Origin of the sequence: Bacteroides sp. ET489 (assembly GCF_030518095.1) — a bacterium.
Lineage (GTDB): Bacteria > Bacteroidota > Bacteroidia > Bacteroidales > Bacteroidaceae > Bacteroides > Bacteroides ndongoniae.
Genome location: NZ_JAULLJ010000021.1, coordinates 1 through 57671, shown reverse-complemented (window position 1 = coordinate 57671; position 57671 = coordinate 1). Strand labels below are relative to the sequence as shown.

Here is a 57671-nt window from a genome sequence, read left to right as displayed (position 1 = left end):
GTTGAAATGTATAGCTATTTCCTGTATTTTTGGGGTAAGTTCTTCTACATCATTTGGCTCAACCAACCACCCGTTTACTCCTTCTTCAATTTGCATTTCGGCTCCTCCGCATCGGGTAGCCAATACAGGTTTTCCCATGGCTAATGCTTCGGCTATATTTAATCCAAAAACTTCAAGGTAGATTGCAGGATGAACCAGTATATGGAAATCTCGGATGGTATTAAATACCTGCTCCGGTGTAACTTTGCCATGCCATATAATGCGAGGGTCAGAAGCATATTGCTTTTTCAGTTGATGTTCGTATCTTCTTTCAGTTTTGTTTCCTGTTCCGCCGATTAGATGTAATTCGATGTGTGGGTTATTCACCAAAGAAAATGCTTGTAATAGAACATGTAGTCCTTTAACATAACAAATACGACCTACGTAGAAGAACTTGATCTTTCCGTTGATAACAGGTGGAAAGGAGGGCACGAATGCCGGTAAGGGAATGCCATGAGGAAGAATGGCGATTTTATCTTTATCCAATCCGTTACGTTGCATGGCTTCGGAAATGGCATAGCACGGGGCTATCATTCGGATACAACCTTCCGCAATGGTTTTCCATTCCATTCTTTTATGTTCAATTGACAAAGCGGTTTGACCGATGGGAGTAATGAACGGTAAAAATGGAAGTTTCGATAGTCCTTTCCCTAATTGTTGATAACTTTTTTGAGGAAGCAACCGCATTAGTGGATACCAATATTTTCCGCTGCGGATGTTTCGCAAACAACAGGCTAAGCAATGTTGGTGAGACACTGGTTGAGTGCAGATCCGGTCATTGCAATTAAGTAACGTTCCTGCCGGGCAGACAATACCACCATGATGGGCAGTTACTATCACCGGAATATCTAACGCTTTTCCAATATTTATTATTTCAGCTTTGTGGCTGTGGGCATGAATAATATCTGGGTTGATTTGTCTGATTAACTGTTGCAGGTCTTTAATACCTTCTCTCCCTACCTCATACAAATCAATCGATTTATATTGCTTCTTTTCAACTGATCCCTCTTTGGAAACAAATGAAATTACTTGCAAGGAACATTGTTGGTAAATCATTTCATCAACAATATTCTTCACATAGACTTGTCCTCCTCCGTAGGTAGAAAAGAAATTACCGGAAGCTATTTGAAGGATATGCATGATATTTGCTATTCTAATGTTCTATATCCAATAATCTTAGCAGGATTTCCTGCAACGATTGCATTATCAGGAACATCTTTTACAACGACAGAACCTGCGCCTATGATAGCATTGTTGCCTATAGTTACATTTCCGATACAAGTAACATTTGCTCCAAAATCTACATTATTCAAAATTGTAGGGCAATCTAGATATTTTTGTCTTGATTTTACTCCAATTGTTGTTAACTGTCTAAACATGCAATTTTTGCCAATGTATCGTGCTGTGATGATTGTACTAAATGGATGATGAAAATATAACCCTCCACCTTCAATATCTGAAAGCTTATTTGGAATATATTGGGTAATATATAGAGAAGTATATGCTGGACATAAGAACTTGAGTATATTAGGAAAATAATTAATCCGGAAATAAAAGATATTTCTAAAACATCTATGAAAACGAAGTAAATATATTAATTGAATGTATCTATTTTTAAATGGAATATGTTCCTCAAGACACCATCTTTCTATGTCTTTATTGATTATATTTAGATTTTTACTAAAGGCATAAAATAATAAATAGACTACACTAATTGGTAGAAATAGAATGAGTTTTAAATACGTAATCATTATTTGTAAAATATTTATGTGTAAAACGGGATATGAAGTTTGTGTTGTTAGATTACATCTTTTTTATGATAGATTATCTTTTTTATTTTATCAATATTATTTTTCCCAAGGATGTTAATAATCTGTCTTTTTATTATATAATTTAATCCTTTTGTTGAAAGATCTTCATACCAACTATGAGCGCAGATATGATATGCATACCTGGTTGGACTTTCTCCTAAATCTATTTCTGTAGGGAAATAATCTACAGTTCTAATAGTGTTCCAATTGTATATGCTGGAGAAAACATCACATGAAAAAATGTGAATATCCTGTTCTAGAATTTGGTAGGTTGGAACCATCTTAAAGCCATATTTCTCTTTAGAAATACGAGTTAAAATACGTGGCATGATAAAATCAGTGTAGTATTTAGGATCATTGATAAAAATCTTATCTTTATAATATTCCATAATATCATTAATCCATTTATGTTCTTTTTCGCACCCTAATATTGCGGCTTCAATTCCCAATCCTATAATTTCTTTTTTATGTAAAGTCTTGTACAAATAATATGGATTGAGTTCAATGCAACTGAAAGCACGATATTTTAAAAAAACATCGAATGACTTGTACACCATTACATCTAAATCCATATATATCCCTCCATAATTATATAAAGCCCACAAGCGGATATAATCGGTAGCATAGGCCCATTTTTTTTCTTGGATAGCTGATGCTACAAAAGAATGATTTAAAACTTCTTGAGGAAGATTGTTCATAGACCATTCTCTTATTTCATATTCAGGCATTATGTTATGCCATGAGTCTAAACATTTTTGGTAGATTTCAGGCTTTTTATCGCCGCTTAACCATACGCAGTGGATTGTTTTAGGTATCATTTTTGTATATTTATACTGTTTAGTAAAAATGTAATAGATTCATCTTTTAGGATTTGTATTTGGTTTGATACAAAACTCCAATCAATAGGCTTTTCCATTTGTTGAGTAAACGACAAAGTTGGATTGTATATTCTGTCTTCCAATTTTAGTTTATTAAGAAGATATTCCATTCTTTCATTGGAAGCACTATATTCTTGTTTTAATGGGATCACAATGAATTTTTTCTTCATTATTAGGCTAAAAACCATTCCGTGAAAAGATGTTGTTATGACACATTCTGCTTTTTCGAGTAAATTCAACCATTCTGGAATAGTTGCATAAACATTGGGGGTATTTGGTAATATTTCGCGTGCAGGACAGTAGCCTGAGGATGTTACAACCTTGATGTTATAATTATTAGCTTTACAATAGTTCTCTATTTTATCGTAAGATAGGTCTTCAGGTGTTTTTATATTCAGTATATATATGAAAACATAGGGAGTGAGAGTATTTTTGCATGCTGTATTGGTATTGTTATCAGTAAATTTATAGTCTTCTTTGTTAAGTAGTAGTGTAGGGTCTAAAACAACTGAAGTGTTTTTATAACCAACTTTTATAGCATATTCTTTTACTTGCTGTTCTCTTACGCTTATTGCGTCAAGTGGTAATAATAATTTTTTAAATAGCTTTAAGTCTTTGGTGTTTAACTTGTGTCCGATACTAGCAGCATAAGCTATTCGGAGTATCTTTTTATCTCCAAAATGTAAAAACCAACCAGATGTATTTGAATCAGAATATGAATTATGCCAAATTTGATCACTTCCGCAAATCAAAATATCAACTTTAGGCGGGCACTTTTTTAATTCATTAATGGATTTATATTCAGTAGGGTATGATTTTATATAAGTATTGCGGAATAAATCAAATTCTCGTATTTTATTGAGTTGCTTGTTTTTTAGAATTTGATTAAATTCTTCTTTTTGTTTTAATTTATTTTCTTCTCTCTCTTTAGAAAAATGATATTTAATTCCTTTTATGGTGAGATTGTTCGCAACTTTACGGATTATTACAATCAATTTCTTTATGCTATTTTGATGAGTAGTTGGGGAATATTTTATTAAATAAGCGTTATGCCCTTGTCGCTTGAGAAAATACTGTAAGGCGTAGCATTGTAGAATCTGGCCATAATTATCCGTAGAATTCCAATATGTTAAAATTCCTATTTCCATAGTTTACAGAATTTATTTAGTCTTTTGTTAACGCTCCAAATAATTTTATCTATGTATGAGGGTGGTGGTAAGCAAGTAGTTATTATTTGTGTTAATGGCCTATTGGATTTATTTAATAGCTTAAAAAATTTTTTCCTATTTTTATGTGGATGCACGGATTGGTATGCTGCATTATTATGTTTTTTGATATAATCTTCATTTATTGGTTCTTTGATTATAGATATATTTTCTTTTAATTGAGCAACAATCTTTCTTCCTTTATCACTTAGTATTATTACTAAACTATATCCTTTATTATCATTATATTGAGGATATACATAGTTAACTCCCCAGGCATCCGCGATAGTTATATCACTTCCGCTTTTCCATGATTTGAATGAACATTGATGGCAACTTTTACGGAGGTATAGATTTGATAAAAAACCTTTTAGATATAAGTCGTCGTTTAACGGTTTTGAAGTAATAGTTTGTTCTTTTTTTGTGGTAGGATTATAGAAGCTAATTGTTAGACAATATTCTTTCCAACCTATTTTTTTATCTCTAAAAGAGATGTTATCAATAGATGGGAAAATGTTATCTTTTATATTTTGACATTTATTATGAAGATAGAGGCTGTTTATGTTTTCTTTTAAATATTTTTTCCATACAATAGGGCTTGGTACTCCATGACATATGAAGTCAATTGTGAGCAAATTATTGTATTGTTTTTTTAGAAAACTTTTCAATCCTGCAATTTGACATGGTGTTCCTGAAAACAGAACTTGACGCCCATCTTTTAAGAAACGCTTTACGTCACTATATACATTTCCGATTTTACTTTGAACGTATTTTGAACCTCTTATTCGAAATATATCTTCTTCTTTTTCAATATAACCATGGACTACATTCCAGTCCTTATCAAACATTGCTCCAAATACGACTCCGCCTGCTGTTATAGTATGTTGAGCCAGCAATGTAAAAATACCACCACTCGAACTGTTTTGAACAATTTGAAGGTTGGTATTTCTTCCAATAAAAATTGCTTGAGGTGGATTTGTTTTTTGAACGGTCAGTATTGGGCAGACTTTTTCGCATAATTTGCAATTTATACATTTTGTTTCATCTACTGATGGGAAAAGAAATCCCTCTGTATCAGCCTTCATGATAATGCAGTGTTGAGGGCATCGATTGGCGCAAGTTGAGCAACCTGTGCATGATATGGTAGGAAGATTTTTCATTCTAAATAGTCTTCTTGTTATATTTTAATCTTTTCAAAAAGTCTCTTGTACCTTGTGATCCAATATACATAAATATAAAATAAATAAGGGAGAATATTCCTACTATTATACATGATGATAAAATCCAATTCATCCAAGAGTCTTTTGCATGGTTTATTATTTCTATACTATTTATTATAAATATTGCTATTATAAATGATGATATTAAAATGAATAGATAGATAAAGAAGTTTTTCCAATATGATGAAATGGAGATCTTGAAACCTTTAGTAAAAAGAAATACTGGTTTCCAAATGAGATATATCAGAATGAGGCTTATACAGTTTCCGAATAAAACACCTTCCATTCCCCATAGATGCCCACCTAAAATAGATAGAAATATAAAAATTACAGTACCTAAAAGTGGCGCCCAAATGTCATAAAATAGTCCGAATGCATATAGAAATTGTTCTATACCCATACGTACTAAGCCTATCAAAATGTTTAGAATGAGTAACCATAAAACAGTTTCTGAAAGTATATATTCATCACCTAACCAGAGTGAAATAAATGGCGGAAGGAGGAGGTAAATTGAGAACATAAATATTCCTGAAACAAGAAAACGAATGGACATTAATTCCCAAAAAACTTTTAAACTATTCTTGTTATTTCCTTCTGCTACTAAGTTGCCTATACTTGCAGCTACTCCTCCTAGAACAGATCCTAATAGGAGTATTAATTTGTCAGTAATAATGGTATAATTCCCATAATATGCGACTATTTTTAAGGAAGAAAAGGCATAAATAAGGATGGGTAGAGTTTGGGTTCTAACTACTTCTGATATTTTTTGTATAAACAGTTGCTTCGTATACCTCATCACCTCTGGATACTTCTTAAACAACAACTTCCCCTGCTTCACCTCACTCCTCAGCCACGGATAAACCTGATTAATCTTCCAATTAAGAATGAACGAGTAGATGATCCCAAACACCAGCTCGATAACTACCCACAGGTAGTAACTACCGGTGTAGTAGGCACTCGCCATCTGGATCAGGGTCTTGACGATGGTAGCCGTCTGGAAGTAGGCGGTAACCACGTAGTTCTTCTGGTCGGCACCCAGCAGGGTTTGCTTGTAGTTGGCAAAGTAGCCGATGAGCGACGATGCCAGGAAGGCGAAGTAGGCAAAGAAGATGATCCCTAACTCGAACTGGGTGTCGGGGAAGATGAGTGGCAGGAAACAGGCCAAGATACAGCCTGCGCCCAGGATGATGCGTCCGATCCAACGGTATAGGTATCCGAAGACGGAAATGATCTCGTTGATCTTTGCTTCATCGTGGTCGAACAGGGGTTTGTAGAGTACGTATCCGATGGCACTGCCGATACCCAGCTCCGCCAGATTGAGGAAACCCAACAAATTTTGCAGGGTTCCCGTCAGACCCACAAAGTCGGCTCCCAGACAGTCCAGGAAGATTTTGCGGGAGAAAAAGCTCAGGGCCAGTGTCAGGAAGTAGAAAATCAGGTTGACACGGGCGTTGAGCAATGATTTTTTTACACGTGATTCTTGAGCCACTTGGAGAATTAAAAATTAATAGTTAATAATTAAAAGAATGGAGAACAAGGGAATTAAGAATTAAGACTATTCCTCAGCGTAAATATTAAAAGAGGTTTTGAGCGAAGCTAATTAAGAAGTTAAGCCAATACATTGACTACGCTCAACCTTAAACATTCAGCCTTAAACGCTCAACGCTCAACCCTAAACCCTAAACCTTCAATCCTAAATCTTTGCTCTTTAAAATTTAATCATTTATTACTTTTATTGTTCAATTTTGACTATATTATTCAATAAATAAAAAGCTGCTGTAAAACACTTATTAATCCGTGAATCAATGTCGTTAAAATGTTTGGTAGATTCAGATTTTTATTGTAATTTTACCGCGGAAGTTAACCGTAAATCATTACTAAAATGCTAAACAGTATTATGTCTTTTTTTAATGCTCCTGTCAGCAATAAGGTCCCGACCGGAGTCTGCAATGTTCAGGGACTTTATGAGTATATCACAACAAATCCGAGGCTTCGCGAACTGACCGAACAGGTACGGAGTGTGGCCGATGACAAGCAGGAATATCGTCGGCGCAAACTGGCGTGGCTGCCTTACGTGACACCCGCCGGCGTGTTCTCTTATTGCAAGGGATCCGGACTGCTGGTGCCTTCGGGACTGCTGGTCGTTGATATCGATCATCTGGCTTCGTTGAAAGAAGCGGAGGACTGTCGCGACCGTCTGGCTGCCGACCCCATGCTGAATCCCGACCTGGCTTTTGTCAGTCCCGGAGGACGGGGTGTGAAACTCTTCCTTTCGTATCGCATCATGCCCGAAGAAACGCTGTCGCAAACCTTCGGGAACGCCGTTCAAGCTGCCTGGAGTTATCTGGAACTGCAGTATGGACTGCAACCCGATAAAGCCAACAAGGATCTGTGTCGGGGATGTTTGCTGGCGTATGATGAGGAAGCGAAGAAAATGAAGAATTAAGACTATTCCTCAGCGTAAATATTGAAAGAGGTTTTGAGCGAAGCTAATGAAGAATGAAGAATTAAGAATGAAGAATGAAGAATTAAGGAGTTAAGCTAATTCATTGTACTCTCAACGCTAAACCCTAAACTCTCAACCTTCAACTATTATTCACCACAGATAACGCAGATTATCACAGATTATAAATCCATGTTTTTCCGCGTCATCCGTGTCTTAAACCCTAAACCTTAAACTCTCAACCATTTTTTCATCAACCTTCAACCTTAAATTTTAATCCTTTAAACGTTTAACCTTAAATGTTGTATTAAATATCTGATATTCACCTTCTTTCTGAAGGTTCGTCTTTAATTTTTAATCGATCCTATATTCCAATGGAAAGTATTGAACTATTGCAGCGGCTGGTAGACGCTGTTGAAAAATCGGGAGCAGACATCGCTCCGACCTACCAGGAATACATGTCGATGGCTTTTGCCATAGCCAACAGTTGCGGCGAAGAGGGCCGAACCTATTTTCACCGCTTGTGCCGGATATCGGAGAAGTACCGGCCGACGGATGCTGACAAGCTGTACAACAATGCCCTGAAAGACGGACGCCAGAAAAATTCGCTGGGAAGCGTCTGGCATCTGGCCGAACAGGCGGGAGTGACAATCGACATGAATCTTGCAATCTTGCAATCTTGCAACGTCCCTCACACACACCCACGCGCGCGTACGCGCGAGGAGATACCGGCGAACCCGAAGGAGGAGGTGATGGAGCAGTCGCCTGTGAAAGGTGAACCGCCGACCTGTTTCCCCAACCATGACTGGCCTGCTTTCATCCGGCAGATGATGGACTGCGGTGAAACGCCTGCCCAGCGCGATGTGCTGCTGTTGGGCGGACTGACCGTGATCGGGTCGACCCTCAACAAACTGTTGTACACGCCTTATGGCAAAAAAATGAAATATCCCTGTCTTCAAACATTTATCATTGCGCCCCCCGCTTCGGGAAAGGGCGTTATATCGTGGAGCCGGAGGCTGGCGGAACCTTTGCACAACACCTGCATGGCCAACTACCGCAAGGCGATGGAGACCTATCAGCAGGAACATTCGCAATGGGAATGTCTGGGCAAGGAAAAGGCCAATAAGGCCGAACCGCAAAAACCACCGCTGAAACTCTTTATTATCCCCGGTAACAACTCGGGAACCGGTGTCGTGGAGAACCTGATTGATTCCGACGGCATCGGACTGATCTGTGAGCCGGAAGCCGATACGGTGAGCTCGGCCATCGGCGCCGATTATGGTCACTGGAGCGATACGCTGCGCAACTGCTTCGATCATGAACGCCTGGCTTTCAACCGGCGTACCAACCATGAGTATCGCGAATGCCGCTCGTCGTTCCTCAGTGTGCTGCTCAGCGGAACACCGGCGCAGGTGCAACCGCTGATTCCTTCGGCAGAGAACGGCCTGTTCTCGCGTCAGGTGTTCTACTACATGCCGCCCATCGAGGAATGGGTGGACCAGTTCGACACTTCCGGACAGGATTACGACCGTAAGTTTATCGCCTGGGGGCAGCAGTGGGAGCGTCTGCTTGCGATGTTGCGGACAGCAGTGTGCTCCATTCGTTTTGAACTGACGGCCGAACAGAAGCAGGCGTTCAACAGCCATCTGTCGCAACTGTTCAGTCACGCGGGGGCGACGCATGGCGACGTGATGAAGAGCTCGGTGACCCGTATTGCCGTCAACCTGTGCCGCATGATGAGCATTGTGGCGCTGCTGCGTTCGCTCGAACCGATGATGCAGGACAGCGAAACTGCTGATGCCGCTGCCGGCGAGGCGGACGAGAAGCAACGGTTGCGCGATTTCATGCGTCGTCTGCTGGCCTGTCCGGGGCTTGCTGCCGAAGAAGGCACGCCGCAGGAGAACGTGGCCGACGGTGTGGTGTCGCGCTTAGTGCTGTCCATCAGCGAAGCGGACTTTGAAGCTGTACTGGCGCTGGCCGCTCCGCTTTATCGTCATGCCTGCTATATCCTGGAGTTCCTCCCCACTGTAGAGGTGAAATCCGTGCAGGTGCGCAGGCCGGAAATGCTCTTCAATCTGTTGCCCATGTGCTTCAGCCGTCAGGACCTACTGGTGCAGGCCGAACGGTATGGCATCCCCGAGAACACCATCGACTCGCTGCTGAAACGCTTCACCGACAAAGGGCTGCTGGCGAAGACCGGCCGGGGCGAGTACGAATTTGCCTCGCGCGTACGTGCGCGTGGGTGTGTGTGAGAGACGTTGCAAGATTGCAAGATTGCAAGATTTGTTTTTCCCAGTTGGGGAAATATTTTTTCCTAACTGGGAAAAAAAGGATGCGTTAAAATGAAGAATTAAGAATGAAGAATTAAGGAGTTATGTCAATACATTGACGACTCTCAACTCTCAACCCTCAACTCTCAACCCTCAACCCTCATCCATTATCCATTATCAATTATCAATTATCAATTATCCATTATCAATTATCAATCCCCCTATGTTCCAGATCATATCTTTAACCAAGAGCCGGCTGGCCCGGCATTATTTCCCGGAAGCATCGGCTGTGGTGGCTACCAATCATCTGATGCGCTGGGTGCACGGCTGTCCTCCACTGATGGAGGAGCTGGAGGCAGTAGGCTACTGCCGTTCGCAAAAATGGTTGACTGCACGTCAAGTGGCACTCATTGTTCGTCATCTGGGTGAGCCGTAACCCATAGAAACCCATCAAAACCCATAAGGGCCCGATAGAGAGGATGTATCTTTGCATCGTGAACGAGAAAACAGAGAATTAAAAATTAATAATTAAAAATGAAGAACGTAGAGAATGAAGAATGAAGAATTAAGAATGAAGACTATTCCTCAGCGTAAATATTAAAAGAGGTTTTGAGCGAAGCTAATGAAGAATAAAGGAGTTAAAGAAGTTAAAGAAGTTAAGCCGATACATTGGCTACTCTCAACGCTAAACCCTAAACGCTAAACCCTAAACTTTAAACCCTAAACTTTAAACCCTAAACGCTAAACCCTAAACTCTCAACCCTAAACCTTAAACTCTCAACCCTAAACTCTCAACTTTTCACTTTTAATTAATCATTAACCATTAATCATTAACCTTTACTATTATGGCAATTAAAGTAAAAGCACGCCAGATGAAGCTGGCAGTCGGGCCCTCGAAAGGGCAGTATCGTTTTATCATGTCCACCGAGATCTACAGTACGCTCAAGGAGGACAAGGTTGTTGCAGAAGCCGCGATCCGTTCGGGTATCTCCAAGGGAAGCATCAATGCTGCCTGGGAAGCCATTGGCGACGTGATACGTGCCTGGGCGACGGAAGGTCACTCGGTTGCTATTCCCGGACTCGGTACGATGCGCTTCGGCGTACAGGCCACTTCAGTGGAGAACGTCGAGGACGTGGGTACCGGACTGATCACCACCCGCAAAGTGATTTTCACACCCAGCACCGTGATCAAGGACGAACTGAAGAATACGTCCATCAACATCACTTGCTATGACAAGGACGGCAACGTCATCAAGCAGGTCACTTCTACCGACCCGGGTACCGTGGACGAAGGTGATCCTGAAGTGCCCGGTGGTGGCGGTGGCGGAGGAGGTGAAGATCCGCTGGGCTAAGGCCTCACCCCTGGCCCCTCTCCCAAGGAGAGGGGAAAGGGGAAGATACCACTGAGGATAGTTCTTTAATGAAGAATTAAGGAGTTAAGCCAATACATTGACTGCTCTTAACGCTAAACTCTCAACCTTCAACATTTATTCAACGCAGATTACGCAGATTATCACAGATTAATAATCCATGTTTTTCCGTGTTATCCGTGCCTAAAAAATCTCTACATGAATGTCGCTAAACCTTAAACCCTAAACCCTCAACTTTTAACTTTTAATTTTTAATTGGAATCTCTCTCCATTAACCATTAATCATTAACCATTAACCATTAACCTTTTTCTTACTATGAACGAACCTAATTCTCAAAAAATCACGTGGAAAACAATTATTCATGCCATTATTCAGGCGGCTATTGCGGCGCTGACGGCACTTGGTATCAGTAGTTGTGCCCAACTCTAACTTTTGTTGACCTTATGATTACCGAATCTTATCCTTTGATGTCTGGCGGAGAAGAAGTGCGAAACGAGCGCGAACTTCTTCGCCGGGTGGAGGACGGCACGTTGATGAATGGGGCGGACTCGGTCCGCTTCATTGTCATTCACTGCTCTGCCACCCGTTGTGACCGTGACTATACGGTGGAACAGCTGATGCGCGACCATAAGGCGCGTGGCTTCCGTACCATTGGTTATCATTTCTATATCCGTCGCGACGGGACTGTGACCCGTCACCGGGGTTTGCTGGAGGTGGGGGCGCATTGCCGGCCCTACAACCGTTGCAGCATCGGTATCTGTTACGAGGGCGGATTGAACGAGCAGGGACGTCCTGCCGATACCCGCACCGCGGAGCAGAAAATGCAGCTGATGGAGCTGCTGCTGAAACTCCGTAAACTCTTTCCGCAGGCAAAGATCGTGGGGCACCGTGAGCTTCCCGGGGTGAGGAAGGAGTGCCCGTGTTTTGATTGCGGGGAATACGAGGGAATACAGAACAGGGAAATGAAGAATGAAGAGTGAAGACTATTCCTCAGCGTAAATATTAAAAGAGGTTTTGAGCGAAGCTAATGAAGAATTAGAAGTTAGAGAAGTTAAAGAAGTTAAAGAAGTTAGAGCCAATACATAGACTACTCTAAACCCTCAACGCTCAACTCTAAACCCTCAACGCTCAACCTTTATTCAACGCAGATTACGCAGATTAACGCAGATTGAAAATTTTAAATATCCGTGTGCTCCGTGTCATCCGCGTCTAAAAAAATTTTAAACCCTCAACCCTCAACTCTAAACCCTCAACCCTCAACCCTCAACTCTCAACCCTCAACTCTAAACCCTCAACCCTCAACCCTCAACACTCAACCCTAACCCCTTCTTCTTCACTTTCTCCTTAATCACCGCTTCGAACGCGTGGAGGCGGTGGAGGTCGGTGCCCCAGAAGTCGATGAGCTGTTGTTTCTGGAGCCATTCCACTTTCTTCCGGGCGGCGGGGCCATAGGCACCTGCCAGGGAGGAAAGATTCGACTGGAACTTGATGCCCCGTTCCTTCAGGCGGCGGTAGTCGTCGCGGTCCATGTAGCCGTAGCGTTCGGGGTGGGCCAGGACAGGGTAGTAGCCGCGTGACTTGATACGTTCCAAGGCTCCGTTCAGATCCATTGGCGGGTTGAAGTAACTGGTTTCGACCAGCAGGTGGTTCTGCATCAGGGGCAGGACATCGCCGGCAGCCAGCCGTTCTTCGAACAGGTTGTCGAGCATGTGCTCGGCAGCCAGGTGCAACCGGACGGGACCGGTATAGGCTTCCTGCAACCGGGCAAAGCACTCGCGCAGGAAAGACGGGCTGTTGGGGATGTCCTCCATGATGTGTGGGGTGAGCCACACGGCAGCGATACCCAGTTCTTCGTAGCGACGAAGGACGGCCAGTGACTCGTCGAGGCTTGGCACACCGTCGTCCACTCCCGGCAGGATGTGACTGTGAAAGTCGGTGAAGCCGCACAGGAGGGTGCTGAGGGGGGATTTGGGGAGGAGGAACATTTACTAATTAATAATTAAGAATGAAGAATTAAGAATGAAGAATTAAGAATTAAGAATGAAGAATTAAGACTATTCCTCAGCGTAAATATTAAAAGAGGTTTTGAGCGAAGCTAATTAAGGAGTTAAGCCAATACATTGACTACTCTCAACGCTCAACGCTCAACGCTCAACTTTCAACGCTAAACGCTAAACCTTAAACCCTAAACTCTCAACTTTTATTCAACGCAGATTACGCAGATTTACGCAGATCTAAAAATTAAAAACCGTGTTATCCGCGTCATCCGCGTCTATAAATCTTTAAACCTTCAACCCTAAACCTTCCCCGCCCCCTCTCTTTCGGAGAGGGGACGGGGGTGAGGCCCCTATTTCGATCCATAATAACTTCCTGAACCGTAGCCGTAGTGATAGCCGTAGCGGTAGCCATAGCGGTAACCGTAGTGGCCGCCACTGCCGACGGTGCCGTTCAGGATGAGAGCCATATTCTTGTACTTCTTTTCGTCGTAGATGCGTTGCAGCTCGGGAAGCATGCTGCGTTCCAACAGACCGGTGCGTACGACAAAGAGGGTACGGTCGGCCAGCTGCTCGATGATTTGCGTATCGGCTACCATCTCGATGGGCGGACAGTCGATAAATATATAGTCGTACTGGCTGCGGACAGTATCGATGAGCTGCTTGAGGCGGTCGCTGAACAGCAATTCGGTGGGGTTTGGCGGGATGGTGCCTACCGGGAGGAATTGCAGGTTGGCGTGGCGGGCATCGGTGACGATGATATCCTTCAGGTTGTTGACATGGCCGCTCAGGTAGTTGCTCAGACCGGTTTGCGGAGAGCCGATGTTGGCCGAGGTAGAACCGTGGCGCATGTCACCGTCGATAACCAGCACTTTTTTCTGCTTGATGGCCAGGCTGACCGCAATGTTTATGGCCAGGAAGGACTTGCCGCTGCCGGGATTGAATGATGTGACAACGATGACGTTGGAATGCTGTTCCTTGTCGGTCATAAATTCGAGGTTGGTGCGCAGTACGCGGAATGCCTCGTTGATGATGTCGCGGCTGCCTTCGTGTACGACGATGGGGTTGTTTTCTGTTGATTTCTTGTCCGACGTGCCTTTTTTCTTTGTCGCTGCCTGCGGAATTTCGCCGACAAACGGCAAAGTCAGAGCTTCCAGATCCTTGCGGCCGCGGATGCGGGTGTTCATGGATTCGCGCAGGAAGATGACGGCGACGGGGACAATCAGACCGACGACGAAGGCTATCAGCAGGATATTCTTCTTAGCCGGTGCCGTGGGAACCATGCTGCCCGAGGGTGGCATGATGACACGGGTGTTGTAGGCGGTAAATGCCTGGGAAAGCTCGTTCTCCTCACGTTTCTGGAGCAGGAAGAGGTAGAGGGATTCCTTCACCTTCTGCTGACGCTCGACGGACAGCAGGTATTTGCCCTGTGAGGGGTTGGCGGCGATGCGGGCCGTAGTCTGGCGGGCACTCTGCTGCAAGGCACGCAGCTGGGTGTTGAGCGTGGTGACATAGTTGTCGAGGGTGCGGATGATGGCATCGCGCAGGGCATGGAGCGAATGGTCCATGTCGACTACCAGCGGGTTGGTCTCGCTACTGTTGGCTACCAGGTCGTTGCGGCGCAGCTGCAGGGTGTTGTACTCGGCAATCTGCTTCTCGATGCCGGAGTTCTCGATGCCGGAGTTGGCGGGAAGCAGCTGGTTGCGGCTGGAAGCACCGGTGAGGTAGCTGCGGACGTAGCGGGTCATGGACAGCTGGGTGTTCAGGGTCTGGATCTTGGCATTGGTCTCACTGCTCTCGGCCATGTACATGCTGGCGGCAGCCTGTACGTCGGGCAGCAGGTTCTCGCTCTTGTAGGAGGAGATGTCCTCGTCGACATTGCCCAGTTCGCGCTCGATGACGCCCAGACGTTCGTTGATGAACATGGAGGTGCTGACGGCAATCTGGTTCTTGTCTTTCACCCAGTTTTCGTTGTAGACGGAGATCAGCGTGTTGAGCACGTCTTCGGCACGCTGGGTACAGACATCCTGCAGGGTGAGGTTGACCACGGTAGACTTTTCGTCGTTGAGGGCGACGGACAGCCGGGAAGAATAATCGGCGGTGGCATCCTGCATGCTGATGCGCGATACAAAGACCGTCTGCTGAGCGGCAGTGGAACCGGGGCGTGCATTGACAAGGAGGCGGCCCACGGGGGTCTGGACGGTGTCGTTCAGGGCAGTGACGGCGTCGCCGTCGGCTTCTTCACCGTTGCGTGTGAAGTCGGTGAGCTTCACCTGTCCGTCTTTGTCGGGACGAAGGGTGAAGGAAGCGCTTTCGGCATCGCCCAGGTCGAAGAAGCTGACTTCGTAGGGATTGTCGCTGCCATAAATGACGGGATCGTAGAAACGGCCGTCGGTGGTATAGTTGACATCGAGATGCAGGCGACGGACTACTTCGTACATGACGGCAGGCGACTGCATGGAAAGCATTTCGTTGTTGATGTTGGTGCTGGTGCGGAAAATGTCGATATCGCCCAGCACGCCGGCGGCTTCGTTGCCTGAACCGCTCTTGCCGTCTTCCTTGATGAGCAGGGAGGCGGAACGGGTGTAGACGGGCGGGGTTTTCAACAGGTAGATGGTGGCAGCTCCCAGCAGAATAGCCAGGGAGATGACAAACCAGTACCACTTGGCTAAACACAGGATGAACAGATCCTGAATGCGCAGGAAATCATCGTTTCCCGCAGGCTTGTTTTGAGTTGGTTGTATGACCACGGTTGGAAGTTATAAATTAAGAATTAAAAATTAATAGTTAAAAACTAAAAGTTGAGGGTTTAGCGTTGAGGGTTGAAGGTTTAGAGTTTAGGGTTTAGAGTTTAGGGGTTAGCGTTTAAAAATTTTTTAGACGCGGATGACACGGAGCACACAGATATTTTAAATTTTCAATCTGCGTTAATCTGCGTAATTTGCGTTGAATAAAAGTTGAGAGTTTAGGGTTTAAGGTTTAGCGTTGAGAGTTTAGGGTTTAGCGTTGAGAGTAGTCAATGTATTGGCTCTAACTTCTCTAACTCCTTAACTTCTTAACTCCTTAATTCTTCATTAGCTTCGTTCAAAACCTCTTTTAATATTTACGCTGAGGAATAGTCTTCATTCTTCATTCCTCATTTTTCATTCTTCATTTTAAAGCGTTCTTCATTTTATTTGAATACCAGCACTGCAATGGTTGTGAGGAACGAGGCGAGTGACAGCCAGAAGGCAGTGGAGCGCACGTTGTTGCCGTTGACGGTGGACTGGCGGGCTTTCATATCGTTGGGCTCGATGTAGACTACATCGTTCTGCTGCAGGTAGTAGGCCGGTGAGGTGTAGACGTATTCGCCGGAGGTGATGTCGACACCGTAGACACGCTGCATGCCGTTCTCCTGACGCATGACCATGACTTTCTTGCGGTTGCCGTTGATGGTGAGGTCGCCTGCCATGCTCAGGGCATCGAGCAGGGTGACATGGTCGCGGTCGATGCTGAAACGTCCGGGGTTGTTGACTTCGCCCAGGATGGAGAAGCAGAGGTTCATGTATTCGACAGTGACAACGGGATCTTTCACCAGGTTCTGGCGGAGCAGTTCGCTTTTGATGTAGGCGGCGATCTCTTCGCGGTCCATGCCGGCTACCTTGATCTTGCCGAGTACGGGGAAGTCGATTTCACCGTTGCGGTCGACAGTATAGCCGGATACGCCTTGGGATTGAGCTGTGGAGGAACCGGAACCACTGCTGTTTGTGTTGACCTGGTTGAACTGCATAGAGACCGTAGGCAGATTGAACAGCATGGCGAGTTGCGGGTCGCGGCAGCTGACGATGATAGAGATCTTGTCCTCGGGACCGATCTTGATGGCAGGAGACGACGCAAGTGCTATTTCGCTCTCACCGGGGGTGAGGTCCTGAAAATAGACGACGTTTTTGGAGGCATTGCAGGAACTGAGCAGGAGCATACCCGGCAGGAGCAGGAGCATGATCCAGGATAATGAACTTTTTTTCATGTCTCTATTGAGCGGGAATTAAATTGATAATTGATAATTGATAATTGAAAATTGAAAATTAAAAGATGAATGGGGGTTCAGGCACGGATGACAGGGATAACACAGAATTTTAATTTTTTCCCTCTGTGAAACGCTGCATCCTCTGTGGTGAATTTTTAATTTTTAATTTTTCATTATTAATTGCTTTAATTTTCTTTGTCAGCCATATGTTGGCTATTGTCCAGATGAAGAAGTCGCCTAACAGAATCCAGTTGATGTTGAGGAACTGCAGCAGCAGGAGGTTGGATAGGGTGAACAGCAGGGAAACCAGAATGATGGTGACCATGGCTGTACGCTGCTTCATGCCGATGGCGAGCAACTTGTGATGGATATGGTTTTTGTCCGGCAGGAACGGATTGCGGCCGTTGCGCACCCGGTGCAGATAGACCCGCACTACGTCGCAGCAGGGGATGAGCAGGGGAGAGAAAAAGCAGACCATGAGGAAAGAGTCGTCGACACCGCTTTCCGACGGTTTCAGAGACAACAGTTTGAAACCGAGGAGAGCGAGCATCATGCCGACGGTAAGGCTGCCTGTGTCGCCCATGAAGATCTTCCGCTGTTTTTCGGGGTTGCCGAATACATTATAATAATAGAAGGGGATGAGTACGCCCAGTGTGGCGAACGAGAACATGGCATAGATGTATTGCCCGCAATGGAAGAACATGATTCCGTAGACCAGCAGGGCGATGCTGCACAGACCGGAAGCCAGACCGTCGATGCCGTCGATGAGGTTGATGGCATTGATCAGGAAGACGACTGACAGCACGGTGAGCGGGTAGCCGATGAAAGCCGGCAGGGCATGGATGCCCAGAACGCCGTCCAGGTTGTCGATCCAGATACCGCCGGCGATGAGCATCAGTCCGCACAGAATCTGGATGACGAACTTGGCACGGTAGCGGACGCCGATGAGGTCGTCGGCCATGCCGGTGAGGTACAGAATCATGATGGTACAGAATCCGAACGTCAGCGTACTGGCATTGCGTTCGGCTTCTACCAGAATTTCAGTATGGCCCAGTAGCAGATTGATTCCCAATACTAAGGCGAATGAGAAGAAAACTACGGGCTTAAAGGCAATGCCTCCCAACCGAGGGACGACTCCCTGGTGGATTTTCCGTTCGTTGGGCATGTCGAAAAGCCGACGCCGGAAGGCAATCAACAAAATCTGTGGGATGACGATTCCCGCACAGAAAATACACAGTAAAAGAACTGATAAACAGTTGAGTGTCCAAAGCATATCTGTAAATGTTTTGTTTTAGGTTAAATGCTTAACTTTCGCTGGGGCTCAAGTGGGAGTTGACAAGTCGTGAGTTGACAAGTTGGCAATCCTTGTGGTCTTGTTAACTCGTCAACTTGTCTCCTGAAAGCAGTAGGCAATCCTTGTGGTCTTGTTAACTCGTTCCCTTGTCTCCTAATAAATTGAGCACTTGCGAAACTTAATTTAAATATATGACGGAGGCTGCTGTACCTGTTATCCTGATTGCAGCCTTGCCCGCAGGCAATAGGCTGCTATTAGTGAGCCTCCTTGATTGGTTCTGGCACTGTGGGTTTCTTCGATATTATCTCTAAAAAAGAACGTGGAATATACGACGTAAGGACAGCGCACACTCCCTGAATGGAGACCACCAGTCTCCGGTTTTTCTTAACGCGACAGATATACCCTTCGGCACCCTTGAACTTGCCGTCGGTCACCCTTACGCGGTCGCCCTGATGGAACTTGGGGGCGTCGTCGTAATATTCGATGCCTTTTTCGCCGGCAGAAGTGACCAGCATGAAGGTGTTCATTTCCTCGTCGGGGATGACAAGCGGGATCCTTTTCATATCCTCCAGGCGGGTATAAAGGATGACCTTGTCGGTGAACATCTTCTGAACCTTCAACGCATCGGCCGTGGTGGCACGGAAAAACATGAGGGAACTGATCATCGGCTTGCGCACCGTTTTTTTGATTCCGTTCCGGATGACTAACGTTTCTTCGCAAGGGATATACGTTTCGATGTGCTCTTTCTCCAAAGCCTTTTCGATGTCGAAGACTTTGTTATAAAACACTTTTAAAGCAAACCAGTGCATCATGGGGATTGTTTTGAATTGTTTTTTGGTTCGTGGAAGTTGGTCTTTACTTCCGTTTTTTACTTCCGTATTTTGTGGTTCACCTATGCGAAGTTTGGGTATATACTCTCCATTCCTGCACTTCCTGAACTGTTTGTCCGAGAAATGCAGCACTTAGAGTTAATTTGCTTGTTCTCAATGAGAAACTCCGAAATCCGGGTCACCCCTAAACACAGTAGGCGACTACCGTAACCCTGCCTTTCTGCCGTTTCTATGTAGGAGACGTGTAGTTTATCTTACCATTGATAACCATACGCATAGGCTAACTAAAAACACATTTATATTCGGTTTGTTCATTTCCGGGTCCGAAGAAAACCCGTTTTTTTGCCGGTTGTCTGTTTTGCTTTTTTCCTTCTGCTGTTTTCAACACCCTTTAAACAGCTTCTCTTTTCTAGGTTTGTAAACCTTTGATTCCATGCAACGTTTCTTTTTGCTCAAAAGAGGCATTTAATAAAAAAAACATATAAAATATTTTTTCATTTATTGGATTATACCTACATTTGCACGCTTTTCTAACGTCTCCTACATAGAAACGGTAAGGTTGAAATCCCGCAATATTCCTCTGTTTGCATCATCTATAATTGTATTGTTCAACGAATCCAGGTAGATCCGGGTGGTCTTCTCGGAGGTGTGTCCCATGCCGGCGCTGATGACGGAAAGGGGGATGTCGTGGTTGCGTGCGGCAGTGGCCCAGCTATGGCGCGAGGTGTAGGAGGAGAGGCGGAGTGTCTCGCTGACGAGCGCGCCCAGCTGTTTCAGCTTCTGGTTGTGGTAGTTCAGTCCTGTCTGGTACTGCCGGTAGGCCTGTTCGGGGTCGGCCGACGTGATGACGGGGAAGATGTAGGGACTGTCGGGGCGGGCGGGCAGGTAGCGTTCCAGGATGTTGCGGATGCAAGGCTCGATGCGCAGTGTCAGGCGCTGGCCGGTCTTGTGGCGGTAGTAGGTGATGGAGCCGTCGGCAATATCCGATTTTTTCAGATAAGCCATGTCGACGAATGCCATGCCGCGCGTACAGTAACTGAATATGAAGAGGTCTCTTGCAAGGAGCAGGGACGGGTGGCCGGACAGGTTGAGCCTTTGCAGCTGGAGGATGGTCTCTTCGCTGACTGCCCGTTTGGGGGTAGGGGCGATGCCGGTGTAGACCTGGGCGAACGGGTAGGACTGTTCGGCCAGTTTTTCGCGTACGGCCTTGTTGTAGGCGGCGCGCAGGATGCGCATGTAGAACGAGCTGCTGTTGCGCCGGACGTTGCGTTGGGCCAGCCACTTCTCGTACCGGCCGATGAGGGTGGCGTCTACGGCGGGGAGGGGGACATCGGTGCCTTTCAGAAAGGTGGAGAAGCTGCTCAGGGTGCGCCGGTAGTTGCGGGAGGTGCCATACTGGTTGTTGTCCTGAAGCCGGAGGATTTCTTTTTGCAGATACTCCAGTATGCCGTTGGAAGCCAGGTCGGACTGGAAGAGGCGGACGACATCGGTCAGGGTGTAGGGTTGGGCGGCGGCGTCCAGCTGTCGGACGATTTCGCGCAGTTTGTGTACGTCCTGTTCGATCTGTCTGCGGTAGGCCGAGACGGTGGCGGCGTTGTCGGGTGTGGTGATCAGTTCGCGTTTTTGAGGGTTCCACCAGTGGGGGAAGATCCGCATGGAGGTAGTAATTTGTTTGTTTTCCTGTCTGTGGCAAAGCTGGTAGCAGACCGCTCCTGCTTTCCCGTTGACCGCCGACGGGCGGAATTTTACTTTGATTGTTGCCATACTATTTTGTTTTTGGGATTTACATTGCGAAGCTAATGAAGAAGCGAGGAATAATTAAGAATGAAAAATTAAAAATTAAAAATTAATAGTTGGGTTTAGGGTTTAGCGTTTAGGGTTTAAGGTTGAGGGGGATTTTTTAGACGCGGATGACGGGGATGAGGCGGATTTACGATTTAATCTGGGTAATATGGCTGGATTGGTTTCGCTGAACTTTTCTTTTATTTAGTGCCAAAAGAAATAGAATAAAATATTTTTCATATCGATATAATAATACAGGTTTTACTTCAAGCTGCTTTGATGGCGGAATTGCGAGGGGGACAGCCCTGTCGTTTTCTTAAAGATGGTGCTGAAATAGCGTTGATAGGTGAAGCCCAGGCAGTCGGATATTTCGGAGATGCTGAGGTTGGTGTTCGTCAGCAGCTTTTTCGCTTTTTCTATCTTGCGGTGGTTGATGTATTCGCTCGTTCCCATGCCGGTGGCCTGCTTCAGCTTGTTGTAGAGCGATGTGCGCCCCATGGCCATTTCGTTCTGCAAAAAGTGGTTGTCGAGGTTGGGGTTGTCGATGTTGTTGTCAATCACTTCGTTCAGGCGGGCGATGAAGCGCAGCCTTTCTTCCTGCTCGCGCTCGTTCTTGGCGATCAGCAGTTTGTACTTGTGCGCCATGCGCTTTTGCAGCAGCCATATTCCGCCGGTGAAGAGCATAATGAATATGAGCAGACAAAGGCCAATGAACCAGGGTCTTTGCCAGATGGGGGCCTGGACGTGGATGTGGAGCAGCTCCATGGGCTTGCTCCAATTGTTGTTGGTGTTGCAATTGGCCAGCAGGGTATAGTTGCCGGGATTCAAGTGGCCCAGTTCTACGCTTCGCGAGGCGCTTTGGATTTTCCTCGGTTCGTCTCCCTCAAGGATGTAGTTGAAGAGGTGCTTGCAGAAGGGCACACTTTCGTCAACAATCACTTTGAAGTTGATGGACGAGTGTTGGTACGGCACTACCAGCTTCCGGTGCGGCAATACGTCGCGGGTGATGTCCTTGCCGTCCAGGTTGATGCTGAGCAGGTTTACGGCGGGGGCATAGTCATCCACTATTTCGATGTTCTGGTTGATGACCGTTAGCCCTTGTGTCCCGCCCATGTAGATATTCTGGCTGAGCGACCTCGGCATGGGGGTGAAAATGTACTCGTTGGGCTTCACGCCGTCCGTCTCGTCCAATATCATGGTCCGCTTCTCGTGGATGAAATAGACCAGCAGCATGTTGTTGGCTCCTATCCAGATGCGCTCCTTGGAGTCTGATGTCAGGCTCTGGATGTTCTGGAACAGTATGTTTTGCACCTTTTTAGACAGCTTGCTTGCCGTGTTATAGTAGTACAAAGCGTAATCGCTGCCTATCCAGAAGTTGCCTTGGCTGTCAATGCAGGCCGAGGTGAGCGACTCGTTGCCTGAAACGCTGAAGAGCAGGGTGATGCTTTTCGAGGCCTTCTCAATTTGCAGCAGTTCTTTATAGCTCATGATGTAGATGTAGCGGTCGTCCTCATGCACAGGTTGCGCGTTCATGAGCTGGTAGTTTTCCACGTTGGGCGGGGTGGAAAGCCGGTAGGTTTCATGCGTATGCCGGTTGTATATATAAATGTGGTAGCCGAAGATGTAGATTTCGTCGGGGGTGGCATACAGGTTTACCAAGTCGCCTTTGGCAAACTCTTCCCGGGCTGTATGGCTGTCTATAAGTGGGTAGGGAGTAATCTGGGCCGTGCGCTTGTCGAAAAGATAAAACCCATCGTTGAAGCATGATATGAGCAGCTTGTCGGGTGAGAATGAGACGATGGACACCACTTTCTTGCCGCTTGTGGAGGGGAAATGCCGGAACAGTGTGGTGTGCTGGTCGTAGGCATTGAGGCCACCTCCGTCCGTGCCAATCCACAGTAAGGTGTCTGCCTCCTCGTGCAATGCGGTGATTGTCGGCTCGCTCAGGCCGTATGGAACGTTTGGTGGTGTGTCTTTGTACGTCTTGATGTGATTCTTGATGATGGCGAACAATCCGGCATGCACGCTCCCTCCCCAGATGTTTCCTTTCCTATCCTTGTAAAGGCAAAAGATGGAGTTGTTCGGCAGGGAAAGAGGGTCGCTCGGAATGTGCTTTATACATTTTACCTCATCGGTATGCAAGTCCAGCAGATTGATTCCCCCTCCGTCTGTGCCCATCCAGATGATGCTGTCCTTTTCTACAAAGTCAGAAACCACGTTGTGTGTAAGCTTGCCGTTTTGCACGGAGAAGTGCCCGTCGGGAGTCCCGTCGTGCCGGTATCTGAAAACTCCATTGCCATAGACCGATACGTACAGGCGCTTTTGGCTATCGACAAAAATGCTGTTGACATTGTGCTTCTGCACAAACGGGCAGCGCGACATGGTTTGCCGCTTCAGGTCGTATATCCAGATGCCGTCGTGTTTGCAGGAGGCGATGTAGGTTTGGTCATCCCAAAGGGCAATGTGCGTGATGCATTTGTTTAGATCTCCTTTTACTTCATTTATCAACGGGGCGAGTGACCGGCTCTGGTAATGATAGCTGTAAATCGTGTTGCGGCCACCTAACAGCAGGACACTGTCGGTATGCAGGCAACTCCATGCTTCGAATGGCTTTCCTTCATACAGAAGTGGGCTGAACTGTTTAAGCGCCGGGTCAAACGTTCCGACCCCATGGTTGGTGGATAGGTATAGTTTTTGGTCGGCCCCTTCGGTGATGAATTTAATGTAGTTGTCGGGCAGCGATTTCGGGTCGGAGGGATTGTGAAGATAGTTTTTCAGTTCAGATTGGTCCCAGCTGTTGAGTCCGTTCTTCGTCCCAATCCATACGATTCCTGCATGATCGCAGAAGATGCATTGCACTCTGGTATGTGTCAGTCCCTCGTTAAGCGAGAAGGGGATGAAAGAAAGTGTCTCCTGGATGGCATGTAAGGGCAGACACAGAGTAAACGCAAAAAGTATGGCAGTTATGATGTGTCTCATGATATAAATGATTAATCCGGTCTCAAATATAGAGATTATTTGGGTAAAAATAGCCAAAATGAACATTTATTGATGTCTTAAGATTATTTGTTGACTTATCCAAATCTAAATTTGATACTTTATAACTATTTGTTGAGCAGGATAAAAGGCTGTTTATTTAATTTTGGTGGTCAGAGAAATAAACCTATATTAACAGTTATTTATTACTTAATCCTATTTTAATATGAGTAGTATAAGAAAAGTTGCAAGATGCTTGTTTTTGTGTATGCTTGTATCCGTATCTTCCACATGGGCACAAGTTACGCAAAACTATAGCGGTGTCGTAGTCGATGCTGCGAGCAGCGAACCTTTGATTGGGGTGAATATCACTCAAGAAGAAACAGAAACCGGTACAATTACCGATGTGGATGGGAGATTTGTCATTCATGCTACCGAGGGGGCCATGTTACACATCTCTTATATTGGTTATGAGACGCAAGAGGTGCAGTTGGGGAAGGAGACCAATTTGCAGATTCTCCTTAAAGAAGACCTGACCCAGCTGGACGAGGTGGTGGTAATCGGTTATGGTGCGGTGAAGAAGTCAGACCTTACGGGGTCCGTTTCGTCTATCTCGACTAAACAGTACAAGGAACAGCCGGTGAAGCGTGTGAGCGATATTCTTCAAGGCCGTGCCACAGGTGTGCAGGTCACCAATACCGATGGTATGCCCGGTGGCGGTGTGAAAATTCGTGTGCGTGGTACTACCTCTATTAATACCGGGTGTGAGCCGTTGTATGTGACAGATGGTGTAGTGGGCGGCGGGCTTGACATGAACCCCGACGACATTGCTTCCATCGAGGTGTTGAAGGACGCATCTGCTACGGCCATTTACGGTTCGCGCGGTGCCAATGGCGTTATCCTTATCACGACTAAAAAAGGAGCAGAAGGCAAACCCAGCATTTCGGTTGAGGCTAATGTAGGTATCTCGAATATCATCAAGAAGTATGACTTGCTTTCGCCTTACGAATATGCACAGGCCCTGAACTATTATAGAGGAGGTGCTACTATATCGGCTGAAGATATGGAGGCATACCGCACAGGACAGAAAGGTATTGATTGGCAGGATATAATGTTGCAGACCGGGGTGAGCCAGGATTACAGAGTCAGTGTTTCGGGCGGTAATAAGAAGAACCGGTATTACATATCTGCCAACTTCCTCGATCAGACAGCCATCACCATTACTACCAAGAACCAGCGGGCACAGATGCGTGTCAACCTGGACAACGAGCTTACAGACCGTCTTACTATGTCGACGAAACTCAGCATGAGCTATTCGCATCGTCATAATGGCGATATCGACATGATGACTTTCCTGAACTACTCGCCTACCATGGAGATGCGCGATCCGGAAACGGGAATATATAATAAAGACCCGTACAATGCCGTTGACGCTAACCCTTACGGTCGGCGTGTGGAAAACTATGAGGATAGCTACAACTATAATTTTGATGGAAATGTAAACCTTACCTACAAGATTATTGACGGTTTGACGTTTTCTGCACAAGGCTACCTTAATTATAGCCATTCGCCCAGCTATACCTTCACTTCTTCATTGACAGCTCCCGGTGAGTTGAGCGGAATGACGAATAGCGGTGTTCATGGGGTGACGTGGCAAAACATTGAGAACGTTACTTACGACAAGACGTTTAATAAAGACCACCATCTTACTGCTACGGCAGTATTTGAATTGAGCGGCTACGAGGGTAAGAACATTTCAATAGCAGGTTCAGAGTTGAACAACGAGTTTGTAGGATATTGGAATGTGAACAATGCCGCAAATATTACGGCAAACAACGGATATTCCGCTTCATCCATGGTGTCGGCTTTAGGTCGTGTGATGTATAGCTATAAGAGCCGTTACATGGCTACCGTTACTCTGCGTGCCGATGGTTCTTCGAAATTCAGCGAGGGCAATAAGTGGGGCTATTTCCCGTCTGCCGCGTTGGCTTGGAATATAGCAGAGGAAAACTTCATGCAGAATCAAAATATATTTGATCAATTGAAACTGCGTGCCAGCTTCGGCGTGTCGGGTAATTCCGGTATTTCCTCTTACTCTACTTTGGGAATGCTCGCCGAAAAGAATTACGACTCGTGGGGAAGCGGACAAATATGGAACGGCTATTGGAGCGGCTTGCCCGCCACTCCCGATGTCACTTGGGAGAGCACTTATCAGTATAATGTAGGTGTGGATGCTTCGGTACTGGACGGACGCTTGAGCTTTACCGCCGAATGGTTCCGCAAGGATACCAAGGACTTGTTGCTGCGGAAACCCATTCCGGCTTATAACGGCGGTGGCAGCTTCTGGGTGAACCACGGCGAGATTCGTAACCATGGTGTGGAATTCAATATAGCAGCCACCCCGGTAGCTACTAAGGACTTGCGTTGGGATACTTCGTTCAATGCTTCTTGGCTGCACAACGAGGTGATAGACTTAGGTGGTGACGACTTTATTGTGGGAGAGAATCTTACAGGATTTGGCGCCGGCCCTATCGAGATTAAGAAGGTTGGCTATCCCATCGGTTCGTTCTATGTGTATGAATGGCAGAACTTCAGCAAAGATGGTCTGAACCTTTACAAGCATCAGGCAGATGGTAGTTATACCTCCACTCCTACAAGTGACGATTTGGTGGTGAAGGGTCAGGCTGAACCGAGCTGGACATTTGGCTGGAACAATACTGTGACTTGGAAGAATTGGACATTCAACTGTTTCTTCAACGCAGCTTTGGGAGCCGACCGTCTTAATATGAGCCGCTTTGCCATGTCTTCCATGGTGGGTAAATATAAATTCATCACCTTGGCCGATGCTTACTACAAGAGCTGGGACATGGTGGAGAACAAGGCCGATGCCCTTTACTCAACCCATAGTAACAGCAATAACAAGGATTATCCCGATTCAGATTTCTATCTGGAAGATGCTTCTTACATTAAGCTGAAAAACATCACTGTGGCTTATACCATCCCGCGTAAGTGGGCGCGCATAGCAGACTTGCAGCTCTCGGTAAGTGCCCAGAATGTCTTTACTCTGACCCATTATACCGGTATGGATCCGGAAGTAATCAATGCAGGCCCTTACGGACTCAATGGTGTGGATATGGGTGCTTATCCGGTTCCCCGTACCTTTACATTCGGTGTGAAACTTAATTTCTAAGTAACATAAAAAAACTCTCAATATGAAAAAGATATATCAATTATTGACGGCAGCCGGCATGGTGCTCTTGCCATTTACAATGACTGGTTGCCAGGATTTTCTGACCGAAGACCCCAAAGGACAAATGGCGGTAACAAATTTCTTTCAGACTAAAGGCGACTTGGATAAGAGCCTTAATGCCCTGTACGGCGTTTTGGCTAATGCCATGTATGCCAACAATGCCATAGGCTTTGATGCTGTACGAGGCGATGACATGAGTACCCACCCTGCCAGCAACAAACAGCCTATCCGTGAAGTGGATACTTATGATGTGTCTGATAACAATACTTGGGTGGATGAGTTGTGGACACGGCGTTGGGAAGTGGTGAAGGCAGCCAACTTCATCATTGAGAATGCTGGACGTACTCCCGTAGAAAAAGAGTATGTGGATGCTACGTTAGGGCAAGCTTATTATTGGCGCGCTTATTCATACTACTATCTGGTCACTACTTGGGGACGTGTGCCAATGGTAGTGAAAGATGAGGTGGAGTATAATATGCCCTTGGCTGAGGTGGAAGACATCTATGCCCTTATTGTGGATGATTTGAAAAAAGCAGAAACCATGCTGCCGGATAATTATACCAATGAACCTTATGCGCGTAATGGTGTGAACATAGCGGTGAATAACGCGGCTGCTAAAGCTACTTTGAGCTATGTCTATATGACTATGGCGGGATGGCCTTTGAATCTGGGTGTAGAATATTACAAACTTGCTGCCCAGAAAGCAAAAGAAGTGATTGACGGTGTGGAAGACGGTACGTGGAACTACCGCTTGCTGGATGAGTACAAGGATGTTTATTCGATGAAATGGAACGAAAACAATCCCGAAGTGCTTTTAGGAATACACTATAATCTTTCTTCGGGTGCGTTGACCAACGCCGTGGTGTGCGACTTTATGCAAGATATGGCTTATGGCGGCGGTTGGGAAGACACGCATGGTGAGATAAAATTCTGGAAAGATTTCCCGGACGGTCCCCGCAAGGAAGCAAGTTACTTCCCGAAAATTATTTTGCAAAGCGAAGCGAAAGAAGGTACACTGCGCGACTGGTGGGAAGATCCCGACCCGGCATCTCCTCGCGTATCTCTGGCTCCGTGCTTTATGAAGAAAGTGGAAGGATTGAATGGTGCAGAATTTGACTATACCAATCCTGCAGCTCTGAGCTTTGAGGGTCAGAAACAGCATCAGGTAATCCGTCTTTCGGAGGTATATTGCTGGTATGCTGAGGCTGTAGGACGTGCTAAATTGGGTGGAGCCGATAAGACTGAAGCTATACGTCTGCTTAATGAGGTGCGTAATCGTGCCGATGGTGCAGAGAGCAATATTTATAGTGCTTCGATGAGTGATGAGGAATTGGCCGAAGCTGCTTATAACGAGCACGGCTGGGAGATTGGCGGTTATTATTGGGCAAATATTGCTACTCGTGCGCGCGACATGTTCCGCATGAACCGCTTGAAAGATCACTTTGAATATCGCAAGGAGAATCCTGAGATAGAGGTCGCTCCCGGTGTGTTTGTCAAAGAGGCCATACCCGTTACAGGTGTGTGGGATGACAGCAAGATGTACTTCCCCTATCCGGCACGCGATGCGGCGAACAATCCTAACTTAAAAAACTAATTCTAAGGAGCAAATAATATGAAGCTGAAATATTTCTGTATAGCTATTGCTGCTGTTTGCATGTCTGTGCTCACGGCATGTAGTGACTTCATGAGAGAGAAAATGGATGTGGTCGATATGAACCTGTCGGGCAATGTCATTTCTTTTGAGGCAGCCCCGTCAACAGATCAGGATCAGACCATCCAAGTGGAAACCGATGCGTCATGGAAAGTGACGATTACCCAAGGCACGGAGCAATGGCTTACTGTGACTCCGATGGAGGGTACTGGCAATGCCACCCTTACTTTCCATGCAGACAAGAATACGGGGCCTGCACGTAGTGCCATAGTGACGGTGTCTGCCGTGCAAGCAGAATTGCTGGATATTACCGTCAAACAAAAGGCTCAAATGGAAGGGGATAAGTATAATCTTGACAGCTTTGACGGCCTGTTCTTCACCGGCTTGAACGATGCTCCCAATCCTATTACGTTGGTGGATCATGAAGGCTGTGAAGACGGTAAGGGTATTCGTATATATACCCGTCCGGGAGAAGAACATATGGGTACCAATGGTGACCGCTTCAAGGTGAACACCAATAAAATGTATTACTCCGGGCGTTACGAGTGGCGTGTGTATATTCCCAAACTGGGCATGAACGATCGTACCAGTGTGGCAGGATTCATTTATAATGACGACCGGCACGAGCTTGACTTTGAGATTTCTTCCGGAACTGCCGAAAATCGTGCTACGTATGGTGCTGCTGATGATGAACTGCTTTGCCTTATCTCCAGCCAGGCCAACCCGTTTGTGGGAGTGACCACCGTCATCAAAGCAGATGCATGGCATACCATTGCCATAGACATGAAGTTGAATGACGAAGGTAAATATGTGGCCGAGTGGCTGGTTAATGATGAACCTATCACTTCGCAGGTTATGGATTTCGGAGAAGAAATTGCTTTCCGTCCAATCTTTAGTGTGGAGAACCTGATGGGTATGGGCGACCATGCTGCCACGCAAGAGAATTATGCTATCTTTGACTGGTTCGAGTACATTCCTTATGAGTATTCGAAAGATCCTATTGGTGGCGATACCGACGAACCCGAGCCTGACGGAGAGACTGTAAGATGGGACTTTGATGACAATATGGTTCCTGCAGAGTGGGTATCTCCTGGCACCGCAACTGTTACCGATGGATGGCTGACGCTTCCTATGCCTAATTGCCATACTTTGATTAACGAGGATATGGGAGCCGGAAAGGTGACTTTCGAAATTGATGTTCCTCAAGTAAGTGTTGGCGAGAAGTACGTGGCAGGGCCTAATATTTCTGTAAACAATGTTCCCGGTGTGGAGCGTTCCTTCTCCATGTTCGTATGGGCCGGAAGCCAGGCAGACCGTGATGCGGTAGGTGCACTGCCGGGTCAGATGTTGGTACGTTGCTATACCGAAGCTTTGGGAGTGTTCAATTATCCTATTGATCCGGGCAAGCATACCTTTACGCTTGATTTGCGCCTGAATGCCGACGACCAATATTATTGTACCTGGATAGTGGATGGCGTGGATGTGACGACATTCCAGACTTGGTACACCTCGGCTGAAAACAAGTTCAACTTGCAATTCAGCACCATGTCAAATGGAGGTGGCTGGCAAGGTAGTACAGAGTGCTCGCGTGACTATGAAACCAAGTACAACTATATTGAGTATAAGAAATATGGTGAATCTGGGAGCGGGGAAGACAACACGGTTGCTTTCGAATTCGATGAGGCTCCGGCCGGTTGGACGTTAGGCGATGCTGTAATCAGCGATGGTGCCCTGAACGTTTCTAACGGACAGGTGGTGACTACCGATATAGTTGCCGGTGCTGCCAAGTACGCTTTTGAGCTGGATGTGCCCGAAGTGCCGGCCGGCGAAAAGTGGCTGAACGGAGTCAACATCTATGCCACCAATGCAGAGGAGCGCACCTTCTCGATCTACGTTTGTCCGGGTGCGCAGGCTTGGCGCGATGCTGCCGGTGCCATTCCGGGCCAGATGCTCATACGTTGCTATACCGAGCAGATGGATCCTTTCTTCTTGGCCATTGACCCGGGCGTACATACGTTCGAGTTGGACTTGCAGCTTAACGAAGACGGATACCTGCCTATATGGTATGTGGACGGTCGTGAGATAACACGCAAGCAAACGACATATACTTCCGAAGACTTTACATTCGGGCTGGAATTCCGTAACTTTGTCGATGGTGCTGCTTGGCAGGGCGATAGCAACTGCACCAACACTTATACCGGCAAGTACAACTGGTTTAACTATACTCCTTATTGATATTATTAATTTAACACTTATGTAGATTCTGCTGCACTTTTTATCCGCCTGTTTCCTGTCGTAGGATGGGGTGTGGCGGAATCTACCTCTACAAAAAAGAATAATGAAGAAGATGATTTGTATGAAGAAATTCGTGTGTGTGGTATTGGCCGCATTTGGCTTGGCCGCTTGCAGTGTGAAGCAAACCGAGACTGTGCCAACCCCAAGCAAACAGCTACACCCTTGGGTCGTATACGGAGAGGAAAGTTCGTTTGCAGATCTTGAACCAGTGAAAGACATGATTGCCTCCGTTAGTGTTTTTGGCAATCCCCCGCGTGAGTATATCGATAAATGTCATGCGGCTGGCATTGAAGTGTATCGTGCCGTAGGCGGTAATGAAGAGTCAATCAATACTCCCGAAAAGATTGCCTCTTTGGTGGAAAGTTACGTAAATGACTGCCAAGCCAATGGGTATGACGGAATAGACCTCGACTTCGAGCATCTTTCGCCTTCAGTCCGTGCCACTTACTCGGATTTCCTGCAAAAGGCATCTGCCGCATTGCATGCCGCAGGCAAGAAGATGAGCCATTGCGTGGGCTTTTACCCGGCTCTTTATGCCGATGAAAACACGCAGATATTTTATGACCCGGCTGTATTGGAGAACACCTGCGACCTTGTGCGCGTCATGTGCTACGATATGTATTGTGCTCCCTGCATAGGCGTGAAAGAGCTGGCTCACCGTGATGACTGCCAGGGCGTGGGACCCACATCCAATTACCTCTGGACGCGCGAATGCATGCTTTATTGGAAAGAGCGTATCAGCGCTGACAAACTGGTAATGGCACTTCCCGCCTATGGCAACGATTATAAACTCACAGGCGACATTGCCGGTACGCAGATTTATGCCCCGAAGCCCGATAAAGCTGTTGGGGAACTTCCTGCTCCTACCTGGCTGTGCTATGAGAAGGTGAACATGTACCTTTACGACCACGAGGACGGATGCCGCCATCTGTTCTATGCGGCCGATGCCCGCAGCACCGAGTGCCTGCTTCAGCTGGCTGACGAGTTGCAGCTGCCTAAAGTCGGTTTCTGGCATTTCAGCAGCGTGTCGCCCGATACGTGGAAAGTGACGCGTGACTGGATGGAGAAATAACGGTAGAGTCGCTATTAAGTAGGGGTGTGCCAAAATGCAGATTTTGCTACACATCTATTAAGGTGCGTCAGATTACCCATTATGACGCACCATTATTTTTATCAATTAATCAAGTTGGATATGAAAAGAGCAATAGGGCTGTTCCTGCTTTTGTTGTCTGTTCAGTTGGGACAAGCGCAGGAGGCAAATAACCATAGATGGAATTTTGATGATTTGGAAGGGTGGAGATACGGGCACCAAGATGACAACCCGGCCAACCAATGTGAAATTAAGGATGGCATATTGAAGATATTTACAAGAGCAGAATCAAGGGACAGGAAGAAAGTCCGCACGGTTGATAAGATATACACTTCTGGCAGATATACGTGGAAGACGTATATACCCCGGATGGGGAAAGGTGACCAGGCAAGTGTGGGCTCCTGGATATATTGTGACGACCATCATGAGCTTGATTTTGAGGTAGGATACGGCACCTCCAAGGCAAGGAAAGAGGTCGGGGCGGAAGACGATGATATGCTGGCATATATGACGAGCCAGGATTTTCCGTTCACGTCGGTGCCTGTCAAAATTAAGCCGGGATGGCATCTGTTCGAGATAGATCTTAAGCTGGTCGATGGCAAATATTATGCTACATGGTTCATTGACCAGGAGAAGCGGCATGAAGTGCAGCTTCAGTTCGGCAATGAGATATCATTCCATATTTACTGTAGCGTCGAGAACCTTGTATTCTTGGGGGATCAGATTCCGCAGCAGGAGAATTATGGACTGTATGATTATGTGGAGTATAAGTATCATAAATAAGAGAGGCACAAACAGATGAAGAATGTATTTCTTTTCTTGGGTATTTTTTTATGTTTCTCTTTAGCAGCCCAAGAAAACAGGAGCTATAGCCACCTGAATATGGCTTCTTCCCCGTTTGTCGTGGAAGATAATTACCTGTCGAAGCATGATATCGTGTATCTGTCGCCCACCCAGCTGGAGGCGGAAGGTTTTCCTATGGGGAATGGGGACATGGGAGGCATGATATGGAACCATGAGAATGGCATAGAGCTGCAAGTCAATAAGAACGACTTATGGACTTCGTTGATGCCCGAAGAGGAAAATGCTTCGGTTCTGAAACATGCGGCCCGTCTGAAGATTGATTTTGGCCTGCCTGTGTTCAGCTGGATTCACTTGAAAGATTTTGAGGGCAGGCTGTCGTTGAAGAATGGAGAAGCGGGCTATCGTGCCGATACTCCTTTCTCCAGAACTTGCATCAAGACGTGGCTGGCCCATGGCAAAAACGTATGGGTCATTGAGTGCGAAAACCTGCCCGATGCTGGAGAAACAGAGGGAAACTCGGTTGCTACCATCACGCTTGAAAGGCTTGGTAGCCGTGCTTTTGCCAGGTGGTATTCGGGAGGATTCCCTAAAGATCCTGCGGTTGGCATAGGCGAGACCGAAGCTGGCAAAAGAGGCAACGACATGGTGATTGAGGAAAAAGGCAATGGCCTGCATTTTGCCGTGGCTTGTAGAATCGTGCAGGGAGACATGGCGCCGGCATTGCTGAATACCCATACGGTAGAGCAGAAAACCGATAAGGAGTGCTTTACGGTTTTGCTGAGTGTGGCTACTGACCGTGAGAGTGCTAATCCGGTGGTGGAGCAAGCCGTGAAACTGTTGGACGAGGCCGAGAGCACAGGGCTGGAGCAGCTCAAGAAAGAGAAAGACGAGTGGTATAGTGCTTTCTGGTCGAATAGCTTCATGAAGCTGGGCGATGACTATCTTGAGAATATCTATTATCTGCGCCGCTACCTCATGGCTGCGGGTTCTCAGGGTGAGTTTCCTGTGACCTTCAATGGCGGATTGTGGCGTTGGAACAGGGACGTGATGAACTGGATTACCCCGCATCATTGGAATACCCAGCAGCAATATTGGGGATTGTGTGCGCAGAACGACTGCCAGTTGATGGTTCCGTATCTGGATACATATTTCAAGATGATTCCTGCTGCCCAGGCCTTGGCTAAAGAAAAAGGTGCGTCCAATGATGCCTTGCAGATAACCGAGGCGCATTGCTTTACCGGCGAGCAACTGAGCACGGATTGGGAAAGCATGAAGAACAACTTTACTCCTGCCTCGCAAATAGCATCCTTGTTCTGGGACTATTACGAGTTTACCGATGACGAGGATTTCTTGAGGGAGAAGGCTTATCCCTTTATGAAGAAGGCAGCCAACTTTTATTTGGACAAACTCCAGTGGGATGAGCGGAAGAAGGAGTATTACTTTCTCTCTTCCCTTTACGAGTCTGAAGCGATTGAATATGTGAAGAACTCCATGAGCGACCGCAATTGCATAGAGCAGCTTTTTGGTAATTGCATAAAGGCGGCCACGATATTGAAGGCCGATAAAGACTTGGTAAAGCGATGGAACTATGTGTTGAACCATCTTTGGAAACGGGGGTACGAACAATTGGAAGGGGCAGGGGAGGTGCTGTCTCCTGCGGAAGAATATTATTCGGAAGCACGCTATACACCCTGGATATGGACGAATGGCGGCTTAGTGGCTTTCCCCGCGGGCTTGATAGGCATTGACGACAAAGACACGCGAATCGGCAAGGCGGTGATTAATCTGGCCAGATGGAAGAAAGATGCCAATGCTCACTATCCTATTCCGGAAGTTGCGGCACGCATGGGTCTGGGCGATGAGGCGTTGGAATATGTGATGAATGGTGTGAAGATTCATCAAATGTATCCTCAAGGCCTGATGCACAATGTAACGGGCTATCCCGACAATATATATGACCTGGCATCAAAGCACGACCTTCTGGGAGGGAAATATGTAATCCGTTCGCACGATTTCTTCCAATGCGGCATGGAGGCCATGAGCAATTATGCCACCACGATGAATGAAATGATGCTGCAAAGCAACGAGGGCAAGATCAGGGTCTTTCCGGCAGTTCCTTCTGCCTGGAATTCCACCAGGCTTGCTTTTACGCTGTTGGCACGTGGGGCATTTATTGTGTCGGCCGAAAGAAACGAACAGGCACGTGTAGGGCAGATAGGCATCAAAAGTCTGAAAGGAAACAGGTGTTTCTTGCAGAACCCCTGGGGCGATGAGGCCAAGATTGAGGTTATTCAGGTGGATAACGGTGCGAAGATGAAGTATAGGAAGAGTGATGACAATGTTATTTGCTTCTTGACTAAGCCCGGGAAAGAGTATATTGTCAGACTTGCAGATGATGTGCGGAAAGAGCGGACTGTTTTCACGGGAAGCCCGAATAAGCAAGTCAAAAAATTAGGCAATCGCATGTTGGGGAAACTGAGCGGATGGAATGATTTCCATTAAATCATAAGCCCAATCTAATGCGAATCGGAAGTTTTACGGTATGAGTATAACTTATTGATTATCAGTTGTTGTTTCGGGCGGCCTCCGAACAGCTTGCGAACGCGCTTCGTGCAGCCTTGGAACAAATGCCCCGGCAGCGGGCAAAAAATCCCCTCCTGCGTTCGCGCGTGGGAGGGGTTGATTGGTTTATAAAAAAGCCCATTATGGTTGAGGGATTTTAGGCACGGAGGACGCAGATTATCACAGACTGAAAATAGAATCTGCGTCCTCCGTGTTATTCGCGTCTAAAGAATACCCCTCAACCCCCACCGCTCACCCCTCAACTTTTAATTTTTCATTGATTTTCCTCCCCTCCCTACTAAAAAAATCTTTTTTTGCTTGTTTTTCTCGTTTCGGAACTATATCTTTGTGATATCAAAATGATATTATGATTTTGGTAGGACTTATATCTAAAACTGAAATAATATGGAAACGAAAGAAGTGAATTTTACAGGTTTCAAGATGAATGGGTTTCTGGCCCTTTTCCTCTTTTTGTTTGTGTGGACAGGACTTACGGCATGGTGCTTTGTGACGGGCGGTCTGCTGTTCTATGTGCTGGGAGCGGTGCTGGCAGTGCTGTGGATTATCCTGAACTGCGGGTACATGATGCTGGAGCCGAACGAGGCGCGGGCAATGGTGTTCTTCGGAAAGTATAAGGGAACGTTCCGCGAAACGGGATTTTTCTGGGTCAATCCGTTCATGGAGGCAAAGAAACTGTCGATGCGTGCCCGGAACCTGGACGTGGAGCCTATCAAGGTGAATGACAAAATCGGTAATCCTATCCTGATCGGGTTGGTGCTGGTGTGGCGACTGAAGGATACGTACAAGGCGATGTTCGAGATTGACGCACAGACCATGGCGAGCGAAGGAGCAACGTCGGGCGACGGAAAGACGGTGAGCGCGGGCAGTACCGTGGCGAGCCGGATGAATGCATTCGAGAACTTCGTGAAGATACAGAGTGATGCAGCCTTGCGTCAGGTGGCCGGACAGTATGCTTACGATGACAATGAAAGTACAGGCGGTGAGATGACCCTCCGTTCGGGTGGCGAGGAAATCAACGAGCAGCTGGAACAGAAATTGAACGAGCGTCTGGACATGGCGGGTATCGAGGTGCTGGAGGCAAGGATCAACTACCTGGCTTATGCGCCCGAGATTGCGGCTGTGATGTTGCGTCGTCAGCAGGCATCGGCTATCATCAGTGCCCGTGAGAAGATTGTGGAAGGTGCCGTGTCGATGGTGCACATGGCGCTGGACAAGCTGTCGAAGGACGAGATTGTGGAACTGGACGAGGAGAAGAAGGCAGCGATGGTGAGCAACCTGCTTGTGGTGCTCTGTGCCGACGAGGCTGCTCAGCCGGTGGTGAATACGGGGACGTTGAATCATTAAAGACTGGCCTCACCCCCGGCCCCTCTCCCAAGGAGAGGGGGGAGGGGGATGTTTTTAGTTGACAAGGGAACGAGTTAACAAGGCCACAAGGTTAGTTGACAAGGGAACGAGGCTTCAGACCACAAGGCTTGCATACTTGTTAACTCGTCACCTTGTTAACTCGTCACCTTGTCAACTCGTTAACTTGTCAACTCGTCAATTTATTATATATAAATAGGATGAAAAAAATACTTTTGTTATGGCTGATGGTCTGCACTGCATGGGCAGGATATGCGCAGGACGGGGAACGGAACCGTGCGGAGCGCATCTATGAACACCTGATGGCCGGTCGAGGTGACAGCATTTATGCGGTGCTGAACGATGAAGGACGACGTCAGCTGTCGCCAGCCTTGTTTAATGACACCTGGAAGCAGCTGGAGGCACAGTTTGGAAAGCTGAAGTCGGCCGGGGCGTGGGGCGAGGATGAAGCACAGGGCGTGAAGCTGTGGCATCGCGACCTGATGTTTGAACGCTATACGCTGCGCCTGTTGCTATCGTTCGATGCCGACGGACGGATGAACACCATCCGGGTGGTACCAGCTCCGGTACCGGTAGGTACGCCGGCGGTGGCATTCGACCAGACGGTGATGGAAGAGCGGGACATAGTGGTGGAGACCGACGGTTATCGCCTGCCGGGTACGCTGACCCTGCCACGGGTGGAAGCGGGCAGGAAGGTGCCTTGTGTGGTGCTGGTGCACGGGTCGGGACCGAACGACCGCGACGAGACCATCGGACCCAACAAACCTTTCCGCGACCTGGCGTGGCTGCTGGCACGGCGGGGCATCGGCGTGATCCGTTACGACAAGCGTACGAAGGTATATGGAGCCGATGTGGTGCCGAAAGGGAAAAAACTGGATATGGACGTGGAAACCTGTGACGATGCGGTGGCGGCAGTGAAACTGGCGGCGGCATTGCCCGAGGTGGCAGCGGACAGCATCTTTGTGCTGGGGCACAGCCAGGGAGGCATGATGGCGCCGCGCATAGCCCGGCGGGCAGAGCCGGTGGCGGGTATCGTCATTGTGGCCGGACTGGCACGACGCTTCGAGGATGCGTTGTTGGAGCAGTCGGAGTATATTGCTACCCTGTCGGGGACGGTGAACGAAGCGACGCGTGCGCAGCTGGACGAGCTGAAGCGGCAGGTGGAGAACGTAAAGCGACTGGGGACGGATGCCTTCAGTGACAGTATTCCATTGCCGTTGGGGCTTCCGAAAGAGTACTGGGAATTCTTACGGACGTACGACGCTGTGAAGGAAGTATCGGCCCTGACCTGTCCCGTACTGGTGCTTCAGGGCGAGCGTGACTATCAGGTGACGATGCAGGACTACGGCCTGTGGCTGATGGGGCTGATATCGAACCGGCAGGCCCAGCTGAAGTCGTATCCCGAACTGAACCATGTGCTGCAGGAAGGGAAAGGAAAGTCGACCCCGTTTGAGTATAACGAGGCACGTCCGGTACCAGCTTACGTGGCAGATGACATTGCCGGATTTATCCGGAGAAAGGATGTAAGATAGAATGAACGGTTGGATGAAATAGAAATGGCAAGCAAGAAAGAAAATACAACCAAGAGCTTTGTGCTGCGTGTGGACGCTGCTACGATGGATGCCATCGAGAAGTGGGCGGCAGACGAATTTCGCAGTACCAACGGCCAGCTGCAGTGGATTATCAACGAGGCGCTGCGGAAGAGCGGGCGGCTGAAGAAGCCGAAAAAGGGAACGGCTGGAGAAAGCTCGGATAAAGTGGATGATAAAGTATCGAAAGAAGAATAAATGAGAGGGAAGAGAAATGAAAAGACTGATATTACTATGTATAGGAATGTTCTGGCTGATGTTAGGAGTGAAAGCACAGCCGGCGACACATGTAGACTGGCAGCGCGATCTGGATTCGCTGGCCTGTTGGCTACCCCGATTGCATTACAACTTTTTTACTGTTCGTAGCAGGGAAGATTTTGAGAAAGGCATAGAGAACTGGAAACATCAAGGAAACAATGGCTTGTCTGACCTGCAGATGGCTTTGAAGCTGCAGCAGTGGATAGCTACATTCGGCGACCTGCATACTAATCTGAATTTTGTACCGTTGCTTGACCGTAATCGCTTATTGCCTTTGGGACTGAAGTGGATGGATGATGGTTTGTATATCGTCACGGCTCCTGTGGGGAAGGAAGGCATGTTAGACTGCAGGCTGATGGAACTGAACGGTACACCTATAGAAGTAGTGGCTGACAGCCTAGGTACGCTTTTTTCAGCTGATAATGAGGCTGTACGCAAGTCGATGGTTCCTAACTACTTGTGTTTCGTCCAACTGCTGGAGCATTTTGGATTCGTGCCGGACGGTAAAGTCATGTTCAAACTGGCATCGGCAGACGGTAATATGCAACTGCATGAGCTGACTCCTGGCAGTGTAAATCCTCAAAATCTGGTTTCTTTCCGTCCTGAAGGAGTGGCTCTTTGTTATCGGAATGCCCGCACTCTTTTTTCTGTACATTATGAAGCAGCAGATAGTCTGCTTTATGTTCAATATAACAAGTGCTGGAGCAGGGAGTTGGAAGAAGAATATGGTAATAGGGAACAGGCTTCCCGACTGCCTTCGTTTGCCGCACTGGAAGACAGTGTGTTCGCTACACTCCGTCATCGGCCGGTCAGTAGACTGGTGTGGGATGTCCGTTTCAATGGAGGTGGAAATTCGATACCGGGTACACGTCTGGCTGAGAAACTGGCTGGCTTCATGCACCAACAAGACGTTCCACCCCGTGTTTATGTAGTATTGGGAGCTGCTACTTTTTCGTCTGCCATTTTGAACGCGCTGGATTTCAAGCGACTGCTGGGGGCTTGCTGGGTAGGGGAGGAAACTTCAGGAAAGCCTAATCATTTGGGCGAAGTGCGTAGCTTTACCCTGCCTACTTCGGGCTTACAGGTGCAATACTCTACGAAATATTTTAAGAATGTGGATGAAGAGATGAACACGTTGGTGCCCGATGTAAAAATTCCGATGACTTTTGATGATTTCAGACAGGGAATAGATCCTGTTTATGAATGGATTAAAAAGCAATAACGATTATAGTAAGAATGACAAATTTCAATCAGTTTACTGTGAATCCGCTTCTGGAAGGACGGGTTTAGCAAAGAAGAAAAGGAGGAAACAAACGATGATTAACTTGGGACATTATTCGGGAAACGGGCACGACCTGCGTTACAGGCGGGCGAAAGTAGACTATATCCTGACGGGTATTGCGCTGATTCCAGTGCTGGTGGAGTGGGGCATCATTGCGTATCGGGCCGGTGCGGCAGGCATGAGCTTCGGTGCGGCGGGAGCCGTTGAAGGTATTGTGGCACTGCTGGTATTTCTGGTACTGGGGAGCAGTATGTTTCTGCCGGTCCGGGTGTTCAACTTTCCTTTCCGCATCACAGAGGCGAACCTTGCCCGACAGTATGTGCTGGCCATCCGGTTGTGTCAGGTGCTGAACATTGTGGCGGGCTGCATGAATCTGGGCGGAGTGCTTGGGAAAACGGTTCCGTGGGCTGCGTATCTGTATGCCGGCGGTTTTGCACTGATGGTGGTGGCGGTAGTCTGCTATATGTTACTGGCTTTCAGGATGCGATGAAGAAATCTGTTTTAAGAATACTTTGCAGGAACTAAAGAAGAATAGCATGAAAAAATTACTTTATGGATTCTGTGCCTTGTTGCTGTTGGTTTGCAGCAGTTGTCGGGTGAAGGAACAGTGGGTTTTGACCTGGGAAGAGAATTTCAATGACCAGAAACTGGATACGGCGGTCTGGTCTGTAATTCCCCGTGGAGGAGCGTGGTCGTCGTATATGGCTCCGTATGAGGAACTGTATCAGTGGACAGACAGTACCATTCAGCTGATGGCTGTCCGGAATACGCTTCATCCGTCTGATACCGCTACATATCTGACGGGAGGAATATGGAGCCGTTATAAGAAAGAATTCAAGTTCGGCCGTATTGAGGTGAGGGCGAAGGTAAAATGTGCGCAGGGATTCTGGCCGGCTATATGGATGTGTCCGGATCCGATTCCTTATCCGTACGGAGGCGAAATAGACATTATGGAACATTTGAATTTTGATGATTTTGTCTATCAGACCTCGCATTCACATTATACCATTAATCTGAAGCGGAATGATCCTCCCAAATATGCTACGGCACCTATTGATAAAGACGGCTTTAATGTATTTGCGGTAGAGATGTATCCCGACAGTCTGGTTTACTTTACTAACGGGAAACGTTCCATCTGTTATCCGAAGGTGAACGGAGGAAAGCACGGACAATTTCCTTTTGCATACGACCCGTTTCACCTGCGATTGGATTCGCAGTTGGGTGGAAACTGGGTAGGACCGGTTGACTCGTTGCAATTGCCTGTCTATATGGAAGTAGATTGGGTGAAGTATTATGAAAAACGTTGAAGCTGTTTGTGTATATACCTATATTTAGTGAAAGAAGGACGTAATTATACTTAATTCATGCGATTGCACCATCTGTGCCGATGCGCTATTTTTGCAGTATCAGATTTGAATGAATTAGTTAGTCATAATTACGTAACCACTTTTATGAAGATAAAAGGATTCCCGCCTTCCGATGTGACATCGCAGGGCGGGAATTTTATTACCTACTTCTACTTATTTCTCTTCGTACAATACCCGTTTCTGGGTATTGTCCTCCTCTGGGGCTCCCCGTATCTTTGCGTCAACAAAAAATTATAAAAAATAAGAAAAATGAAACAAAAGGTATGGGGCGTGTCGCTCGGCCTGATGCTCTGTGCGGGAGCACTTTATGCCGGGAATGAGACAAAGCCTGCACAGAAGGCCGGAGAAGAGGCCAAATTGAAAAGCATAGAAGCGGTGGAGAACAACCGCACAGTGGAGAATGAGCCGAAGAAAAGCCGTTTAACACTGGGTGGATACGGAGAGGCGGTCTACTCGCGCAACTTCTACAGTGACCATTATTTGAGGTATAAGAGTCCGGAAGCGTATAAAGACGCGAAGAGTCACGGACGTTTTGACTTGCCGCACGTCGTCATCATGCTGGGGTACGACTTCGGCAAGGGCTGGACGATGGGCAGCGAGATTGAGTTTGAGCACGGCGGTACGGAAAGTGCCATCGAGATAGAGGAAAGCGAAGGAGGCGAATACGAAAGCGAGATAGAGCGCGGCGGCGAAGTGGCGCTGGAACAGTTCTGGATTCAGAAGTCGTTCTGTCCGGCATTCAACATCAAGCTGGGACACATCATTGTGCCGGTGGGCGCAACCAATGCCCATCACCTCCCCACGGAGTTTTTCGGGGTGTACCGTCCCGAAGGAGAGAATACCATCCTGCCCTGTACGTGGCACGAGACGGGCATCAGCCTGTGGGGAAAGGCCGGTGACTGGCGTTACGAAGCCATGCTGTTGCCGGGACTGGACTCGGACCGTTTCGGACGTCAGGGATGGATACACGACGCTGCCGGAAGTCCGTACGAATTCAAGATAGCCAATGCGATGGCGGGAGCTTTCCGGGTGGATAACTATTCGGTGAAGGGACTGCGCCTGTCGGTCAGCGGATACGTGGGCAATTCGTTCAGTAACAGCCTGATGCGAAGCACGTCGGCCAAGTATGAGGGCGTGAAGGGAACGGTGACGATCGGTGCCTTCGACTTCGACTACCACGGACATAACTGGATTGTGCGCGGCTATGCGGACTACGGTCATCTGTCGGACTCGGATATCATTACTACCTGGAACAAGAATCAGCAGAAAAGTTCTCCGTCGAAGGCGCAGGACGTGGCATCGGATGCCATTGCCGTTGGCATAGAAGCGGGGTATGACCTGTTTTCGCAAATCGCCAAACTGCGGGAAAAGGAACAGAAACTCTACGTGTTTGCCCGATATGACTATTACGACTCCATGTATAAGGTGGAAACCGGTGTGTATCAGTACGACTGGTGCGGACGTACGCGCCTGGCGGCGGGTGTCAACTATTATCCCATCAAGGACATTGTGGTCAAAGGAGAATATTCCATCGGCTTGCTGAAAAGCAAGTACAACAACGAGCCTTCCATTTCGCTGGGAGTGGCGTATGCGGGGTTGTTTGGCAGATAAGAGGAGGGAAGAGGGTATCTTTAACTGCTCTGACTCCTTGAAAGAGAATACCTCCATTTATACACGAAAATAGAATGAATAACCAATAATAAATAAACTGATATGGAATTGAAGAAATTTTGGAAAGGAACTGCCTGCCTGATGATGGCAGCAGCATTGGGACTGAGTAACGCTGCCTGCAGCGACGACGACAACACGGGCGATCCGAGAGAACTGACTGGCCAGGAACAAGCCTTGCAGCTGGTAGCCAAGGACTACATTGAGAAGACGGTAGTGCCGACGTATCGTGGTATGGCCGATGCTACGATGGAACTGTATGAAAAATGCCTGGCACTGCGCAATGCCGGTGCAGGCAATCTGACCAGAGCCATGGTGCAGGAAGCCTGTGACTCGTGGGAGAAAGCACGCCGCTACTGGGAGTTGAGCGAGGCATGGCTTTATGGGCCTGCTGCCGACTACAACATCGATCCGCATATTGATACCTGGCCATTGGACCGTACCGCCATGGAGAACATGCTGAGTAACGAGCAGCAGATGGCAAACATGGACGAGGACGGTGTGTTTATCTCGACGCTGGGCGAGAGTCTGCTGGGATTTCATGCCGTGGAATACATGCTGTACGGGGTAGGTACCGACGGTATCGGTACGGGAGAACCACGTGACGTGAGCCTGTATACCAAACAGGAACTGATTTACCTGACTGCCGTGGCTGCCGACCTGCGCAACCAGTGCATCCGTCTGGAAGTATCGTGGGCCGACGGAGTAGCCGACATTGATCAGGAGAAGCGCGACTTGCTGGCCGAACTCGAACTGGAGCCTACCCGTAAGTACGGATATGAGATGATCAACTCGGGACAGCTGGGATCGACGTGGGTGAGCTATGCCAACGCCATTCAGGAACTGCTGGTGGGAGCACAGGACATTGCCGACGAAGTGGGTGGCCTGAAGATAGGCAATCCGACCGGACACGGCGAGGAGGATGATCCCGACTACATAGAATCGCCTTACAGCCTGAATTCGATTGAAGACTTTACCGACAACATCAAGAGCATACAGAATGCGTACGAAGGTTATCAGGTAGGCAAGAACGGAAATGTGACCGACGGTTACATTCAGCCGGTGGACCATTCGCTGAGCGCTTACGTAGCTACTATCAGTCCGGAGGCGGATACCCGCCTGAAGAACGCCATCCAGGCTGCCATCGATGCCATCGGAAAGATGCAGGAACCTTTTGCCAAGACGGCACGCGACCCGCAGTACGATGCCATTAACCAGGCCGCCATTGCTGCCTGCAATGAGGTGTCGGACGCATTGAGCGCGGTGATGAACGCAGTGGCACAGAATTGAGCAGGCAGGAGAATCGTAACAACGGAGTTAAATGTCAATATCTGAGGAAAAAATGAAATGTAACTATTTTTACCTGATGGCTGCGCTGGGCTTGTGCCTGACCGCCTGCCAGGACGACGGACCGGCTGTCCCGTCAACGGACGGAGGAGCCACGGAACTGCCCGAATGGTATTATACAGGGGGAGAACTGGGAACTTCGTTCCTGCAGACCACAACAGCATTTGAGCAGCCTACGGCTGTTGTGGAAGAAAACTTCTTTGAGGAATTCAAACGGGGAGAACAGCTGTTTGAAAAGTCGTTCAACTCGAACAACGAAGGGGTGCGTCACGGGTTGGGGCCGCTCTATATCCGTACTTCCTGCATGCACTGCCATCCCGGCTACGGTCATGGCAAGAGTCAGAACAACGGTACGTTCAACACCAGCGAGATAGGAAACGGCTATCTGCTTGTTGTCTACAATCCGGCGACCAATGCCTATGTGCCCTGGCTGGCCGGTATGCCGCAGACGAAGGCAGTAGCTCCCTTCAAGGCACCGGTTGACGAGTCGCAGATCCGCATCACGTGGCACGAGTATACCGATGCTTTCGGTAATCAGTTTCCCGACGGGGAGACTTACCGTTTGCGCTATCCGGAAGTGACGATTCCGAAAAGTGCGATCTATGTGGCCAACCGGGGATATGACGTGGGTGACTATGAGGTGCGTCTGGAATCGACCATCGGTATATACGGAACCGGTCTGCTGGATGCCATCAGCGATGCTGACCTGAAAGCCGAGTATGCCAGGCAAGAACAGGACGGCTTTCTGCCCAACGGTCTGAACCCGAACATTTTTGCCAACGGTGAGTGGACGGGACAGTATGCCAACACGGCTCAGGGAGGTGACGGTACGAAGTATCCTTACCGCTATACGTATGCCTTGAGTCGCGGGCCCCTGCAGGATGCTGCCGGAGCCAATGCCTTCTGGAACATTACGAACGTGACCCGCAGTGACCGGCGTTTCCATTATCTGGATGCGGCAGGTACGTATGCTACGTATGCTTCGCAGGATCCGGACATTCAGGCCGGATTTCCGGCATACATTACCAAGGTATCTACTGCCGAGGAGCATCCCGAATGGTTTACGGACAACGTAGCCGATAACATCTATAATTATCTGACATCGAAGAACCTGCCAGTAGAAATCAGCGATCAGGACTACATCGACCTGATGGTGTGGCACCGTGGTCTGGCCGTGCCTGCCGCACGCAATGTAGACGACGAAGCTGTGGTGCGCGGCAAGGAACTCTTTTCGGAAATAGGCTGTGCCTACTGCCACAAGCCCAGCTGGACGACGGGCGAGGACGAGATACGCGACCCGGCACGTTTCTTTACGGGCGAACGGGCCAACCTGTTGCCACGCTATCCCAATCAGAAGATATGGCCTTATACGGACATGGTACAACACAAGCTGCACATGGTGAACGACATCCGTACGGGATGGTGCCGTACTACACCGTTGTGGGGACGTGGCCTGCACCAGCGTTGTACCGGTGCCGAGTATGCCGACCGCCTGCACGACTGCCGGGCACGTACGACGCTGGAGGCCATCATGTGGCACGGTACGAGCGAGCAGAGTGATGCCTACTATAGCGTAAAGAAATTCCGCGAGCTCTCGAAGGAGGATCGCGACGCGATCGTGAAGTTCATTGACTCCATCTGACGGGTTCTCTTTCTTTTTAGTTATGGCAAAGAAACATTTACGAAATCTTTCTTTCGGTCTGCTGGGGATGTTGCTGGTGGTGCTGATGGCAGCCACGTGTGTGGAGAAAGTGTGGGGCACCGGTTGGGTGGTCCGGTATGTATACGGAGCCTCGTGGTTTGCTGTCTGTTGGGCCGTGACGGCTGTCGCAGCCATCCTTTATCTGATAGGTCGCCGGGTGCAGAAGCACCGGGCGACTTTTTGTCTGCACCTGTCGTTTGCGGTGATTCTGCTGGGAGCATTGGTTACCCATGTGTGGGGTGTGCAAGGCAGGGTACATTTGCGGAAGGGTGGAACGGAAAGTTCTTTTCTCGCTTCGGACGGCCGGGTGGTACCCTTGCCTTTTGCACTGGTGCTGGATGACTTCCGGGTGGAGTATTATCCGGGTACATCGGCACCGAGCGACTTTGTAAGCCGTTTTGCACTGGTGGCGAACGGGGAGCGGCAGGAGGCAGTGGTGAGCATGAACCGTATTTTCCGTTACGGGCCTTACCGGTTCTACCAGTCGGCTTACGATGCCGACGGGCAGGGCGCTACGCTGTCGGTGGCATGCGATCCGTGGGGTATCGGCATCACGTATGCGGGCTACCTCGCTCTGCTGTTTTCGGGGCTGATGTTCTTCTTCAGTCCGCACAGTACGTTCAGGCAGCTGCTTCGCAGTGCTCGGGGAATGCGGGGAGTAGGGCTGGCGGCGGTACTGTTGCTGTCGGTTCCGTCCGTTCGGGCACAGGAGGGACTGCCACGGGTACTGCCTCGGGAGACAGCGGCTGCTATGGGCGAAATGTACGTGTACTATCGTGACCGCATCTGCCCTTTGCAGACGCTGGCCAGGGACTTTACGGTGAAGCTGTATGGCAAGCCGGAATACAAGGGACTTTCGGCCGAGCAGGTGCTGACTGGCTGGTTCTTCTACTACGACGACTGGAAGACGGAGCCGTGCATCCGTGTGAAGAGCCGGGAAGTGCGCCGTTTGCTGGGAATTGACGGAAGCTATGCCAGCCTGCAAGACTTTGTGGGGCCGGAAGGCTATAAGCTCGACGCCGACCGGCTAGCCGGAGCTGCGGTGAAAGACACGCATGGCGCAGGTGAGGCAAACGAAAAGTTCAGTCTGGTGAGTGCGGCAGCTGCCGGAAGTCTGTGGAAACTGTTTCCGTATCGGGTTATTAGTGACACACTGCATGGTGGTCGCTACCGGTTGGAGTGGCTGTCGCTGGCTGATCGTCTGCCGAAGGACCTGTCGTATGAGAAAGGAGCCTTTGTGCGGGGAGTGATGAACTACGTGGCCGAGCAGGTGGCCCGGAAAGACTATGCCGAAGTGGAGCGGCTGGTGGAGAAGATACGCAGCTACCAGCGGCGTGAGGCAGCCGGAATGTTGCCTTCGGACCTGCGCTTTCGTGCCGAACGGCTCTACAACCGGCTGAACAACAGTCTGCCTCTGGCAGTGACGTTGGTGCTGTTGGGACTGGGAACGTTTGTTTACTATGTGCGTTGCCTGATACGTTGCAGACAGGCAGGGAAGACCGTTGGCCGCGGACTGACGGGAGTGATGGGAGCCGTTGTATTGTGGCTGTTGGTACTGATGGTGCTGCGCGGAGTGGTGAGCGGGCATCTGCCGATGTCGAACGGGCACGAGACGATGCATCTGCTGGCCGTATGTGCAGCGGTACTGACACTGTGCTTTCGGAGACGTTTTCCGCTGGCTTTGCCTTTCGGTTTTCTGGTGTGCGGGCTGGCGCTGATGGTGTCGATGCTGGGCGAGCGCAATCCACAGATCACTCCGCTGATGCCGGTACTTGCTTCGCCGTTGCTCAGTATTCATGTGGCGGTCATCATGATAGCCTATGCGTTGCTGGCTTTTGTGATGCTGAACGGTGTGGCAGCCCTTTTGCTGAGGGCGATGCGGAAAGACTGCGGAGACGAAATGGAACAGTTGCAGACGGTGAGCCGTCTGATGCTCTATCCGGCAGTGTTCCTGCTGGCGGCAGGTATCTTTGTGGGAGCAGTGTGGGCCAATGTGTCGTGGGGACGCTATTGGGGATGGGATCCCAAGGAAGTGTGGGCACTGGTGACGATGCTGGTCTATGCCCTGGCTTTACATCCGGCTTCGTTACCCTGGTTCCGTCGTCCGGTGTTCTTCCATGCGTTTTGTGTGGCAGCTTTCCTATGTGTGCTGGCCACGTATTTCGGAGTCAATTTCCTGTTGGGAGGAATGCACAGTTATGCCTGAAAGAAGAATATCCAAGCTTTATTACTTATATTTGATGAAAGGGAGACGGCATTATACCTAATTCATGCGATTGCACCATCTGTGCCGATGCGCTATCTTTGCAGTATCAGATTTGAATGAATTAGTTAGTCATAATTACGTAACCACTTTTATGAAGATAAAAGGATTCCCGCCTTCCGATGTGATATCGCAGGGCGGGAATTTTGTTTGTGGGGCCTCATCCCCGACCCCTCTCCAAGAGAGAGGGGGGAGAAGGGGAAATGGAGGTTTAGGGTTGATGAATAATTAATAATGAATAATGGTTGGGAGGTTAGGTTTGAGGCACGGATGACACGGAAAAAACATGGATTTCTAATCTGTGACAATCTGTGTGTTCTGTGGTGAACAGAATCATGGTGTATACGTGCATAGAGACGCAAAATTTTACATCTCTACTGTAGCGGATTAGTTTTGCTTAAAACCTTATTTATTCGAACACCAAGGAATAATCCTCATTTTTCATTTTTAATTGAATAGTACTACAGCTTCTCCTTGATGTCGCTCAACTCGACCAGTTTGTTGACGATGGCGTAGATGGTGAGGCCGGCGGGAGAGTGGATCTGCAGCTTGCGGGCAATGTTGCGGCGGTGGGTGATGACGGTGTGGATGGAGAGAAAGAGCTTCTCGGCAATGGCTTTGTTGGTCATTCCCTTTACGACGCAGGTGACGATCTCCTTCTCGCGCTGGCTCAGGGTATCTGATTCGTTGTCCTTTTCCTCTTCTTCCTCTTCGTCGTTGCGGAGCAAGCTATTCAGTTTGGCGGTGATGATGTCGAGGTCGTCGCAGATGGAGAAGCGTTCGTCGTATTCCTTCAGCACGTTGTTGTTGGTCACTGACGAAATGAGGGCGATGTATTTGACACCCGCCAGCCGGGGATGTTCGGCCTTGAAGGCAGGCAGGTTGAACCAGCCGTCGAGGGCAGGATTGATGATAATGATGTCGGGTTGGTGCAGGTTGGCATAGTGGCCCAGAGCCTCGGCAGAGTTGACCTCTACGGGGTGGATGTCAAAGTTGGGGATGCGGCGAAGTACGGCCGACACACCGCTGCGGATTATGACAGAGATTTCGGCTACCACTATTTTCAACGACAGGTTATTGCTGCTCATCTTTCAGTCTCCTTTCCATTTGCGCCACGGCGGGTACAAACATATAGTCTTCTACCTGACAGTGTGAAGCAAGGTCCTGTTCGCAGTTGAAGATGTCGAACAGAACGGCGTTCAGCAGGTTGTTGTTATCTTTTTCGGGATAGTATTTGATGATAATATTCTTCAGTTCGGTCAGTTTGCTGTCTATCTGGTTGTGATGGCTGGCGAAGGTGGCAATGTCGTACGTGGCGGACAGATGGCCTTTCAGCAGTTCGTCGACGTAGGTGAAAACGGCCTGATTCTCGTACTCCATGTGGCGGCGTACTTCCTTGGCATACTCGTCGAAAAACTTCAGGATGAGGAAAGATACGTCCTCCGTACCCGAGCAGTCGATGGCTTCGATGAGCTTGCGGCGGATGGCGGGCAGGTTGAAGTCGAGGAAGTAGGTGTGTGCCCGCTTCAGGTAGTCCATCAGGGCAGTGAGCGAGAAATCTTCTTCCTCGTTGCTATAGGTGTAGGGTTCGTGGCTGATGAAGTTGGCCACGGCCAGGAAGGTGCGGTAGTCCACTCCCTGTGTCTGGCAGACATCTTTTACCGTCTTGTCGCCGAAGCCCAGTGACAGGCCGAAGCGGCTCATCACCATCAGTAGGGAGTAATTGTCGCAGATGAGGTCGCTCATCTTGTCCGTAGCACGGTATTTATGCGGTTCGTTCATAGGCGTAAATGCTTGTTTTAGTGTAATAACTGCCTTGTGGCGGTCATTGTTTTCTTCCGGGCGCAAATTAACGATTTTTGGGCAGATGGTGCAATCCCTATTTGTAGGTATTTTGAAAATGAATAATCCGCTACAGTAGAGACGCAAAATTTTGCGTCTGTATATACAACCACAGAGGACACAGAGTAAAAATTTTAAATTCGTGTTATCTGTGTTCTCCGCGTCTAAAAAATCTCCAAACCCTCAACCATTCACCATTTTTCATTCACTCTCTTCCCGGCTTTTCAGGCAAACTAAAAGTTTTAGTTCTTATTAACTATGAAAATTAGTTTATGAACTAAAATATTTCGTTATTTGCGGATGGAAGAGCTACGAGTTATGAGCTACAAGCTACGAGCTACAAGTAAGTGGCGGGTTGCAAATTCGTAATTCGTAACTCGTAGCTTGTAGCACATAACTCGTAGCTTGTAGCTCGTAGCTCATAACTCATATCGTAGCTTGTAGCACATAACTTGTAGCTCGTAGCACATAACTCGTAGCTCGTAACTCGTAGCTCGTAGCTCGTAACTCGTAGCTTATTGTAACTAAAAAATAGATATGAAAACACTGACTGCAAAAGAAGAAGAAATCATGGGATTTTTCTGGGAGAAAGGTCCGTTGTTTGTGAAAGAAATGCTGGCGTTCTACGACGATCCGAAGCCACACTTCAATACCTTGTCTACCATTGTGCGTGGGCTGGAGGAGAAAGGCTATCTGGCGCATAAGGCTTTTGGCAACACCTATCAGTATTATGCCACGGTGACTCGCGACGACTTCAGCCGCCGTACGTTGCGGAGCGTTATCAGCAAGTATTTCAATAACTCGTATCTGGGTGCCGTGTCATCGCTGGTGAAGGAGGAAGACATTTCGCTGAAAGAGCTGAAGGAACTGATACAGAAGGTAGAGGAGGGACAGTTATGAAGAAGCGGTTGCTGCTGACGGTGTGGCTGCTGTGTGGCCTGACCATGCTTTCGTGGGGGCAGACGGACGGGAAAAAGGAAGCGAAACTGCTGGTGGACGGCTGCTTCTTTACGGAGTCGCCCTCGGAGCTGCAGGGAGCTGCCTATCAGATGTCTATCCTGAAGAATGACGACGGACGGATGATGATGCTGGTGACGGGCGTCAAGCTGAGCGAAGAATCGAAGAAATATGCCGTTCCCCTGTCCGAAGTGAAGGATGCCGACTATTGGCTGGAGAAGGCGAAGGAGAATAAAAAGTTCCTGTCCATCATCGACCACGCCCCCAAGTCGGCCCTGCAGGAGGGCGAGCGCATCAAGCCTTTCAGTGTGCAAGCCACGGACGGTAGTCGCTGGACCGACAGCAACACGCAAGGGCGTCCGCTGGTGTTGAACTTCTGGTACACCGGTTGCGGTCCCTGCATTCGCGAGATGCCCGAGCTGAACGGGTGGATGGACGTCTGTCCCGACGTGAACTACCTGGCCGTCACCTGGAATACGCCCGAACAGATTGAGAAGATCATAGAGCGTCGTGGTTTCCGCTTCCATCAGGTGGCAGGCGACTCGGTGCTGTGGAAGATGTTCGGCGTGCAGCAGACACCTACCACGGTGGTGCTGGACAAGCAGGGCGTGGTGCGCAAGTTGGTGACAGGCACCAGTCAGCAGAAGCGCGACGAGCTGCTGGAGGCCATCCGGCAGGTGTCGGACGAGAAGCAATGATAAGTTGGATCATTTAATATAGAATCCGTATGAAAAAGATATTATTGGTAATGTTGTCCGTGCTGTGCTGGCTGAGTGGGTACGCACAACTGAAGGTGGTGGAGAAGCCCTACTTCCTGAGTGGAGAGACAAGGCTGGAAGTGAGTCGTGTATCTCTTTATGATGACCGTACGGTGGTCGACGTAGACTATTATGCCGGAGCCATGGGCGATGAAATCAGTTTGTCCCCTTCGGCTACCTTGTCCGCCGGAGGCAAGCAATATGCCTTGAAGAAGGCTGAAGGCATTTCGACCACGGAGGGTATGAAAGTAGCCGCTAACGGGAAAGTCAGTATGCAGTGGACGTTCGAGCCCCTTCCGGCCGATGTTGCTACATTCGATTTTCAGGAAAATGTGGACCGGGGGTGGAAACTGCTTCAGATACACTTGGACGGCAAAAAGCCCGAAATCGCCGTGCTCGAACGTTTGGTCAATCATCGGCCCGACTACGACCGCCCTCTGCCGGCGGCGCAGCCCGTCTTCGGAAAGTTCCGCATCACCGTCCGTTTCCTGGGCAAGGTGTCGCCGGGCAGTATCCGTTATGGTTTGAGCGAATGGGGGGCGCAGTCGTTACTGCCTGTTTCTGTCGAAGAGAAGGACGGTGTTTGTGTGATAGATGACTACCTGACCCATCCAGGACTGAAGTCGTTCTACGTGGGCAGGCAGAAGTATTCTGTCTTTGTGGCGCCGGGCAGTGAGGTGACGATGACCATCAACTACCATGCTATACAGATGGCTACTACACATCTCTTTGGCGAAGAATACAAGGACGTGCAGAAAGTGTGGTTCGAGGGCGATTACGACGGGCTGAATACTGCCTTGAACAACGGCCCTTACAGTCTGGATGCGACTGACGAGCTGGACGATATCGGCACCATGTCGGTGGACGAGCTGAAAGAGAAGGTATTGGCTTATTATGACCGGGTGAATCAGTGGCTGGAGAACGATGCTTCGCTCAGTGCCCCTGTGAAGAGGTTGCTGCACTTGGAATTGCAGGCTCTTACATTCAGCAATGTCGTTTCTGCCAAGTACACCATAGGTTTTGCTCTGCGGGCCAAAGGACAGGAGCGGGGCAGCCTGACCGAGGGTCCCGGCTTCCGCGATGAAATCATGGCACTTGATTCCCTCCGCTCACCGACCATGATGATGACTACGCGCTATCCGAGCATTGTGTCGGCCTTGAGTAAGGCTCACGATCCTGCCGCAGACCATTCCTGGTGCAAGGATTTGGAAAGCATGGTCTTGAACGAGATGGCGCGCCGCTACTTAGGACGCATGGCTCCGTTGCCCGATACGTTGCTGGCCAAGGTGGACAGCTTGCAGACGCCTGCCATCCGCGAATATGTCCTGACCCAACACCACGAATACGCAGAGGCTCTGAAAAAGGCTGCCCATGGAGGAGACGGTTACACCATTGCTACGCTGGACGCTTCCGTCAGGGGCGACAGCCTGCTGCCGGCCATTGCTGCCCGACATAAGGGACGGGTGGTGTTGATAGACTTCTGGGCCACGTGGTGCGCTCCTTGTCGTCAGGCCATGAAGAGCATGAAGCCGATGAAGGAGGAACTGAAGGGCAAGGATGTGGATTTTGTGTTCGTGACCGACGAAACCTCTCCGCAGGTTTTGTGGAAAAAGATGATTACCGACATTCACGGCGAGCATTATTACCTGACCAACGCACAGAACGCCGACCTGTTGAAGAAATACCAGTTCACAGGTATTCCTGCTTACCTGATATTGGACAGGGAAGGCCGGGTAGCGTGCCAGCATGTGGGTTTCCCCGGTACGGAGGTCATGAAGCAGGAATTGGAGAAGGCATTGTCAACTCATTAACTCGTCAACTAAAACATAAATTATATGGGAATCTTTTTAGTCTACATACTTAAGTCTGCTGCCTGTCTGGCGGTGTTCTACCTGTTCTATAAGCTGCTGATGAGTCGCGACACGTTTCATCGGTTCAACCGCTTTGCCTTGTTGGGACTGCTGGTGCTGTCGTCCGTGCTTCCGCTGGTGGAGGTCAGTGTGAACGAACCGGTGGGAGTGCAGGAAACGATGCTTACGCTGGAACAGCTGCTTCTGCTGGCCGATGTGGAGGAAGGGCAGGAGACAGTCGTGGCACAGCCAGCTACGGCACTGTGGGTACGTGTGGCATTGCTGGTCTATCTGGCAGGGATTGTTTTCTTTGCCGTACGCAATTTGTGGTCGCTTGGCAGGCTGGGCGCGTTGTTGCGCCGGGGCCGGTTGGAGCGGGTATCGGATTATCTGCCGGGTCGTGCGGAGCATGTAAGGCTGGTGGTGCACGATCGCGACATCGCCCCTTTCAGCTGGATGCGCTACATCGTCCTGTCGCGTAAGGATCTGGAGGAGAACGGCCGCGAGATATTGATTCACGAGTTGGCGCACATCCGCAACCGACATTCGTGGGACCTGCTGCTGGCCGACCTCTGCATCTTTGTGCAGTGGTTCAATCCCGCCGCATGGCTGTTGAAGCAGGAGTTGCAGACCCTTCACGAGTACGAGGCCGATGAAACCGTGCTGCGCGAGGGGGTGGATGCCAGGAAATATCAGATGTTATTAATAAAAAAAGCTGTCGGCACAAGGCTCTACTCTATGGCCAACAGCTTTAATCACAGTTCACTTAAAAAACGTATCACTATGATGTTAAAAGAAAAGTCCAATCCGTGGGCGCGGGTGAAGTACCTCTACGTACTCCCGCTGGCGGCACTGGCTGTAACGGCCTTTGCCCGTCCCGAAGTGTCGGCTGTGACCGACGAGATTTCAAGTGCCAAAGTTAATGATTTGGCCGAAATGGTGAAAACAAATCTGCCGGAAAGTGTGGTCGAAGCAGTGAAAGACACGCTGCCGCCGGGCGTAATCCATGTGCCTCAGGAAGTGAAAGACGACCTGAAAGGTACGCCCGTCTTCGAAGTGGTGGAGCAGATGCCTGAGTATCCTGATGGTGGCATGGCCGGGCTGATGGAGTATTTCAAGAAGAATATGCGTTATCCTGAAGCGGCCAAGGAGGCCGGTATGCAGGGACGCGTAACGGTTCAGTTTGTAGTGAATAAAGACGGAAGCATCAGCGGTGCGAAAGTGCTGCGTAGTGTGGAGCCCGATTTTGATGCCGAAGCCATCCGTCTGGTGAACGCTATGCCCAAGTGGAAGCCGGGAATGCAGGGCGGAAAGCCGGTGTCGGTGAAGTTTACCGTACCTGTCAAGTTCATGCTGGATGAGGGCAATGAGAAAGTCGCTTCAAAGAACCAGCCCCTTATTATAAGGGGGGCAAGTACTACCGACCATGCGGACATACTGATACTGGTGGACGGACGGGAGGTGACCCCCGAAATACTTCAGGCTCTCAATCCCAGCCGCATCCAGTCTTTCAGCGTGCTGAAGGAACCGTCCGATATAGCAAAGTATACGACGGACAAGAGCAAGAAAGCCGTCATGCTGGTCACACTGAAGAAGGAGGAGCCGAAACCTTTGGCAGGTACGGTGGCTACCATCCGCGTGTCGGACAATGCTCAGAAGGCGTTGGTGGTGATTGACGATAAAGTGTCGGATGAAGCTACCCTCAAGAGTTTGTCGCCCGACCAGATTGAGTCGGTTACCGTATTGAAGTCTCAGGCAGCTGTCTCACTTTATGGCGAGGCGGGAAAGAAAGGTGTTCTTTACGTCCGTACCAAGGCTGCCACGGCTGGTGTGCAGGATGGCGAGGTGAAGGTCAGCGGGCTGGTAGTAGACCCGCAGGGCGAGCCCGTCATCGGCGCTTCGATTCTGATTGAAGGTACGAACAAAGGTACCGTGACCGATGTGGACGGTAAGTTCTCGTTGCCTGCTCCCAGCGGCGCCATACTCAAGGTGGCCTTTATCGGCATGAAGGAGGCCAGCGTGAAGGTATCTCCGATGATGGTAGTAACGTTGGAAAAAGAATAAATATGTCGGTGATGAGGTGCATGCCATGGCTGCTCGTTTGGTTTGTTTGCTGTGGAACCGTTTGGGGGGCTTCCCCTTCCGATGGGAAATTCGTCATTCGTTGGAACTTGAAGAACATGCCCGACAGTGTGAAGGGGGTACTTTATGATTTTAATCCCCGTATGGGTGTCGGCAAAGCCATTGCCGAGTTTCCCCTGCAGGACGGACAGATGGTTTATGAAGATACGATTTCCCGCCCTCGTCATCTGAGGTTTTTCGGTTGGGGAAAAGGCTTTCCCAACTGGGTACTCGACTTGTGGGTGGAGCCTGGCGGTTGGATTGACTTTCAGGGCGAGGACAAATGGTTGAACCGGTGGATGGTGACGACCAACGTCGGTCTGCAGAAAGACATGTTGGGTTATGAGGCCTGCGTTGCCGCCGAAGTGGAAGAAATCCTCCGTCTGGACGCAGAAACCGAGCGAGGGGACAGCTTATCTTCGAAACGCTTGCGTGAGCTGAACAACCGTATTGTCAGCAAGGGACTTTCCTATCTGAAGACGATACCCGTAACGGAAGCATGGTTGGATAAGTTTCTGGAAATCGCCTGGTATGCCACAGGCCAACAAGACTTCCTGGCCTCCTGTCGTCCCGACTTTCAGCAGCTCTATGCCCGTCTTCCTCTCGACTGGCAGAACACGGAAAGGGGGAAACTGATGGAGTCGTACGCTTTTCCCGCTCCCACGGTGGAAGAGGGTGACGAGATGGTGGACGACCTACTTTATGACGCTGACGGCGGGAAGCATCACTTGTCCGAGCTGAAAGACCGCTACATCCTGCTTGACTTTTGGAGTATAACTTGCGGGCCTTGTCGCATGGCAGAACCGGAATTAAAGGAAATAGCCGAAATCTATGCGGGCAAACTGGCGCTGGTAGGCATTTGTACCGACGATAAAGAGCGGTGGACTACTTTTCTGTCCGAACACGAGATGCCCGGCCACCAGTGGAACGAACTGAAAACTGGCGGACGGACGCTTGCCTCGCGTTACAAAATGAGCGGCATCCCTTATTTTGTACTGATAGCTCCCGACGGGAAGATACTGGAGATATGGAAAGGCTATCGGAAGGGAATCTTGAAAAAGAAGTTGGAGAAACGGATATCTGCGTTGTCAAAGTGACACTTTGATTCCCCAATCCCGCGAGAATCGCGTATTTCGGACGCGAGGCGGGAACGGTGGAAAAAAACGGAGCGGAGAACGCCTTTCTGCCTTATTTATAGACGTATAGCGAAAACTTTACATTTGAAATAGAATAAAAACAGGCTCCGGAAACGGAAAAAACGGAGCCGGAAACACGGAAACGGTACTTCCGGAATGCGGAAGTACCGTTTTTTTTCGTCGGACATGCTTTTTCAGGGCTATTGACAAGCAATCTGGGGCCGGATTGCAAGCATTGTTGGCGTTCCGCACAAGCATTGTTCGTGTTCGGTACAAGCAATCCGGCGGAGCGGTGCAAGCGTTGCTCCGGCTTTTATAACGTTTTTTACATGGTTTACTCTTCCGTTAGTCTTTTCCGAAAAACGGACGTGTCACTT

Annotated in this window: 42 protein-coding genes (1 of these 42 running past the window's edge); 27 read left to right on the top strand and 15 right to left on the bottom strand. The window is 48.7% G+C overall.

The features are described 5' to 3' along the window. The 6 genes in view from Q3C19_RS11950 to Q3C19_RS11925 are tightly spaced (at most 47 nt apart) and all read right to left on the bottom strand, a layout consistent with a single transcriptional unit that may run on beyond the window. Window positions 1–1179, bottom strand: the 5' portion of a protein-coding gene (locus Q3C19_RS11950; protein WP_302729536.1) for a glycosyltransferase family 4 protein. The gene continues 93 nt to the left of window position 1, outside the view; only the first 1179 of its 1272 coding nucleotides appear in the window; it begins with the start codon at window positions 1177–1179; its stop codon lies beyond the left edge, outside the window. A gap of 8 nt (window positions 1180–1187) precedes the next feature. Further along, on the bottom strand, window positions 1188–1790 hold the full coding sequence (locus tag Q3C19_RS11945) for a serine acetyltransferase (RefSeq protein WP_302729534.1): 603 nt from the start codon (window positions 1788–1790) through the stop codon (window positions 1188–1190). Window positions 1791–1837: 47 nt separating this feature from the next. Then, complete coding sequence (locus Q3C19_RS11940; RefSeq protein WP_302729532.1) at window positions 1838–2668, bottom strand: glycosyltransferase family 32 protein; 831 nt, start codon at window positions 2666–2668, stop codon at window positions 1838–1840. Next, window positions 2665–3876 (bottom strand): polysaccharide pyruvyl transferase family protein, encoded by a 1212-nt coding sequence (locus Q3C19_RS11935; protein ID WP_302729530.1) that lies wholly within the window; start codon window positions 3874–3876, stop codon window positions 2665–2667. Before Q3C19_RS11935 ends, Q3C19_RS11940 begins: the two co-directional genes overlap by 4 nt. Further along, complete coding sequence (locus Q3C19_RS11930) at window positions 3867–5093, bottom strand: Coenzyme F420 hydrogenase/dehydrogenase, beta subunit C-terminal domain (RefSeq protein ID WP_302729528.1); 1227 nt, start codon at window positions 5091–5093, stop codon at window positions 3867–3869. Before Q3C19_RS11930 ends, Q3C19_RS11935 begins: the two co-directional genes overlap by 10 nt. A gap of 1 nt (window position 5094) precedes the next feature. After that, the gene (locus Q3C19_RS11925) at window positions 5095–6642 is read right to left on the bottom strand and encodes a lipopolysaccharide biosynthesis protein (RefSeq protein ID WP_302729526.1); all 1548 of its coding nucleotides are present in this window, start codon (window positions 6640–6642) and stop codon (window positions 5095–5097) included. A 393-nt stretch (window positions 6643–7035) separates the two neighbouring features. Between Q3C19_RS11925 and Q3C19_RS11920 the strand changes: the two genes are divergently transcribed. From Q3C19_RS11920 to Q3C19_RS11895, 6 genes are all read left to right on the top strand, one after another. Then, window positions 7036–7599: a BT4734/BF3469 family protein gene (locus tag Q3C19_RS11920; protein WP_302729524.1), complete on the top strand. Its 564-nt coding sequence runs from the start codon at window positions 7036–7038 to the stop codon at window positions 7597–7599. Window positions 7600–7970: 371 nt separating this feature from the next. Next, the gene (locus Q3C19_RS11915; RefSeq protein ID WP_302729522.1) at window positions 7971–9848 is read left to right on the top strand and encodes a DUF3987 domain-containing protein; all 1878 of its coding nucleotides are present in this window, start codon (window positions 7971–7973) and stop codon (window positions 9846–9848) included. Window positions 9849–10089: 241 nt separating this feature from the next. Further along, window positions 10090–10302: a DUF4248 domain-containing protein gene (locus Q3C19_RS11910; RefSeq protein WP_071150351.1), complete on the top strand. Its 213-nt coding sequence runs from the start codon at window positions 10090–10092 to the stop codon at window positions 10300–10302. 409 nt (window positions 10303–10711) lie between these two features. Then, window positions 10712–11218, top strand: coding sequence for a DNA-binding protein (locus tag Q3C19_RS11905; RefSeq protein ID WP_071150350.1), 507 nt, complete (start codon window positions 10712–10714; stop codon window positions 11216–11218). A 334-nt stretch (window positions 11219–11552) separates the two neighbouring features. Further along, window positions 11553–11666: a smalltalk protein gene (locus Q3C19_RS11900; protein WP_302729518.1), complete on the top strand. Its 114-nt coding sequence runs from the start codon at window positions 11553–11555 to the stop codon at window positions 11664–11666. 14 nt (window positions 11667–11680) lie between these two features. Continuing rightward, on the top strand, window positions 11681–12217 hold the full coding sequence (locus Q3C19_RS11895) for an N-acetylmuramoyl-L-alanine amidase (protein ID WP_302729516.1): 537 nt from the start codon (window positions 11681–11683) through the stop codon (window positions 12215–12217). A 318-nt stretch (window positions 12218–12535) separates the two neighbouring features. Here Q3C19_RS11895 and Q3C19_RS11890 read toward each other — a convergent pair whose 3' ends face one another. The 7 genes from Q3C19_RS11890 to Q3C19_RS11860 all read right to left on the bottom strand — a co-directional run bounded on the left by Q3C19_RS11890 (window position 12536) and on the right by Q3C19_RS11860 (window position 24122). Then, the gene (locus Q3C19_RS11890; RefSeq protein WP_302729514.1) at window positions 12536–13222 is read right to left on the bottom strand and encodes a tyrosine-protein phosphatase; all 687 of its coding nucleotides are present in this window, start codon (window positions 13220–13222) and stop codon (window positions 12536–12538) included. Window positions 13223–13584: 362 nt separating this feature from the next. Then, window positions 13585–15981 carry a polysaccharide biosynthesis tyrosine autokinase gene (locus Q3C19_RS11885; RefSeq protein ID WP_302729512.1) on the bottom strand — a complete coding sequence of 799 codons (2397 nt, stop codon included), beginning with the start codon at window positions 15979–15981 and terminating at the stop codon, window positions 13585–13587. Window positions 15982–16403: 422 nt separating this feature from the next. Further along, window positions 16404–17237 carry a polysaccharide biosynthesis/export family protein gene (locus Q3C19_RS11880; RefSeq protein ID WP_302729510.1) on the bottom strand — a complete coding sequence of 278 codons (834 nt, stop codon included), beginning with the start codon at window positions 17235–17237 and terminating at the stop codon, window positions 16404–16406. Window positions 17238–17346: 109 nt separating this feature from the next. Next, window positions 17347–18510, bottom strand: coding sequence for an MraY family glycosyltransferase (locus tag Q3C19_RS11875; RefSeq protein ID WP_302729508.1), 1164 nt, complete (start codon window positions 18508–18510; stop codon window positions 17347–17349). Between the two features lie 275 nt (window positions 18511–18785). Beyond that, on the bottom strand, window positions 18786–19343 hold the full coding sequence (locus tag Q3C19_RS11870; RefSeq protein ID WP_302729506.1) for a UpxY family transcription antiterminator: 558 nt from the start codon (window positions 19341–19343) through the stop codon (window positions 18786–18788). A 558-nt stretch (window positions 19344–19901) separates the two neighbouring features. Continuing rightward, the gene (locus tag Q3C19_RS11865) at window positions 19902–21125 is read right to left on the bottom strand and encodes a site-specific integrase (protein ID WP_302729504.1); all 1224 of its coding nucleotides are present in this window, start codon (window positions 21123–21125) and stop codon (window positions 19902–19904) included. 279 nt (window positions 21126–21404) lie between these two features. Then, window positions 21405–24122 carry a two-component regulator propeller domain-containing protein gene (locus tag Q3C19_RS11860; RefSeq protein ID WP_302729503.1) on the bottom strand — a complete coding sequence of 906 codons (2718 nt, stop codon included), beginning with the start codon at window positions 24120–24122 and terminating at the stop codon, window positions 21405–21407. Between the two features lie 265 nt (window positions 24123–24387). Between Q3C19_RS11860 and Q3C19_RS11855 the strand changes: the two genes are divergently transcribed. From Q3C19_RS11855 to ccsA, 16 genes are all read left to right on the top strand, one after another. Then, on the top strand, window positions 24388–27309 hold the full coding sequence (locus Q3C19_RS11855; RefSeq protein WP_302729502.1) for a TonB-dependent receptor: 2922 nt from the start codon (window positions 24388–24390) through the stop codon (window positions 27307–27309). A gap of 22 nt (window positions 27310–27331) precedes the next feature. Further along, window positions 27332–28963, top strand: coding sequence for a RagB/SusD family nutrient uptake outer membrane protein (locus Q3C19_RS11850; protein ID WP_071150341.1), 1632 nt, complete (start codon window positions 27332–27334; stop codon window positions 28961–28963). 18 nt (window positions 28964–28981) lie between these two features. Further along, complete coding sequence (locus Q3C19_RS11845; RefSeq protein ID WP_302729501.1) at window positions 28982–31255, top strand: BACON domain-containing protein; 2274 nt, start codon at window positions 28982–28984, stop codon at window positions 31253–31255. A 103-nt stretch (window positions 31256–31358) separates the two neighbouring features. Next, complete coding sequence (locus tag Q3C19_RS11840) at window positions 31359–32387, top strand: glycosyl hydrolase family 18 protein (protein ID WP_235817112.1); 1029 nt, start codon at window positions 31359–31361, stop codon at window positions 32385–32387. A 120-nt stretch (window positions 32388–32507) separates the two neighbouring features. Further along, the gene (locus Q3C19_RS11835; RefSeq protein WP_148330942.1) at window positions 32508–33188 is read left to right on the top strand and encodes a hypothetical protein; all 681 of its coding nucleotides are present in this window, start codon (window positions 32508–32510) and stop codon (window positions 33186–33188) included. A 15-nt stretch (window positions 33189–33203) separates the two neighbouring features. Then, the gene (locus tag Q3C19_RS11830; protein ID WP_302729500.1) at window positions 33204–35711 is read left to right on the top strand and encodes a glycoside hydrolase family 95-like protein; all 2508 of its coding nucleotides are present in this window, start codon (window positions 33204–33206) and stop codon (window positions 35709–35711) included. 465 nt (window positions 35712–36176) lie between these two features. Continuing rightward, a complete protein-coding gene (locus tag Q3C19_RS11825) occupies window positions 36177–37136 on the top strand; it encodes an SPFH domain-containing protein (protein ID WP_277121028.1) in 960 nt (319 codons plus the stop codon). A gap of 218 nt (window positions 37137–37354) precedes the next feature. Next, entirely contained in the window at window positions 37355–38686 is a 1332-nt protein-coding gene (locus tag Q3C19_RS11820; RefSeq protein WP_071150809.1) for an alpha/beta fold hydrolase, read from the top strand. 24 nt (window positions 38687–38710) lie between these two features. After that, entirely contained in the window at window positions 38711–38941 is a 231-nt protein-coding gene (locus tag Q3C19_RS11815; protein WP_071150808.1) for a DNA-binding protein, read from the top strand. Between the two features lie 16 nt (window positions 38942–38957). Further along, entirely contained in the window at window positions 38958–40223 is a 1266-nt protein-coding gene (locus Q3C19_RS11810; RefSeq protein WP_159434509.1) for a hypothetical protein, read from the top strand. A gap of 94 nt (window positions 40224–40317) precedes the next feature. Continuing rightward, entirely contained in the window at window positions 40318–40773 is a 456-nt protein-coding gene (locus Q3C19_RS11805; protein ID WP_022163131.1) for a hypothetical protein, read from the top strand. A gap of 46 nt (window positions 40774–40819) precedes the next feature. Further along, complete coding sequence (locus tag Q3C19_RS11800; RefSeq protein ID WP_302729499.1) at window positions 40820–41590, top strand: glycoside hydrolase family 16 protein; 771 nt, start codon at window positions 40820–40822, stop codon at window positions 41588–41590. A gap of 309 nt (window positions 41591–41899) precedes the next feature. Then, window positions 41900–43261, top strand: coding sequence for a hypothetical protein (locus tag Q3C19_RS11795; protein ID WP_071150334.1), 1362 nt, complete (start codon window positions 41900–41902; stop codon window positions 43259–43261). A 102-nt stretch (window positions 43262–43363) separates the two neighbouring features. Next, window positions 43364–44608, top strand: coding sequence for an imelysin family protein (locus Q3C19_RS11790; RefSeq protein ID WP_302729498.1), 1245 nt, complete (start codon window positions 43364–43366; stop codon window positions 44606–44608). A gap of 52 nt (window positions 44609–44660) precedes the next feature. Further along, a complete protein-coding gene (locus Q3C19_RS11785) occupies window positions 44661–46307 on the top strand; it encodes a di-heme oxidoredictase family protein (protein ID WP_277121024.1) in 1647 nt (548 codons plus the stop codon). Window positions 46308–46329: 22 nt separating this feature from the next. After that, window positions 46330–48573 (top strand): cytochrome c biogenesis protein CcsA, encoded by a 2244-nt coding sequence (gene ccsA, locus Q3C19_RS11780; protein WP_302729497.1) that lies wholly within the window; start codon window positions 46330–46332, stop codon window positions 48571–48573. Window positions 48574–49091: 518 nt separating this feature from the next. Here ccsA and Q3C19_RS11775 read toward each other — a convergent pair. Together Q3C19_RS11775 and Q3C19_RS11770 are read right to left on the bottom strand one after the other, a co-directional pair. After that, window positions 49092–49718 (bottom strand): response regulator transcription factor, encoded by a 627-nt coding sequence (locus Q3C19_RS11775; RefSeq protein ID WP_302729496.1) that lies wholly within the window; start codon window positions 49716–49718, stop codon window positions 49092–49094. After that, window positions 49705–50412, bottom strand: a complete 708-nt coding sequence (locus Q3C19_RS11770; RefSeq protein WP_071150329.1) for a hemerythrin domain-containing protein — start codon at window positions 50410–50412, stop codon at window positions 49705–49707. The genes Q3C19_RS11775 and Q3C19_RS11770 overlap by 14 nt, the downstream gene beginning before the upstream one ends. 597 nt (window positions 50413–51009) lie before the next feature. On the opposite strand from Q3C19_RS11770, the gene Q3C19_RS11765 reads away from it, so the two are divergent. From Q3C19_RS11765 to Q3C19_RS11745, 5 genes are read left to right on the top strand one after another with little or no spacing between them, the layout of a single operon-like run. Then, window positions 51010–51372: a BlaI/MecI/CopY family transcriptional regulator gene (locus tag Q3C19_RS11765; RefSeq protein WP_277121021.1), complete on the top strand. Its 363-nt coding sequence runs from the start codon at window positions 51010–51012 to the stop codon at window positions 51370–51372. Continuing rightward, window positions 51369–52127 (top strand): TlpA disulfide reductase family protein, encoded by a 759-nt coding sequence (locus Q3C19_RS11760; protein ID WP_302729495.1) that lies wholly within the window; start codon window positions 51369–51371, stop codon window positions 52125–52127. The genes Q3C19_RS11765 and Q3C19_RS11760 overlap by 4 nt, the downstream gene beginning before the upstream one ends. 29 nt (window positions 52128–52156) lie before the next feature. Next, a complete protein-coding gene (locus tag Q3C19_RS11755; protein ID WP_302729494.1) occupies window positions 52157–53998 on the top strand; it encodes a TlpA disulfide reductase family protein in 1842 nt (613 codons plus the stop codon). Between the two features lie 24 nt (window positions 53999–54022). After that, the gene (locus tag Q3C19_RS11750) at window positions 54023–56101 is read left to right on the top strand and encodes a M56 family metallopeptidase (RefSeq protein WP_302729493.1); all 2079 of its coding nucleotides are present in this window, start codon (window positions 54023–54025) and stop codon (window positions 56099–56101) included. A 2-nt stretch (window positions 56102–56103) separates the two neighbouring features. Then, on the top strand, window positions 56104–57255 hold the full coding sequence (locus Q3C19_RS11745) for a TlpA disulfide reductase family protein (RefSeq protein WP_302729492.1): 1152 nt from the start codon (window positions 56104–56106) through the stop codon (window positions 57253–57255). Window positions 57256–57671 lie beyond the last annotated feature (416 nt).

Coding starts and splice junctions, on each gene's coding strand:
- Q3C19_RS11825 (WP_277121028.1), top strand. CDS start 36,177: ATGGAAACGAAAGAAGTGAATTTTACAGGTTTCAAGATGAATGGGTTT.
- Q3C19_RS11830 (WP_302729500.1), top strand. CDS start 33,204: ATGAAGAATGTATTTCTTTTCTTGGGTATTTTTTTATGTTTCTCTTTA.
- Q3C19_RS11890 (WP_302729514.1), bottom strand. CDS start 13,222: ATGTTCCTCCTCCCCAAATCCCCCCTCAGCACCCTCCTGTGCGGCTTC.
- Q3C19_RS11745 (WP_302729492.1), top strand. CDS start 56,104: ATGTCGGTGATGAGGTGCATGCCATGGCTGCTCGTTTGGTTTGTTTGC.
- Q3C19_RS11845 (WP_302729501.1), top strand. CDS start 28,982: ATGAAGCTGAAATATTTCTGTATAGCTATTGCTGCTGTTTGCATGTCT.
- Q3C19_RS11800 (WP_302729499.1), top strand. CDS start 40,820: ATGAAAAAATTACTTTATGGATTCTGTGCCTTGTTGCTGTTGGTTTGC.
- Q3C19_RS11905 (WP_071150350.1), top strand. CDS start 10,712: ATGGCAATTAAAGTAAAAGCACGCCAGATGAAGCTGGCAGTCGGGCCC.
- Q3C19_RS11945 (WP_302729534.1), bottom strand. CDS start 1,790: ATGATTACGTATTTAAAACTCATTCTATTTCTACCAATTAGTGTAGTC.
- Q3C19_RS11750 (WP_302729493.1), top strand. CDS start 54,023: ATGGGAATCTTTTTAGTCTACATACTTAAGTCTGCTGCCTGTCTGGCG.
- Q3C19_RS11790 (WP_302729498.1), top strand. CDS start 43,364: ATGGAATTGAAGAAATTTTGGAAAGGAACTGCCTGCCTGATGATGGCA.
- Q3C19_RS11935 (WP_302729530.1), bottom strand. CDS start 3,876: ATGGAAATAGGAATTTTAACATATTGGAATTCTACGGATAATTATGGC.
- Q3C19_RS11940 (WP_302729532.1), bottom strand. CDS start 2,668: ATGATACCTAAAACAATCCACTGCGTATGGTTAAGCGGCGATAAAAAG.
- Q3C19_RS11760 (WP_302729495.1), top strand. CDS start 51,369: ATGAAGAAGCGGTTGCTGCTGACGGTGTGGCTGCTGTGTGGCCTGACC.
- Q3C19_RS11770 (WP_071150329.1), bottom strand. CDS start 50,412: ATGAACGAACCGCATAAATACCGTGCTACGGACAAGATGAGCGACCTC.
- Q3C19_RS11870 (WP_302729506.1), bottom strand. CDS start 19,343: ATGATGCACTGGTTTGCTTTAAAAGTGTTTTATAACAAAGTCTTCGAC.
- Q3C19_RS11850 (WP_071150341.1), top strand. CDS start 27,332: ATGAAAAAGATATATCAATTATTGACGGCAGCCGGCATGGTGCTCTTG.
- Q3C19_RS11900 (WP_302729518.1), top strand. CDS start 11,553: ATGAACGAACCTAATTCTCAAAAAATCACGTGGAAAACAATTATTCAT.
- Q3C19_RS11865 (WP_302729504.1), bottom strand. CDS start 21,125: ATGGCAACAATCAAAGTAAAATTCCGCCCGTCGGCGGTCAACGGGAAA.
- Q3C19_RS11815 (WP_071150808.1), top strand. CDS start 38,711: ATGGCAAGCAAGAAAGAAAATACAACCAAGAGCTTTGTGCTGCGTGTG.
- Q3C19_RS11895 (WP_302729516.1), top strand. CDS start 11,681: ATGATTACCGAATCTTATCCTTTGATGTCTGGCGGAGAAGAAGTGCGA.
- Q3C19_RS11860 (WP_302729503.1), bottom strand. CDS start 24,122: ATGAGACACATCATAACTGCCATACTTTTTGCGTTTACTCTGTGTCTG.
- Q3C19_RS11880 (WP_302729510.1), bottom strand. CDS start 17,237: ATGAAAAAAAGTTCATTATCCTGGATCATGCTCCTGCTCCTGCCGGGT.
- Q3C19_RS11795 (WP_071150334.1), top strand. CDS start 41,900: ATGAAACAAAAGGTATGGGGCGTGTCGCTCGGCCTGATGCTCTGTGCG.
- Q3C19_RS11785 (WP_277121024.1), top strand. CDS start 44,661: ATGAAATGTAACTATTTTTACCTGATGGCTGCGCTGGGCTTGTGCCTG.
- Q3C19_RS11855 (WP_302729502.1), top strand. CDS start 24,388: ATGCTTGTATCCGTATCTTCCACATGGGCACAAGTTACGCAAAACTAT.
- Q3C19_RS11810 (WP_159434509.1), top strand. CDS start 38,958: ATGAAAAGACTGATATTACTATGTATAGGAATGTTCTGGCTGATGTTA.
- Q3C19_RS11765 (WP_277121021.1), top strand. CDS start 51,010: ATGAAAACACTGACTGCAAAAGAAGAAGAAATCATGGGATTTTTCTGG.
- ccsA (WP_302729497.1), top strand. CDS start 46,330: ATGGCAAAGAAACATTTACGAAATCTTTCTTTCGGTCTGCTGGGGATG.
- Q3C19_RS11910 (WP_071150351.1), top strand. CDS start 10,090: ATGTTCCAGATCATATCTTTAACCAAGAGCCGGCTGGCCCGGCATTAT.
- Q3C19_RS11930 (WP_302729528.1), bottom strand. CDS start 5,093: ATGAAAAATCTTCCTACCATATCATGCACAGGTTGCTCAACTTGCGCC.
- Q3C19_RS11820 (WP_071150809.1), top strand. CDS start 37,355: ATGAAAAAAATACTTTTGTTATGGCTGATGGTCTGCACTGCATGGGCA.
- Q3C19_RS11840 (WP_235817112.1), top strand. CDS start 31,359: ATGAAGAAGATGATTTGTATGAAGAAATTCGTGTGTGTGGTATTGGCC.
- Q3C19_RS11805 (WP_022163131.1), top strand. CDS start 40,318: ATGATTAACTTGGGACATTATTCGGGAAACGGGCACGACCTGCGTTAC.
- Q3C19_RS11920 (WP_302729524.1), top strand. CDS start 7,036: ATGCTAAACAGTATTATGTCTTTTTTTAATGCTCCTGTCAGCAATAAG.
- Q3C19_RS11775 (WP_302729496.1), bottom strand. CDS start 49,718: ATGAGCAGCAATAACCTGTCGTTGAAAATAGTGGTAGCCGAAATCTCT.
- Q3C19_RS11915 (WP_302729522.1), top strand. CDS start 7,971: ATGGAAAGTATTGAACTATTGCAGCGGCTGGTAGACGCTGTTGAAAAA.
- Q3C19_RS11755 (WP_302729494.1), top strand. CDS start 52,157: ATGAAAAAGATATTATTGGTAATGTTGTCCGTGCTGTGCTGGCTGAGT.
- Q3C19_RS11875 (WP_302729508.1), bottom strand. CDS start 18,510: ATGCTTTGGACACTCAACTGTTTATCAGTTCTTTTACTGTGTATTTTC.
- Q3C19_RS11835 (WP_148330942.1), top strand. CDS start 32,508: ATGAAAAGAGCAATAGGGCTGTTCCTGCTTTTGTTGTCTGTTCAGTTG.